53 protein-coding genes (2 of these 53 running past the window's edge) are annotated in these 57,671 nt (G+C 57.2%); 45 read left to right on the top strand and 8 right to left on the bottom strand.

The genetic code is table 11. The annotated features are described in order from the left end of the window. The 31 genes from K341_RS0103480 to K341_RS0103330 form a co-directional block, all read left to right on the top strand. Positions 1–554, top strand: partial view of a shikimate dehydrogenase gene (locus tag K341_RS0103480; protein ID WP_026761872.1) — the 3' portion only. It extends 307 nt beyond the left edge of the window; only the last 554 of its 861 coding nucleotides appear in the window; its start codon lies off the left edge, out of view; the stop codon is at positions 552–554. 68 nt (positions 555–622) lie between these two features. Then, positions 623–1,747: a tRNA guanosine(34) transglycosylase Tgt gene (gene tgt, locus K341_RS0103475; RefSeq protein WP_026761871.1), complete on the top strand. Its 1,125-nt coding sequence runs from the start codon at positions 623–625 to the stop codon at positions 1,745–1,747. Positions 1,748–1,768: 21 nt separating this feature from the next. Then, positions 1,769–2,053 carry a preprotein translocase subunit YajC gene (gene yajC, locus K341_RS0103470; RefSeq protein ID WP_009348629.1) on the top strand — a complete coding sequence of 95 codons (285 nt, stop codon included), beginning with the start codon at positions 1,769–1,771 and terminating at the stop codon, positions 2,051–2,053. A 3-nt stretch (positions 2,054–2,056) separates the two neighbouring features. Continuing rightward, entirely contained in the window at positions 2,057–2,695 is a 639-nt protein-coding gene (locus K341_RS0103465; protein WP_009348630.1) for a 5-formyltetrahydrofolate cyclo-ligase, read from the top strand. Positions 2,696–2,728: 33 nt separating this feature from the next. Then, positions 2,729–3,958, top strand: coding sequence for a protein translocase subunit SecD (gene secD, locus K341_RS0103460; RefSeq protein ID WP_026761870.1), 1,230 nt, complete (start codon positions 2,729–2,731; stop codon positions 3,956–3,958). Beyond that, positions 3,951–4,877 carry a protein translocase subunit SecF gene (gene secF, locus K341_RS0103455; RefSeq protein ID WP_009348632.1) on the top strand — a complete coding sequence of 309 codons (927 nt, stop codon included), beginning with the start codon at positions 3,951–3,953 and terminating at the stop codon, positions 4,875–4,877. The genes secD and secF overlap by 8 nt, the downstream gene beginning before the upstream one ends. Positions 4,878–4,943: 66 nt before the next feature. Continuing rightward, positions 4,944–6,932, top strand: coding sequence for a single-stranded-DNA-specific exonuclease RecJ (gene recJ / locus K341_RS0103450; protein ID WP_026761869.1), 1,989 nt, complete (start codon positions 4,944–4,946; stop codon positions 6,930–6,932). After that, positions 6,922–9,150 (top strand): RelA/SpoT family protein, encoded by a 2,229-nt coding sequence (locus K341_RS0103445; protein WP_026761868.1) that lies wholly within the window; start codon positions 6,922–6,924, stop codon positions 9,148–9,150. Before recJ ends, K341_RS0103445 begins: the two co-directional genes overlap by 11 nt. A gap of 87 nt (positions 9,151–9,237) precedes the next feature. Then, positions 9,238–9,684: an ACT domain-containing protein gene (locus K341_RS0103440; protein ID WP_026761867.1), complete on the top strand. Its 447-nt coding sequence runs from the start codon at positions 9,238–9,240 to the stop codon at positions 9,682–9,684. Positions 9,685–9,703: 19 nt separating this feature from the next. Continuing rightward, positions 9,704–11,008: a homoserine dehydrogenase gene (locus tag K341_RS0103435; protein WP_026761866.1), complete on the top strand. Its 1,305-nt coding sequence runs from the start codon at positions 9,704–9,706 to the stop codon at positions 11,006–11,008. Continuing rightward, positions 11,005–11,946: a homoserine kinase gene (gene thrB / locus K341_RS0103430; protein ID WP_026761865.1), complete on the top strand. Its 942-nt coding sequence runs from the start codon at positions 11,005–11,007 to the stop codon at positions 11,944–11,946. Before K341_RS0103435 ends, thrB begins: the two co-directional genes overlap by 4 nt. A 169-nt stretch (positions 11,947–12,115) precedes the next feature. Beyond that, complete coding sequence (gene argC / locus K341_RS0103425) at positions 12,116–13,150, top strand: N-acetyl-gamma-glutamyl-phosphate reductase (RefSeq protein ID WP_026761864.1); 1,035 nt, start codon at positions 12,116–12,118, stop codon at positions 13,148–13,150. Between the two features lie 19 nt (positions 13,151–13,169). Then, entirely contained in the window at positions 13,170–14,381 is a 1,212-nt protein-coding gene (argJ, locus tag K341_RS0103420) for a bifunctional glutamate N-acetyltransferase/amino-acid acetyltransferase ArgJ (protein WP_026761863.1), read from the top strand. Positions 14,382–14,393: 12 nt separating this feature from the next. Continuing rightward, complete coding sequence (gene argB / locus K341_RS0103415; RefSeq protein ID WP_026761862.1) at positions 14,394–15,278, top strand: acetylglutamate kinase; 885 nt, start codon at positions 14,394–14,396, stop codon at positions 15,276–15,278. An 11-nt stretch (positions 15,279–15,289) separates the two neighbouring features. Then, on the top strand, positions 15,290–16,513 hold the full coding sequence (locus K341_RS0103410) for an acetylornithine transaminase (protein ID WP_026761861.1): 1,224 nt from the start codon (positions 15,290–15,292) through the stop codon (positions 16,511–16,513). Next, positions 16,513–17,442: an ornithine carbamoyltransferase gene (gene argF, locus K341_RS0103405; protein WP_026761860.1), complete on the top strand. Its 930-nt coding sequence runs from the start codon at positions 16,513–16,515 to the stop codon at positions 17,440–17,442. Before K341_RS0103410 ends, argF begins: the two co-directional genes overlap by 1 nt. 24 nt (positions 17,443–17,466) lie before the next feature. Then, the gene (locus K341_RS0103400) at positions 17,467–18,681 is read left to right on the top strand and encodes an argininosuccinate synthase (protein ID WP_009348648.1); all 1,215 of its coding nucleotides are present in this window, start codon (positions 17,467–17,469) and stop codon (positions 18,679–18,681) included. Then, positions 18,678–20,102 carry an argininosuccinate lyase gene (argH, locus tag K341_RS0103395; RefSeq protein ID WP_026761859.1) on the top strand — a complete coding sequence of 475 codons (1,425 nt, stop codon included), beginning with the start codon at positions 18,678–18,680 and terminating at the stop codon, positions 20,100–20,102. Before K341_RS0103400 ends, argH begins: the two co-directional genes overlap by 4 nt. Before the next feature lie 114 nt (positions 20,103–20,216). Beyond that, positions 20,217–20,723: a hypothetical protein gene (locus tag K341_RS0103390; protein WP_009348652.1), complete on the top strand. Its 507-nt coding sequence runs from the start codon at positions 20,217–20,219 to the stop codon at positions 20,721–20,723. A 342-nt stretch (positions 20,724–21,065) separates the two neighbouring features. Further along, entirely contained in the window at positions 21,066–22,754 is a 1,689-nt protein-coding gene (locus K341_RS0103385; protein WP_009657551.1) for a ribonuclease J, read from the top strand. A gap of 155 nt (positions 22,755–22,909) precedes the next feature. Then, positions 22,910–23,764 carry a transketolase gene (locus K341_RS0103380; protein ID WP_026761858.1) on the top strand — a complete coding sequence of 285 codons (855 nt, stop codon included), beginning with the start codon at positions 22,910–22,912 and terminating at the stop codon, positions 23,762–23,764. 2 nt (positions 23,765–23,766) lie between these two features. Further along, on the top strand, positions 23,767–24,708 hold the full coding sequence (locus K341_RS0103375; RefSeq protein WP_026761857.1) for a transketolase family protein: 942 nt from the start codon (positions 23,767–23,769) through the stop codon (positions 24,706–24,708). Between the two features lie 200 nt (positions 24,709–24,908). Next, positions 24,909–25,958, top strand: a complete 1,050-nt coding sequence (locus tag K341_RS0103370; protein WP_026761856.1) for an ABC transporter substrate-binding protein — start codon at positions 24,909–24,911, stop codon at positions 25,956–25,958. A 31-nt stretch (positions 25,959–25,989) separates the two neighbouring features. Next, positions 25,990–27,318, top strand: coding sequence for a 30S ribosomal protein S12 methylthiotransferase RimO (rimO, locus tag K341_RS0103365; RefSeq protein WP_026761855.1), 1,329 nt, complete (start codon positions 25,990–25,992; stop codon positions 27,316–27,318). Then, a complete protein-coding gene (locus tag K341_RS0103360; RefSeq protein WP_026761854.1) occupies positions 27,318–27,809 on the top strand; it encodes a CinA family protein in 492 nt (163 codons plus the stop codon). The genes rimO and K341_RS0103360 overlap by 1 nt, the downstream gene beginning before the upstream one ends. Then, positions 27,806–28,462 (top strand): hypothetical protein, encoded by a 657-nt coding sequence (locus K341_RS0103355; protein WP_026761853.1) that lies wholly within the window; start codon positions 27,806–27,808, stop codon positions 28,460–28,462. Before K341_RS0103360 ends, K341_RS0103355 begins: the two co-directional genes overlap by 4 nt. A gap of 46 nt (positions 28,463–28,508) precedes the next feature. Further along, complete coding sequence (locus K341_RS0103350) at positions 28,509–29,708, top strand: hypothetical protein (protein WP_026761852.1); 1,200 nt, start codon at positions 28,509–28,511, stop codon at positions 29,706–29,708. A gap of 45 nt (positions 29,709–29,753) precedes the next feature. Next, positions 29,754–30,821 carry a tartrate dehydrogenase gene (locus tag K341_RS0103345; protein WP_026761851.1) on the top strand — a complete coding sequence of 356 codons (1,068 nt, stop codon included), beginning with the start codon at positions 29,754–29,756 and terminating at the stop codon, positions 30,819–30,821. 74 nt (positions 30,822–30,895) lie between these two features. After that, positions 30,896–31,777 carry a UTP--glucose-1-phosphate uridylyltransferase GalU gene (gene galU / locus K341_RS0103340; protein ID WP_026761850.1) on the top strand — a complete coding sequence of 294 codons (882 nt, stop codon included), beginning with the start codon at positions 30,896–30,898 and terminating at the stop codon, positions 31,775–31,777. Positions 31,778–31,796: 19 nt separating this feature from the next. Then, positions 31,797–33,023 (top strand): DUF445 domain-containing protein, encoded by a 1,227-nt coding sequence (locus K341_RS0103335; protein ID WP_026761849.1) that lies wholly within the window; start codon positions 31,797–31,799, stop codon positions 33,021–33,023. Further along, positions 33,020–34,309: a DUF445 family protein gene (locus K341_RS0103330; RefSeq protein WP_026761848.1), complete on the top strand. Its 1,290-nt coding sequence runs from the start codon at positions 33,020–33,022 to the stop codon at positions 34,307–34,309. Before K341_RS0103335 ends, K341_RS0103330 begins: the two co-directional genes overlap by 4 nt. A 52-nt stretch (positions 34,310–34,361) precedes the next feature. Here the strand turns inward: K341_RS0103330 and K341_RS0103325 are convergent, their stop codons facing one another. The 5 genes from K341_RS0103325 to K341_RS0103305 all read right to left on the bottom strand — a co-directional run bounded on the left by K341_RS0103325 (position 34,362) and on the right by K341_RS0103305 (position 38,534). Further along, positions 34,362–34,805, bottom strand: coding sequence for an RrF2 family transcriptional regulator (locus K341_RS0103325; protein ID WP_009348670.1), 444 nt, complete (start codon positions 34,803–34,805; stop codon positions 34,362–34,364). 131 nt (positions 34,806–34,936) lie between these two features. Beyond that, positions 34,937–35,329, bottom strand: coding sequence for a 30S ribosomal protein S9 (gene rpsI, locus K341_RS0103320; protein ID WP_009348672.1), 393 nt, complete (start codon positions 35,327–35,329; stop codon positions 34,937–34,939). A 27-nt stretch (positions 35,330–35,356) separates the two neighbouring features. After that, the gene (gene rplM / locus K341_RS0103315; RefSeq protein WP_009348673.1) at positions 35,357–35,782 is read right to left on the bottom strand and encodes a 50S ribosomal protein L13; all 426 of its coding nucleotides are present in this window, start codon (positions 35,780–35,782) and stop codon (positions 35,357–35,359) included. 150 nt (positions 35,783–35,932) lie between these two features. Next, a complete protein-coding gene (locus K341_RS0103310) occupies positions 35,933–37,174 on the bottom strand; it encodes an aminotransferase class I/II-fold pyridoxal phosphate-dependent enzyme (RefSeq protein ID WP_026761847.1) in 1,242 nt (413 codons plus the stop codon). Between the two features lie 127 nt (positions 37,175–37,301). Then, positions 37,302–38,534, bottom strand: coding sequence for an aspartate kinase (locus tag K341_RS0103305; protein ID WP_026761846.1), 1,233 nt, complete (start codon positions 38,532–38,534; stop codon positions 37,302–37,304). Positions 38,535–38,857: 323 nt separating this feature from the next. Between K341_RS0103305 and K341_RS0103300 the strand changes: the two genes are divergently transcribed. The 9 genes from K341_RS0103300 to K341_RS0103260 all read left to right on the top strand — a co-directional run bounded on the left by K341_RS0103300 (position 38,858) and on the right by K341_RS0103260 (position 48,765). Continuing rightward, complete coding sequence (locus K341_RS0103300; protein WP_009348678.1) at positions 38,858–39,892, top strand: rod shape-determining protein; 1,035 nt, start codon at positions 38,858–38,860, stop codon at positions 39,890–39,892. Then, positions 39,889–40,845, top strand: a complete 957-nt coding sequence (mreC, locus tag K341_RS0103295) for a rod shape-determining protein MreC (protein WP_009348679.1) — start codon at positions 39,889–39,891, stop codon at positions 40,843–40,845. Before K341_RS0103300 ends, mreC begins: the two co-directional genes overlap by 4 nt. Further along, complete coding sequence (gene mreD, locus K341_RS0103290) at positions 40,842–41,339, top strand: rod shape-determining protein MreD (RefSeq protein ID WP_009348681.1); 498 nt, start codon at positions 40,842–40,844, stop codon at positions 41,337–41,339. The genes mreC and mreD overlap by 4 nt, the downstream gene beginning before the upstream one ends. A gap of 25 nt (positions 41,340–41,364) precedes the next feature. Next, on the top strand, positions 41,365–43,170 hold the full coding sequence (mrdA, locus tag K341_RS0103285; protein ID WP_026761845.1) for a penicillin-binding protein 2: 1,806 nt from the start codon (positions 41,365–41,367) through the stop codon (positions 43,168–43,170). Further along, positions 43,167–43,844: a septum site-determining protein MinC gene (gene minC / locus K341_RS0103280; RefSeq protein WP_009438433.1), complete on the top strand. Its 678-nt coding sequence runs from the start codon at positions 43,167–43,169 to the stop codon at positions 43,842–43,844. Before mrdA ends, minC begins: the two co-directional genes overlap by 4 nt. Before the next feature lie 8 nt (positions 43,845–43,852). Then, the gene (gene minD / locus K341_RS0103275; protein ID WP_009348685.1) at positions 43,853–44,647 is read left to right on the top strand and encodes a septum site-determining protein MinD; all 795 of its coding nucleotides are present in this window, start codon (positions 43,853–43,855) and stop codon (positions 44,645–44,647) included. A 12-nt stretch (positions 44,648–44,659) separates the two neighbouring features. Beyond that, a complete protein-coding gene (minE, locus tag K341_RS0103270) occupies positions 44,660–44,935 on the top strand; it encodes a cell division topological specificity factor MinE (RefSeq protein WP_009348687.1) in 276 nt (91 codons plus the stop codon). Further along, positions 44,932–46,041: a rod shape-determining protein RodA gene (gene rodA / locus K341_RS0103265; protein ID WP_026761844.1), complete on the top strand. Its 1,110-nt coding sequence runs from the start codon at positions 44,932–44,934 to the stop codon at positions 46,039–46,041. The genes minE and rodA overlap by 4 nt, the downstream gene beginning before the upstream one ends. Positions 46,042–46,128: 87 nt before the next feature. After that, on the top strand, positions 46,129–48,765 hold the full coding sequence (locus K341_RS0103260; RefSeq protein WP_026761843.1) for a TIGR03960 family B12-binding radical SAM protein: 2,637 nt from the start codon (positions 46,129–46,131) through the stop codon (positions 48,763–48,765). 2 nt (positions 48,766–48,767) lie between these two features. Here the strand turns inward: K341_RS0103260 and K341_RS0103255 are convergent, their stop codons facing one another. Together K341_RS0103255 and K341_RS0103250 are read right to left on the bottom strand one after the other, a co-directional pair. Further along, entirely contained in the window at positions 48,768–49,682 is a 915-nt protein-coding gene (locus K341_RS0103255) for a transglycosylase domain-containing protein (RefSeq protein ID WP_026761842.1), read from the bottom strand. Further along, positions 49,663–50,463, bottom strand: a complete 801-nt coding sequence (locus K341_RS0103250; protein WP_026761841.1) for a DUF4931 domain-containing protein — start codon at positions 50,461–50,463, stop codon at positions 49,663–49,665. The genes K341_RS0103255 and K341_RS0103250 overlap by 20 nt, the downstream gene beginning before the upstream one ends. A 154-nt stretch (positions 50,464–50,617) precedes the next feature. Here K341_RS0103250 and trmD point away from each other — a divergent pair, with 154 nt between their 5' ends. Next, complete coding sequence (gene trmD, locus K341_RS0103245; RefSeq protein ID WP_026761840.1) at positions 50,618–51,388, top strand: tRNA (guanosine(37)-N1)-methyltransferase TrmD; 771 nt, start codon at positions 50,618–50,620, stop codon at positions 51,386–51,388. 183 nt (positions 51,389–51,571) lie between these two features. Here trmD and K341_RS0103240 read toward each other — a convergent pair whose 3' ends face one another. Next, on the bottom strand, positions 51,572–51,787 hold the full coding sequence (locus tag K341_RS0103240; RefSeq protein WP_009438538.1) for a DUF1858 domain-containing protein: 216 nt from the start codon (positions 51,785–51,787) through the stop codon (positions 51,572–51,574). A 246-nt stretch (positions 51,788–52,033) separates the two neighbouring features. Here K341_RS0103240 and ychF point away from each other — a divergent pair, with 246 nt between their 5' ends. The 4 genes from ychF to nifJ form a co-directional block, all read left to right on the top strand. Further along, the gene (gene ychF, locus K341_RS0103235) at positions 52,034–53,140 is read left to right on the top strand and encodes a redox-regulated ATPase YchF (RefSeq protein WP_026761839.1); all 1,107 of its coding nucleotides are present in this window, start codon (positions 52,034–52,036) and stop codon (positions 53,138–53,140) included. A gap of 227 nt (positions 53,141–53,367) precedes the next feature. Further along, on the top strand, positions 53,368–54,321 hold the full coding sequence (locus K341_RS0103230) for a magnesium transporter CorA family protein (RefSeq protein ID WP_026761838.1): 954 nt from the start codon (positions 53,368–53,370) through the stop codon (positions 54,319–54,321). Then, positions 54,318–54,542, top strand: coding sequence for a hypothetical protein (locus K341_RS0103225; RefSeq protein ID WP_009658025.1), 225 nt, complete (start codon positions 54,318–54,320; stop codon positions 54,540–54,542). The genes K341_RS0103230 and K341_RS0103225 overlap by 4 nt, the downstream gene beginning before the upstream one ends. A 284-nt stretch (positions 54,543–54,826) precedes the next feature. Continuing rightward, positions 54,827–57,671: the 5' portion of a pyruvate:ferredoxin (flavodoxin) oxidoreductase gene (gene nifJ / locus K341_RS0103220; RefSeq protein WP_026761837.1), read on the top strand. The gene runs 689 nt beyond the window's last position; 2,845 of the gene's 3,534 nt are visible here — the first part of the coding sequence; it begins with the start codon at positions 54,827–54,829; its stop codon lies off the right edge, out of view.

The following is a 57,671-nucleotide window of genomic DNA, read 5'->3' as shown; positions in this document are numbered from 1 at the left end:
GGTATAATACGGATGCCGCAGGATTTTTGGCAGGCTTCACGGCGTGCGGCGTCTCTCTGCGCGGCGCACATGCGGTCGTTCTCGGGGCGGGCGGTGCGGCGCGTGCGGTACTCTGCGGTCTTTTGCGCGCGGGTGTGGCACAGGTCAGTGTCGGTGTGCGCAATCTTGTTAAAGGAGAGAAACTGTGCGCGGATTTTGCGTCGGACGGTGATGTACGGGCATTTCGCTTTGACGACGCCGCGTTCCAGGCGCGACTGGGCTCTGCCGATGTCCTCGTGCAGACGACGCCGCTCGGCATGTCGCCGCACATGGAGGAGACGCCGCCCGTGGACTGGGCGGCGGTGCATCCCGCGGCGCTTGTTTATGATCTGATCTATACGCCTGCCGAGACACGGTTTTTACGCGAAGCGGCGCGGCACGGGCATCGGTGCGTGAACGGCGAGACGATGCTCGCGGCGCAGGGCGCGGAGGCGTTTTTCCTGTGGACGGGGGTGCGTCCCGACCTTGCGTGTATGCGGCACGCGCTGCGGGAGGCGCTTGATCGACGAGCATAGTTTTGTATTTTGAAAATCTTTCGCTTTTGTGTTATGATATGTGATGTTTTGGGAAGGACGGTGCGTATTTGGCGGCGATTAGCTATGAACTCGTTCGGCAGGATGAGACGACCGGTGCGCGCGCAGGCGTGCTCCATACGCCGCACGGCAGCTATCCGACGCCGATCTTCATGCCCGTCGGCACGCAGGCGACGGTGAAGGGCGTCTCCCCCGACGAGCTGCGCGATCTCGGAGCGGGCATCATCCTCGGCAATACCTATCATCTTTTCCTGCGCCCCGGGGCGGAGCTTGTACGCGAGGCGGGCGGTCTGCATCGATTCATGCATTGGGAGGGCGCGATCCTCACGGACAGCGGCGGGTTTCAGGTGTTCAGTCTCGGCGATCTGCGCAAGATCACCGAGGAGGGCGTCGCGTTCCGCTCGCACATCGACGGCTCGAAAAAATTCCTCTCGCCCGAGGTCTCGATGCAGGTGCAGAGATGTCTCGGTTCGGACATCGTGATGGCGTTCGACGAGTGCATCCCGTATCCTGCGGATCACAACTACGCAAAGACGTCGACGGAGCGGACGCAGCGCTGGCTTGTACGCTGTAAGGCGGCGATGGCAGGCGCCGAGGGGCAGGGGCTCTTTGGCATCGTGCAGGGCGGCATGTACCGCGATCTGCGCGCGCGCCATGCGGCAGAGGTGGCGGAGCTCGACCTGCCCGGCTACGCGATCGGCGGGCTGAGTGTCGGCGAGCCGCATGAGCTGATGGAGGAGATCCTTTCCTATACGGCGCAGCTCCTGCCCGCTGGCAAACCGCGCTATCTCATGGGCGTCGGCACGCCGGACTATCTTCTCACGGGCGTGCGGCACGGCATCGACATGTTTGACTGCGTGTTCCCGACGCGCGTTGCACGCAACGGCATGGCGATGACGTGGACGGGGCGGCTTGTGATGAAAAATGCGGAGCACACCCACGCGCACGAGATCCTCGAAGAAGGCTGCGGCTGCTATGCCTGCCGAAACGGTTATACGAGGGCGTATATCCGCCACCTCGTCCGTGCGCAGGAAATCTTCGGGCTGCGTCTCCTGACGCTGCACAATCTCTACTTTTTGCAAGAGTTCATGCGGCGGATGCGCGCGGCGATCATCGACGGGACGTTTCCCGCATTTTATGGCAGCGTGATGGAACACTATCGAAAAAACGGATAATATGATGAAGGAGTTGTATTTATGGATGAACAGATGATGGCACAGCTCAGTTCTTGGGGACCCATTGTTATTTTGGTGGTCTTCTTCTACTTCCTGCTGTACCGTCCGCAGAAGCAGGCGCAGAAAAAGCGGGAGGAGATGCTCAGTCGTCTCGCTGTTGGCAATGCTGTGGTGACGCTCGGCGGCATGCACGGGACGATCACGGCGCTGGATGAAAAGACGGTGACGCTGCGTGCCGCAGAGGGCGTTGACATCGTGTTCGAACGCTCGGCAATCAGCGCGGTGGTTTCAGAGCCGCAGGAATGATCCATGTCCGTGGAGACTGATGAGAATCTTGCGTCGCTGCGGGAACGCAAGCATACGCTGCGGCGGGAGATGCTGGAGCGTCGCAGGATGTTGCCCGCAGAGGAGCGCAAACGCGCCTCGGAGATCGTGAGGGCGCGCGCGATGGAGCAGCCGGAGGTGCGGGAAGCCGCGACCGTTATGCTCTATGCATCGACGCAGGAGGAACTTGACCTATTTCCGTTGATGGAGGCATTTCTCCGTGCGGGTAAGCGTATTGCCCTTCCGTATATTGTGGAGAAGGGGCATATTGAAGCGCGTCTGGTTCTTACCATCGAAGAGCTCGTCGAGGGGGCATACGGGATTTTAGCGCCCGACCCTGCACAAAGTGCGCTCGTTTTGCCCGAGGAGATTGATGTCGTTATTGTACCCGGTGCGGCGTTTGCCGAGGACGGTGGTCGGCTGGGGCTTGGCGGCGGATATTACGATCGGTTTCTGCCGCGGGCAGCGCACGCGCTGCGGCTTGCGCTTGCCTATGATTTTCAAGTGATCCCGAGGATTCCGATGGCGTCACACGACGCTTATGTGGACTGCATCCTGACGGAGCGGCGCTTTCTGCGCCCGTACAGGGGGCGGTATGATAAGACCTTTGAGGAAGAGGTGTGAGGACGATTGAGACAACATAGTTTGCTCAAGCTCGTGATCGCGGTCGCCGTCATTATCGGCGTGTTCTTTGCATTCGTTCAGCCGCTCGCGAGTTCGATTCGCCAGGGGCTGGATCTCCAGGGCGGCACGCACGTTGTGCTCGAAGCCGTGGACACGGAGCAGGCACAGGTCAATGACGATGCGATGAACCGCGTTGTGGCAATTATGGAAAAGCGCGTCAACTCGCTCGGTCTGACCGAGCCGATCATTCAGCGCGAGGGCGAGCGGCGCGTCATCATCGAACTGCCGGGCATCAAAGACCCCGACGCTGCGATCCGTACGATCGGCAAGACGGCGATGCTCGAGTTCCGCGATGAGGACGGCAATACGGTTCTAACGGGGACGGATCTGAAGGACGCGCAGGCATCGACGAACCCACAGACGGGACAGAATGTCGTCAACCTCGAATTCTCGGATGAGGGCGCGCAGAAATTTGCCGACCTCACAATGCGCAACGTCGGGCGCACGATCGCCATCCTGCTCGACGGCGAGGTACTGACCGCGCCGAATGTCCGCGAGCCGATTCTCGGCGGGCGTGCGGAGATCACGGGACAAAAGACGCTGGAGGAAGCGCAGAACCTCGCGGTCGTCCTGCGCAGCGGCGCACTGCCGGTTAAGGTAGAGATCATCGAGACGCGGACGGTTGGTCCGACGCTCGGACAGGATTCGAAGGATAAATCCCAGTTCGCGTTTGCCGTCGGTCTTGGCGCGGTCGTCCTTTTCATGGTCCTCTTCTATCACCTGTCGGGCTTCATCGCGGACGTGGCACTCATGGCGTACACGATTCTGCTGCTCGGTATTCTCTATCTGATGGATGCGACCCTGACGCTCCCGGGCGTGGCGGGCATCATCCTCTCCATTGGTATGGCGGTCGATGCGAACGTGCTGATCTTTGAGCATTTCAAAGAGGAGTATCAAGTACAGCACAAGTCGCTGCGCCTCGCGATGGACGCGGGGTTCAAGCGCGCGTTCACGACGATCTTTGACTCCAATGTCACAACGCTGATCGCGGCGGGCGTCCTGTTCTTCCTTGGGACCGGAACGATTCGCGGCTTTGCGATCACGCTCGGCGTCGGCACGATTCTCTCGATGTTCACGGCGATCACCTTGACGCAGTATTTGCTCAAGCTCATGGTCAATGCGAAGATTTCGGAGAATCCGGCGATGTACGGCGCGAACGGATTTATGCTTGCCGTGAAGAAGGGAGATGAGAAGAATGCCTAAGTTTGATATTGCGGGGCATCGGAGAATATTCTTCCTCATCTCGCTCATTTTGATCATCCCCGGCTTCATCTGCATGGGCGTGCGCGGCTTTAACTTCGGCATTGATTTCACGGGCGGCACGATCATCGATCTGCACTTTGAGCATCCCGTGACGCTCGCCGATATTCGCACGAGTCTCGCAAAGTACGACCTCGACAACAGCACGATCCAGCTCTCTGGGACAGAGTCGGGCGTGGAGTCCTCGGAGAACGCTATGATCCGCACGGTGGATCTCGAGGAAAATCAACGCAAAGAGGTGATGGCTGCGCTCGCGCAGGATGTCGGTCCCTACACGGTGCTGCGCGAGGAGAAAGTCGGCGCAACCATCGGCGGCGAGCTGATCACGAATGCCGTGCTCGCGCTCGTCATCTCGTGGGCGCTCATCATCCTCTATGTCGCGTACCGCTTCGAATGGCGCTTCGGCGTCTCGGCGGTGCTTGCGCTGGTGCACGACATCATCATCGTGCTGGCGGTGTTCTCACTGACACAGCGGCAGATCGATTCGTCGTTCATCGCGGCGCTGCTGACGATCGTCGGCTACTCGATCAACGATACCATCGTGATCTTTGACCGCATCCGCGAGAATCTAAAGCTGCATTTCCGCCGCGGCGGCGATGTGGACGAGCTCGTCAACCGTTCCATCTATCAGACGCTTACACGCTCGCTCTACACGGTCTTCACCGTTCTGTTCACAACGGCGGCGCTGTACTGGTTCGGCGGCGAGACGACGAAGGACTTCGCATTCGCGCTGCTCGTTGGATTTGCGGTCGGATGTTATTCTTCGATTTTCATTGCGAGCCAAATCTGGATTGAGCTGCGCAACCGTACGGAGCGGAGACCTGCCGCGCCAAAGGCAAAGGCGGTTGCCGCGGAGGTCTAATAAAGAAGGGAGAGCCTGCTTTTCATTAGAGCGGGCTCTTTTACGTTATGGGAACGGGGGACGTCCATGCTGAAAGAATGGATCATAGAGGAGCCGGCTGCGGAGGCGGATGCGTTTGCGCGTACTGCGGGGGTCGCGCCGCTCGTCGCACAGATTCTATGGCATCGCGGCATCCGTACACCCGACGCTGCCGATGCGTTCCTGCATCCCGAGGAAGCGCCGTTTCACGACCCGTTCCTCATGGCGGACATGGAGATTGCCGCCGCACGCATTCTCGACGCGATCGAGAGACACGTGCCGATCGTGGTCTACGGCGACTATGATGTGGACGGTATGACCTCGACGACGCTCCTGACGAAAAATATCCGCGCGCTCGGCGGTGATGTCTCGTACTACATCCCAAATCGATTTACGGAAGGCTACGGCATCAACCTGCCCGCGCTGCGGCAGATTCACGAAGAGGGCTGCGCGCTGCTCGTCACGGTGGACTGCGGCATCGCGTCCGTGGAAGCGGTGGCGGAGATGCGCGGCGTGCTCGACATCATCGTCACAGATCATCATCTGCCGGGGACGGAGCTGCCGCCCGCGCTTGCCGTACTCAACCCGCACCGCGCCGACTGTCCCTATCCGGAGAAGGAACTTGCGGGTGTCGGCGTCGCATTCAAGCTCTGTCAGGCGCTTTGGCAGCGGCGGGCGCAGCGTCTCTATGAGGACGACCTCGACATTGCTGCACTCGGGACGGTGGCGGATCTCGTTCCCATCACGGGGGAGAACCGCAAAATCGTGCGGCAGGGACTGCGCGTCATGTCGGAAAATCCATGTGTCGGTATCCGCGCGCTGATTTCCGTTTCGGGACTGGAGGATAAAAAGATCAATGCGGGGCATGTCGGCTTTCAGCTCGCACCGCGGCTCAATGCCGCCGGGCGTCTCGAGACGGCGCGGCACGGCGTCGCGCTGCTCTCCTCGGAGGACGCGGTGGACGCAGCACGCATCGCGGGAGAGCTGAACGGTCTCAACACCGAGCGGCGCGGCCTCGAGCAGGAGATTCTCACCGAGGCGCAGCGGAGTCTTGCGGATTTTACGCCCGATGTACCTGCGATCGTGGTCGCGAGTGAGGATTGGAACGCGGGTGTGATCGGTATCGTCGCGTCCCGCCTTGTCGAGACCTATTACCGACCGAGTATCGTGCTCACGCGGCAGGAGAATGTCTACAAGGGCTCGTGCCGGAGCATCGCGGGGCTGCACATGTACGACGCGCTCTCAGCGTGCCGCGAGACGTTGATTCAGTTCGGCGGTCATGCGATGGCGGCGGGGCTGTCCGTTCTGCCGGAGCGGCTGGAGGATTTTCGCGCAGCATTCTCGGCGTATGTGCGGGAGCATCTGCATCCTTCGGATTTTATTCCAAAGACGCGGATCGAAGCGCTTGTTCCGCCGACCGACTGGACGATTCCCCTCGTCGAGGAACTCGCCCTCCTCGAGCCATACGGGATGGGAAACCCGCGTCCCGTATTCGGCTGCCGTGACATGCGCCCCACATCTGCCGACGCCATCGGTGCGGAGGGAAAGCATCTGCGCCTTGCGCTTGGAACGCCCGAGCATCGCGTCGCGGGACTCTACTGGAATCATGGGGAGCTCGCCGCGGTGCTGGCGGAGGAGTCCGTGGACATCGCATATGTCCCGAGCATCAACGAGTGGCAGGGAACATATTCCGTACAGTGTATGGTGGATAGCATACTGCCCGCCGCATGTGAGCGCGTCTTTCCAGATCGAGAACTGCTGCGGCGCATCTACCGTACGCTCGGTGCACTGCGGACGCCCACGGGAGATATCTCCTATGCGCTGCCCATGCTCACGCGGCGGATCAGCGCCGCAGAGGGGCATATATCACATTATACCCTAGGGCGTGCACTCGATATATTCCATGAGCTTGGGCTGCTGGAGCCGCTGCCGGACGGCGGCTGCCGGATGATTCCGGCGGAGAAAAAGATAGAACTGACGGACGCGCCGACGTACCGCAGGTATTGGGAAAGAGAGGTGTCGGGAGATGTCAAGTGAAGCGCATGGAAACATTACCCTCGATATGATCCTCGAAAAGATACGCGTCTATCAGCCGGACGCTGATACCGCAAAGATCGAGCGCGCCTATCAATTTGCCGAAAAGGCGCACCGCGGGCAGGCGCGCATCTCCGGCGAGGCGTACATCATCCATCCGCTCCATGTCGCCTACATTCTCACGGGGCTGCATATGGACGATGAGACGATCTGCGCGGCGCTTCTGCACGATGTCGTCGAGGACACGCACGCGACCATCGAGGAGATGGAGGAACTGTTCGGCAAGAATATTGCGGTACTGATCGACGGCGTGACAAAGCTCGGGCGCATTCAGTACATGTCTAAGGAGGATGTACAGCTCGAAAATTATCGTAAGATGTTCCTCGCGATGGCAAAGGATATCCGCGTCATCATGATCAAGCTCGCCGACCGCCTCCACAACATGCGCACGCTCAAATACATGCGCGAGGACAAGCGTCAGCGCATCGCCCACGAGACGCTCGAGGTTTATGCTCCGCTTGCAAACCGGCTCGGCATATCGAACATCAAGATCGAACTGGAGGATCTCTGCCTGCGCTACCTGGAGCCGGACGCGTACTATGCCCTCGTGGAGGAGGTCAAGCACAAGCGCCGCGAGCGGCAGGCATTCATTTTGGACTCCATTCGTCAGATTCGGGAAAAACTCGAAGATGCCGGAATCGAAGCGGAGATCAAAGGGCGCGCCAAGCACTTTTACAGCATCTATCGTAAGATGAAACGTGACAACAAGAGTGTCAGCGAGATCTACGACCTTTCCGCCGTGCGCGTACTCGTCTCCTCGGTCAAGGATTGTTACGGCGTGCTCGGCGTCATTCACGCCATGTGGAAGCCGATACCGGGGCGATTCAAAGACTATATCGCCATGCCAAAATCGAACGGCTACCAGTCCCTGCACACAACGGTCATGACGCAGGGAGATCCGCTCGAGATCCAGATTCGGACGCATGCGATGCACCGTGTGTCCGAGTTTGGCGTCGCCGCGCACTGGAAGTACAAGGAGTCCGGAAAGAGCATCGGTGCAGGCGGTGCAGCGGATCAAAAGATGTCGTGGCTCCGGCAGATGGTCAGTCTGCAAAAGGAGTACGACGACCCAAAGGAATTTTTCGAAGCGCTGAAACTCGACGTATTCTCCGACGAGGTGTTTGTCTTTACCCCGCGCGGAGACGTCATCGACCTGCCGAAAGGATCGAATCCGATCGACTTTGCCTATCACATCCATACGGAGATCGGGCATCACTGCGTCGGCGCGAAGGTCAATGGAAAGATTGTTCCGCTTGAGTATAAACTCAAAAACGGCGACATCGTGTCGATCGTCACGAATAAGGCAAGCGGCGGTCCGAGTCCCGATTGGCTCAACACGGTGGCATCCTCAGCGACGCGCGGCAAGATTCGCGCATGGTTCAAGAAGGAAAACCGTGAGGCGAATATTGATCGCGGCATGAACCTCATCCGCGACGAGGCGAAGCGGCTCGGTTACAGCCCAAAAGAATTATTCGCAGACGGACGGCTTGCAAAGGTCGCCGAAAAGCTCAACGTGCAGACCGAAGATGATCTCCTCGCATCGCTCGGTTACGGCGGTGTTACCTTGCAGGGCATCATGACAAAGCTCATCGAGCTGCACCGCAAATCCGTGCAGGCGGAAACGCCGCCCGAGGTATCGCAGCTCCTCTCCGAGCTCAGAACCCCGCGGCGCGGCAAGCGAAAGCAAGCGAGTCACGGCGTCCTTGTCGAGGGGGAAGGAGGATATCTCGTGCGACTCGCACGCTGCTGCAATCCGATTCCGGGCGATCCCATCACGGGCTACATCACGCGTGGGCGCGGCGTCTCCGTACATCGTTCGGACTGTCCGAACGTTCTCAATGATACCGAATTCTCGCGCATGATCGAGGTGGACTGGGACATCGGACTTGACAAGGAGTACACTGTCGGGATCGAGATCGTCTGCAACGATCGGAACGGAATGCTCTCCGAGATCCTTGCCGTACCGTCGGAAATGAAGGTCAACATCCATACCGTCAACGCGACGCCGAACAGACGCAATAAAACCTCCACCGTCTTGCTCGGGCTGAACGTCAGCAACATTGACCAAATTTCGCAGGTTATGACGCGTGTACGTCAGCTCAAAGACGTTTATCGCGTTACGCGTACCCTTGCGGGAGTGCAGGGGAACGGAGATATGTGAGCGCAAATTAATTTTGTAATTTGACCGGTGTATGATATACTTGACGTGTCTACCGGAAGGGGCTTTTTATCCATTGGAGGAATTATTGTGGATATTGATATGAAAGGCGTATACCTCGTGCGCGAGGAGATTCTGCCGAAATCCATCAGAAAGACCATTCTCGCCAAAGAGCTCATTCACCGCGGGGAAGTACTGACCGTCAACGAAGCTGTCGCCAAGGCAAACATCAGCCGCAGCGCTTACTATAAATATAAGGACTATGTATATCCGTTCTTTGAAGCGGCACGTGATAAGATCATTACACTTGCCGTATTGCTGCAGCACAGGCGCGGCACGCTGCAGGAGGTGCTGCAGGTGATTGCCGAGGAAGGCGGAAATATCCTAACGATCAACCAAAGTCTGCCCTCGCAGGGCGCGGCATCCGCTCATATCACGCTTGAAACACTGAACCTCAAAGGAGATCTGGAAGAGCTGCTGAAAAAGATTAAAGCGGTGCAGGGCGTCAAGCGGCTCGAGGTTGTTGCGCAATCATAACGAGGAAGGAAGGGAATCTGTGAGTCAAACAATTAAAATTGCTCTCTTAGGCGCGGGGACGGTTGGCTCCGGCGTCGTTGAGACGCTTTCAATGAATGCGGACATCATCACTGGGCGTGCGGGTGCTGTCATCGAGATCAAAAAAGTTCTCGTGCGCGATGCGAAAAAATATCGCCCCGCACTTGAGGGGCTCACCTTAACGGATAATTTTGAAGAAATCCTGAACGATCCGGAGATCGCCGTCGTCGTCGAGGTCATGGGCGGACGGACGCCGGCAAAGGACTACATGATGCGCGCCATGGCGGCGGGAAAGCATATCGTCACGGCAAATAAGGACGTCATCGCCGAGCATCTGAGCGAACTGTATGCTGCGGCAGATGAGAACGGTGTTGATTTCCTCTATGAGGCAAGCGTCGGCGGCGGTATTCCTATCATCAAGCCGCTCAAGGAATGTCTTACCGCCAACCGCATCACGGAGGTCATGGGGGTTGTCAACGGTACGACGAACTACATGCTGACGAAGATGACGGAGAAGCATATCAGCTACGACGCCGTCCTGCGCCGCGCACAGGAGAAGGGGTACGCGGAGGCGAACCCTTCGGCAGATGTGGACGGACTCGACGCAGCGCGCAAGGCGGCGATTCTTGCATCGCTTGCATTTGATACGGTCGTCGGATTCAAGGACGTTTCGGTCGAGGGGATTTCGCATATCACGGAGGACGACATCGAGTACGGACTGAATCTCGGCTATGTGATCAAGCTGCTCGCCGTGGGGCGTGACACTGAGGATGGACTCGATATCCGGGTGCATCCCGTGTTCCTGCCGCAGACACACCCGCTCGGATCGGTCAGCGGCGTATTCAACGCCATCTTTGTACGCGGCAACGTGATCGGCGACGTCATGTTCTACGGGCGCGGCGCGGGCTCTCTGCCGACCGCCTCGGCAGTCACCTCCGACATCATTGAGATTGTGCGCGACATTGTATCCGGTACGACGGGGCGCATGAAATATAAGATCGGCGAAAAGAAAAAACTTTGCCCGCTTGAAAAGACGAAGTCCTCCTATTATCTGCGTCTCGTCGTCGCTGACGAACCCGGCGTGCTCGGCGAGATCGCAGCGACATTTGGACGCGCGGACGTCAGTCTAAAATCAGTCATTCAGGCACGGCGTACGGAGGACGGACACGCGGAGATCGTCGCCGTCACGCATGTCGTACCACATGCAGCGGCATCCGCCGCAGTCAAGGCGCTCGAAGTGCTCCCCGTTGTGCGTGAGGTGCGCAGCCTGATCCGTGTTGCAGACGGCAGGGAGGACACGTTATGAGCGAGAGAACCGTCCGGGTACGCGTTCCTGCAACGAGTGCGAACCTCGGTCCCGGTTTTGACGCGTTCGGCATTGCCTGTACCCTTTACAACGAGACTACGCTCACGCTGACCCGGGCACCGGGTGTTGAGATCACCGCGCGCGGCGAGGGCGCGTCGCATATTCCTGCCGACGAACGGAACATCGTGTGGAAATCTGTCCGGTATCTTTTGGAGAGAGCGGGCTGCAATGATGAGTTCCGTGGGGCAAAGATCCATATGAACAACCGCATTCCGCTGTCCCGAGGACTTGGCAGCAGTGCCACGGCGATTGTCGCCGGGCTCAAGGCAGCGAATGCCATTCTTGATAATCGGTTCAACAGGCATGAACTGCTCCAGTTCGCGACCGACATAGAAGGACATCCCGATAACGTTGCGCCTGCGATCTATGGCGGATTTACCGTCAACACCGTCACGAATGGTGTGGTGGACTGCTTTTCCTTTTTACCGCGTATCTTTATGCGGTTTGTCGTTATGGTGCCGAATTTTTACCTCTCGACCAAATCTGCACGTCAGGTACTGCCGGTCGAAATTCCGATGAAGGACGCGATTTTCAACATCAGCCATGCGGGCATGATGGTCGCAGCGCTTGCGCGTGGGGCGGAGAAGTTCCTTGATCATGCGTTTGAGGATGCACTGCATCAGAATTACCGTGCGGAGCTGATTCCCGGTATGTTCGACGTTTTCGCGGCGGCAAAACGGGCGGGCGCATACGGTGCGGCACTCAGCGGCGCAGGCCCTTGTCTTATCGCTTTTGTCCCCGAGCGGCGGAGATGTACGGATGCTGTTGCCGATGCTATGCGTTCCGCGTTCCGCGACCATGGCGTTCAGGCACGCCCCCTGTTCCTGCGGCTTGATACCAAGGGGGCTCGTATTGTTAACGATAGGTCGGCGAATTAAATAAAATAGCCTGTCTTCCAAAATATATTTTATCCCGGTACGAATCAGGGCTGCTGCATATATCAGTGCGGCAGTCTATTTTTTTGTATATTTTTCAAAAAGTACTTGAAAAATATACAAAAAAGATGTATATTTATAAAATCTTTTACAGAGGACAGGAGGAGACAAGATGAGAGCCAGCATTATCGGCGCGACGGGATACGCGGGAGAAGAATTGATTCGTCTCCTTCACCGACATCCGGCGGCGGAGATTGTGCATATGACTTCGGAACGTCACACGGGGGATCATATCTCAGAATGCTATCCACATTTGATGAATATTTATGAGAATGAATTGGAGTCGATCGAACGCGTCAGGGAGATCGCCGCAGACAGCGATGTACTGTTCATCGCACTGCCGCACGGTCATGCGATGAAGATTGTTCAAGCGGCGGCAGGACTTCCCGTACGCATTATCGACCTTGGCGCGGACTATCGCTTCGACGATACGGCGGTGTATGAGGCATGGTACGGGACGGCGCATGCGGATCCCGAAGCGGAGCGGGCGTATGGGCTCTCGGAGCTGTACCGGAGTGACATCGCACACGCGCGTATCGTCGGAAATGCGGGGTGCTATACAACAGCGAGCATTTTGGCGCTCGCGCCGCTCGTCAAAGCCCATTTGATTGTACCGGATTCCATCATCATCGACGCTGTTTCCGGCGTGTCGGGTGCAGGGCGCGCGCCGAAGGAGAGCACGCATTTTCCGGAGTTCTACGATAATTTCACGGCATACGGCGCCGTACGTCACCGACACACGCCGGAGATCGAGCAGGCGCTTTCCGTGCAGGCGGGCGAGATTGTCACCGTCAGCTTTACACCGCACCTTGCGCCGATCTCGCGCGGCATCCTTGCCACCTGTTATGCGGCGCCTGTCGCAGGCGTGACGGAGGAGCGGATCGACGCGGCGTTCGAAGCCCTGTATGCGGACGAATACTTTATCAGACTCAGAGGGCGCGGTGCGTACCCTGCCGTGAAATATGTGCGTGGGACGAATTACTGCGATATTGCGTGGCATTATGATCCCCGCACGCACCGCGTGATCGTGTTCTCGGCGATTGACAATCTTGTCAAGGGCGCGGCGGGACAGGCGATCCAAAATATGAATATCATCATGGGTCTCGACGAGCACATGGGGCTTGACCTCGTGCCGATGTACCCGTAAGTAAATGGAGGAAATCATTATGTTCAGTGAAGCAAGTGCAAAAGCAGGAATTACATATCCAAAAGGATTTCTCGCCGCAGGCGTGAAGGCGGGACTGAAAAAGAGCGGCAATCCCGACGTTGCGCTCATTTATACGGAAAAGGAAGCCGCCGTTGCCGGCACGTTTACAAAAAACGCGGTCGCTGCGGCGCCCGTCGGGGTTTCGAAAAAAGTTGTCGCAACGCATACGGCACACGCCATTATTGCCAATTCCGGCTGCGCCAACGCCTGCACGGGCGCACAGGGGGAGGCAGATGCCGCCGCCATGCAGCAGATCACAGCCGACGCACTCGGCTGTAAGGTGCAGGATGTCATTGTCGCCTCGACGGGCATCATCGGGAAGCTGCTCCCGATGGACAAGGTGGAGCAGGGGATTCACGCCGCCGCGCACGCGCTCTCGCCGACCGGCAGTCCCGACGCCGGAAACGCCATCCTCACAACCGACACCTATTCGAAGGCGGGGACGGCAAGCGTTACGATCGGTGGCACAGAGGTGCGGCTCGGCATCATCGCGAAGGGCTCGGGGATGATTCGCCCCGATATGGCGACGGTGCTCTGCTTCATTACGACGGACGCCGCTATCGCCCCCTTGCTCCTGCAGGAAGCCCTCTCAGAGGTCATGGAGCACAGTCTCAACATGATTTCGATTGACGGCGACATGAGTACGAACGACATGGCGATCATCCTTGCGAACGGAGCAGCGGGCAATCCGAAAATTGTGGAGAAAAATGCGGATTACGAGGCATTCAAGGGCAGTCTGCTTGCGCTCTGTCAGGGGATTTCGGAAAAGATCGCGGCGGACGGAGAGGGCGCGACGAAGTTCCTCACGATTCACGTTGTCGGGGCGCGCTCCTTTGCCGACGCAAAGACGGTCGGCATGAGCGTTGCGAACAGCCCGCTGGTCAAGACGGCGTTCTTCGGCGAGGATCCGAATTGGGGGCGCGTCATCTGCGCTGTCGGTTATGCGGGCGTGGCGATGGATCCGGAGCGCACGACGGTGAAGTTCGGCGGCATTCCCGTCTATGCGGGCGGCGTCGGCGTGCCGTATGACGCTGAGGCACTGCACGATGTGATGAGCGGACATGATATTGTGATTGAAATCGATTTGAACGACGGCGATGTCGAGGCAAAGGTGTGGACGTGTGATTTCTCCTACGAATATGTGAAGATCAACGGAGAATATCATACCTAAAGGAGGCGGCGTATGTTTTCCGATAAGGACAAGGCGGAGATTCTCGTCGACGCGCTTCCCTATATCCAAGAGTTCTACGGGACGACCGTCGTCGTTAAATACGGCGGCAACGCGATGATCGACGAGCGTCTGAAGGAAAATGTCATGCGCGATGTGGCGCTGATGAAATACGTCGGCATCCGCCCCATCCTCGTCCATGGCGGTGGTCCCGAGATCACAGACTTCCTCAGGAGAGTCGGCAAAGAGACGACGTTCGTCTCGGGGCTGCGCGTGACGGACGAGGAGACGGTGGAAATCGCCGAGATGGTGCTCGTCGGCAAGCTGAACTCCGAGATCGTGAGCCTGCTCAACCTGCGCGGCGTGCGTGCCGTCGGGCTCAGCGGAAAGGACGCGGGACTCATCCGTGCGCGCAGGAAACATGCCGTCGTCTATGAGGAGAGAACGGCGCGCTCGGTGGACATCGGCTTGGTCGGCGAGGTCACGGCGATCGATACCGAGATTATCATCGATCTTTTGAATCGCGGCTATGTTCCCGTCATTTCCCCCATCGGCATGGGGGAGCGCGGGGAGAGCTACAATATCAACGCGGACGATGTGGCTGCGGAGATTGCGGGCGCACTGCGCGCGGAGAAACTGCTGCTCCTCACGGATGTGGAGGGGGTCTATCGGGATGCTGCCGACCGGGACAGCCTCATTTCACAGCTGCATTTCGCACAGGCGCGGGAATATATCCGCAGCGGCGTCATCGCAGGCGGCATGATCCCGAAGGTGCAGGCGTGTCTGCGGGCGCTTGAGGCGGGGGCGCATAAGACGCACATCGTCGACGGACGTCTCGCGCATTCGATTATTTTGGAGATTTTCACGTCGCACGGCATCGGAACGATGGTGCTTCCGTAGGAGGGAGAACAATGAAGCAAACATATGAATCGGAGATTATAGAGAAGAACCAGGCAAGCTATCTCCCCGTGTTCAGCCGCTGCCCGATCGTGCTTGATCACGGCGAGGGCGCGTATGTCTGCGATGTGAAGGGGCGGCGTTACCTCGACGCGCTCGGCGGCATAGCCGTCAATGTACTCGGGCATAACGATCCGGCGCTCGTGGGTGCCGTCGCTGCACAGGCAGGGCGGCTCATCCATGTGTCCAACCTCTACTATACGGCGGCGCAGGCGGAGGCAGCGGATCGACTCTCCCGTCTTACGAACGGCGGCAAGGTGTTCTTCGGCAACTCCGGCGCAGAGGCGAACGAAGGCGCCATCAAGGCGGCGCGGAAATACGGGCACACGATTTCTGCGGACAAGGTGCAGATCGTCACGGCACGCTGCAGTTTCCACGGGCGCACACTCGCGACGCTGACGGCGACGGGACAGGAAAAGTTTCATAAAGGATTTGAACCGCTGCCGCAGGGATTCGACTATGTGGACTTTAACGATATTCATGCGTTGGAGAGTACCATCAGTGAGAAAACCGCCGCCGTCATGCTCGAGCCGATCCAAGGCGAGGGCGGTGTACGGATGCCTGCAGAGGGCTACCTGAAAAGCGTGCGGGAGCTCTGCGATGCGTACGGTGCGTTGCTTATCTTCGATGAGATTCAGACCGGCATCGGGCGTACGGGGACGTTCTATGCGTATGAGCAATACGGCGTAACGCCCGACATCGTGACGCTTGCCAAGGGACTTGCGGGCGGCGTTCCCATCGGTGCGTTCGTCGTGACGGAAAAGGTTGCGCAGGTGTTTCATCCGGGCGACCACGGGTCGACGTTCGGCGGCAATCCTCTCGCATGTGCGGCGGCGAACGTCGTTTTGGGCACGGTGGCGCAGGAGGCTTTTCTTTCACATGTGCGGGAGGTCGGCGCATACTTTAAGCAGGAACTCACGGCATTAAAGGAGAAATATTCAAATCATGTGCGCGACGTGCGCGGCATGGGGCTCATGCTCGGCATGGAGATGCACAGCGCCGACGCGGCGGCGGAGATCGTGCGCATGGCGCTCGCGCGCGGCGTGATCATGAACTGTACGGCGGGGAGCGTCCTCAGATTCGTCCCGCCGCTCATCTTTACGAAGCGCGACGCGGATGAAGTCGTGCGCGTTTTGGATGCGTGCATCCTTGACATTTGTCACCAAGGGGGACTATGATGAAGAGCGGCATGGATTTGATTTCTATTCATGATCTCAGTGTGGGTGATGTGGAGGAGATTCTCGCACTGGCAGCGGATCTCAAGGCGCGGCAAAAGGCGGGGATCCCGCATCCGCTGCTCGCGGGCAAGACGCTCGGCATGATCTTTGAAAAATCCTCGACGCGTACGCGCGTCTCGTTTGAGGTCGGCATGTACCAGCTCGGCGGCCGCGCGCTCTTTCTCAGCAGCAGAGATCTCCAGCTCGGGCGCGGCGAGCCGATCGCGGATACGGCGCGCGTCCTCTCTCGCTATCTCGACGGCATCATGATCCGCACCTATGGGCATGAGCGCATCGAAGAGCTCGCACGCTGGGCGGACGTGCCTGTCATCAACGCGCTCAGCGACCTCCTGCACCCCTGCCAGGCGCTGACCGACCTGCTTACGATTCGCGAGCACAAGGGGAGGCTCGCGGGGCTGAAGATGGCGTATGTCGGCGACGGGAACAATATGACGCATTCGCTGATGTATGCGGCGGCAAAGGTCGGGATGCACTTTGCGGCTGCGACGCCCGCGGGATACGAGCCGAACGAAAATGTTGTGCAGAACGCCCGCGCGGATGCCGCGGAGACGGGCGCATCCGTGACGCTGACCCATGACCCGAAGGAAGCCGTGAGGGATGCCGACGTCGTTGTGACGGACACATGGGCGAGCATGGGGCAGGAAGCGGAGCACGACGCGCGCACGGCGGTGTTCCGTCCGTATCAGGTGAATCGCGCGCTGCTCGCGGCGGCAGATCGGCGCGCTGTCGTGATGCACTGCCTGCCCGCCTATCGCGGTGAGGAGATTACGGCGGACGTGTTCGAGTCCTTTGCCGATGTGATTTTTGACGAGGCGGAGAACCGTCTCCATGTGCAAAAGGCAATCATGGCGCTCGTTATGGGCGGCTGATATATTTTTAAGGAGTTGTTTTTCATGGCAAAGCAGATTAAAAAAGTAGTTCTCGCGTATTCCGGCGGTCTGGACACCTCGGTCATCATCCCGTGGCTCAAAGAGCATTACAACGGCTGCGAGGTCATCGCCGTCTGCGCCGACATCGGGCAGGGGGAGGAGCTTGCGCCCGTACACGACAAGGCGCTCGCCTCCGGTGCGTCGAAGGTGCATATCGTCGATCTTACGCGGGAGTTCCTCGAGGAGTATGTGTGGCCGACGCTCAAGGCGGGTGCGGTCTACGAGGGAAAATATCTGCTTGGCACCTCGTTTGCACGTCCCGTGATCGCAAAGGCGCTCGTCGAGATCGCGAAAAAAGAGGGGGCGGATGCGATTGCTCACGGTGCGACGGGCAAGGGGAACGATCAGGTGCGTTTCGAGCTGACCGTCAAGGCGCTCGCGCCGAATCTTGAAATCATCGCGCCGTGGCGTGAATGGGATCTCGATTCGCGCACGGCGGAGATCGAATATGCGAAGAAGCACGGCATCCCCGTTGCGACCGAGAACAAGACCTACAGCATGGACCGCAATATTTGGCATCTCTCGCACGAAGGCTCCGACCTTGAGGATCCCGCCAACGAGCCGAAGAACAGCATGTTCCTCATCTCGTGCGCGCCGGAGGATGCGCCGGATGCGCCCGAGTACGTCAGCGTTTCGTTTGAGAAGGGCATCCCTGTCGCCGTGAACGGAGAAAAGCTCGGCGCGGTGGAGCTCCTGACGAAACTGAATGAAATCGGCGCGCGCAATGGTGTCGGCATCGTGGACATCTGCGAGAACCGTCTCGTTGGGATGAAGTCGCGCGGCGTCTATGAGAACCCGGGCGGATCAATTCTCTACTACGCGCATCGGGAACTCGAATACCTCTGTCTCGACCGTGCGACATTCCATTACAAGGAGAGCGTCGCCATCCGCTACGGCGAGCTTGTCTACGACGGCATGTGGTTCTGCCAGCTCCGCGAAGCGCTCGCGGCGTTCGTTGACAGCACGCAGGAGACCGTGACGGGCGAGGTGCGGCTCAAGCTCTACAAGGGCAACATCATCTCGGCGGGCGCAGCGTCGCCGTACTCGCTCTACAGCAAGGAATTTGTCACGTTCGAGCATGACGACGTATACAATCAAGCGGACGCGACGGGATTCATCAATCTCTTCGGACTCCCGCTCAAGGTGCGCGCGCTCATGCAGGAGGCGCAGGGCAAATGAGTGAAAAGCTCTGGGGCGGACGCTTTGCCAAGACGACGGACGAGATGATCAACGAATTTCAAGCGTCCATTGGCTTTGACCGCCGCATGTACCGCGAGGACATCGCGGGGTCTATCGCCCATGCCGCCATGCTCGCGCACGTCGGCATCATCTCCGCGGCGGATCGCGCGTCCATTGAAAAGGGGCTGCGTGACATTCTTGCGCAGATCGACGCGGGGACATTCGAGTTCAGCACGGCGCTCGAGGATATTCACATGAATATCGAGAAACGTCTCACGGACGCGATCGGCGACGCGGGCAGCCGTCTGCACACCGCGCGCAGCCGCAACGATCAGGTCGCGCTCGATACGCATATGTTTGTGCGCCGCTCGATCGTCGAGGTACTGGATCACATTCGGGAGCTGCAGGAAGCATTTGTGGAATCATCGGAGCGTCACCGTGAAGTCATTATGCCCGGCTATACGCATCTCCAGCGTGCGCAGCCGATTCTCTTTGCGCATCATCTCATGGCGTATTTTGGAATGCTTGCACGCGATTTTGAGCGATTCCAAGGCATCTATGCGCGAGCGGATATCATGCCGCTCGGTGCGGGGGCGCTCGCGGGGACGACGCTGCCGATCGATCGTGCGTTTGTCGCGAAAAAGCTGAACTTTGAGCGCATCTACGCCAACAGCATGGATGCCGTCAGCGACCGCGACTACATTCTCGAATTTCTCTCTGCGGCGTCCATCCTCATGGTGCATCTCTCGCGGCTCTCGGAGGAGATCATCCTGTGGTGCTCGCGCGAGTTCTCCTTTGTCGAGCTAGACGACGCGCACTGCACGGGATCGTCCATGATGCCGCAGAAGAAAAACCCCGACGTCTCTGAGCTCGTGCGCGGCAAGACGGGGCGCGTCGTCGGTCACCTCATGGCGACGCTCACCGCTGTCAAGGGACTGCCACTCGCCTACAACAAGGATCTGCAGGAGGACAAAGAGGGACTGTTCGACGCGATCGACACGGTGAAGTTCAGCCTCTCCGTCTATGCCCGGCTCATCCGCGGGATGAAGGTACGCGAGGACGTGATGCGGCGTGCGGTCGAAGAGGACTTCTCGAACGCAACTGATCTTGCCGATTATCTCGTGCGCAAGGGAGTGCCATTCCGGCAGGCGCACGCCATTTCCGGCAAAGCCGTCGCCCTCTGTATCGAGCGCGGTATTTGGCTCGGCGATATGGCGCTCGAGGACTATCGGATGCTCTCGCCGCTCTTTGACGAGGACATCTATGACGCGATCCGTCCCGAGACGTGCGTTGCGGGGCGCAATTCCTACGGCGGCACGTCCTACGAACAGGTGCGGATGCAGCTCGCGGCGGCCGGGGAACTCATTGCGTCGGAGAAGAGCGTGTGCACGTCTCTAGCAGAGAAGCAGCGGGTACTTTGATTCATCACTTTTTTATGATGAACTGCTCAATATACATGAAATATAATGACATACTAAGAGACGTCTAAAATGGCAAAAGTATGATGGAAGTATACGCGGAAAGGAGGATTTACCATGAAGAAATATGCATTTCTCGCCGCAGCGCTCGGACTGTCGCTGACGTCCGCAGCAATGGCGGCGCCGATCAATCACATCGGTACGCATCACACTGCCGTCGGCGTTGGGACGAAGGAAGCCTTCATTGAGCACAAGGCTACGGATGAGCTCACGATCGGCGTCTCGCGCAATGACCGTGACGAATACGGCAATCCGAAGGATGCCTACCTCCAGTACAATGTGCTTGACCAAAATATCCGCCTGATTGGCGGCTATCGCTGGAACATGAAGCAGTCGGGGGATAAGAACAACGCCTTTGCAGGTATCGGTCTCAGTACGCCGACCGTGCTCGGGTTCAACGCCTATGCGTCCTATGTGGCGGGCAAGGACTTCAACGAGGCGCAGGTCGGTCTCAACAAATCGCTGATTGCCAATCTAGACCTTAACGTGAACTATCACAACTTCAAGCCGGATCACGGCAGCCGTGAAAACGGCGTCGGTGTCGGCGTCACGATGCATTTTTAACATCGAAAAAGGTATTGATAAAAGGCATGTCCTCGCGCGGGACATGCCTTTTATAAATTTTATTTGCAAAGTTGGTATCATAATGGTAGAATAACGACTAAGTGAATGGATCGGATAATTTTATATGCCGCTCTCGGTATCGCTATGCGGTCGTCTCTTTTCGTAGCGATAGGGGCGCGGCTTTCTCCCATCTGTGGCGACAAATGGAGGAGATAATTACCTTGTCGCCGGTTTTTTCGTGCGGATGAATTCTGATTTCATGATCGATATTTGCAATCATAATATTTTTTCACATGGGATCAAGTGAACGGAAATCCCATAGTTTTTTTGGAGGTGCTTTTTTTGGCGTTAAATCATAGCGGCAATCGCGGGAAAGATGCGCAGAAGGTGCAGATCATACCGCTCGGCGGACTTGGCGAAATCGGAAAGAACATGACCGCCATCCGCGTGGACGACGAGATCATCGTCATCGACTCGGGACTCATGTTCCCAGAGGAGGACATGCTCGGCATCGACCTCGTCATCCCGGACATCACCTATCTGATCGAAAACAAGGACATGGTGAAGGCGATCGTCCTGACGCACGGACATGAGGATCATATCGGGGCGCTCCCGTATGTGATGAAGCAGATCCCCGTGCCGGTCTACGGCACGCGTCTGACGCTCGGTATTCTTGAGGGACGTCTTAAGGAAAACGGCGTCGATTCGAGCAATCTGCACTCTGTGATGGCGGGGGACATCATCAACATCGGATGTTTCAGCGTGGGCTTTATCCGTGTCAACCACTCCATTCCCGATGCGGTTGGGCTTTCCATCAAGACGCCGGTCGGCATGATCGTTCACACGGGCGACTTCAAACTGGACTATACGCCGGTGGACGGGCAGATGACCGATTTCCGCCGTTTCTCAGATCTTGGCAACAAAGGAGTGCTCCTTCTGCTCGCGGACAGCACGAACGCGGAGCGCGAGGGGCATACGCCGAGCGAGCGTACGGTTGGCGCGGCACTGGACAAGTCGTTCCACAATGTGCGCGGGCGCATCATCGTTGCGAGTTTCTCCTCGAATGTGCACCGCATTCAGCAGGTCATCGACACTGCCGTCAAGTACAAGCGGCGCGTCGCCGTGCTCGGGCGCAGTATGGAGAACGTGGTCGGCATTTCGCTCGAACTCGGCTATCTCACCGCGCCAGAGGGCACGATCATCAGCATCGACGAGGTTAATAATTTCCGCCCCGATCAGATCGTCGTCGTGACGACGGGCAGTCAGGGCGAACCGATGTCCGCGCTCTCGCGCATGTCGACCTCGGATCACCGCAAAATCACGATCGTCCCCGGCGATACGGTCATCATTTCGGCGACGCCGATTCCGGGCAATGAAAAGCTCGTTTCAAAGACAGTCGACAACCTCATGAAGCTCGGCGCGAACGTGATCTACGGGCGCGATAAGGGCATCCATGTATCGGGGCACGGCAGCCGCGAAGAGCTCAAGCTGATGCACAACCTCGTACGTCCGAAATTCTTCATGCCCGTGCACGGCGAGTACCATCATCTCGTACAGCACGCGGAGCTCGCGCGCGAGCTCGGCATGCCGAAGGAAAATATCTTCATCAGCGAGAACGGTCAGATCCTCGAGTTCACGAAGGAAAAGGGGCAGGTCGCCGGGCGCGTGCAGGCAGGCATGGTCATGGTGGACGGGCTCGGGGTCGGCGACGTGGGCAATATCGTTCTGCGCGACCGTCGTCAGCTCTCTCAGGACGGCATTCTCATCATCGTGGTGGCGATGGATCGCCAGTCGAACCGTGTCGTCTCGGGACCCGATATTGTCTCGCGCGGGTTCGTCTATGTGCGCGAGTCGGAAGCGCTGATGGATGAGGCACGCGCACGTGTACAGCAGGCGCTCGATCGCTGCGAGGACGAGAACGTCCGCGAATGGTCGGCCATCAAATCCAACGTGCGCGACGCGCTCAGCCGCTATCTTTTTGATAAGACGCGCCGCCGCCCGATGATTCTCCCCATCATCATCGAAGTGTAATCAATCGGAAAACCGTCTTGCGAGGAGGCGGTTTTTTATTTTGTCTGTATACGAGCGAGATTCCTATGATGTTTGGGCTTGCGTCTATGGACAAAAAGCGATAGAATCAGATAGGATCACATGAGGCTATTTGTTCTTGACCGAGGAGGAGTTTTATGACACCAACTGAGAAGAAAGAACTGCGGCTTTTCGCGGTAAACGTGCGCGAGGGCATCCTGCGCGGCACACATGCGGCAAAGAGCGGACATCCGGGCGGCTCGCTGTCGTCCACGGAGTATTTTACATATCTGTATAACAAGGAGCTGCGCATCGATCCGAAGAATCCGCAGGATCCCGCACGCGACCGCTTTGTCCTCTCCAAAGGGCACGTTGCGCCCGGGCTCTACGCGACGCTCGCCAATCGCGGGTTCTTTCCCGTGGAGGAACTACTGACGCTCCGACATATCGGGTCTCGCCTGCAGGGACATCCGAATATGAACCTCACGCCGGGCGTCGATATGTCCACGGGATCGCTCGGACAGGGCATCTCGGCGGCGGCGGGCATGGCAAAGGGCGCAAAGTATCTCGGTCGGGACATCAACGTCTACGCACTGCTCGGCGACGGCGAGCTGGCGGAGGGGCAGGTGTGGGAGGCGACGATGTTCTCCGCGCACTACAGACTCGACAATCTCTGCCTGACCGTTGACGTCAACGGGCTTCAAATCGACGGTGCGACGAAGGACGTCATGAATACAGCGCCGATTGATCAAAAGTTCGAAGCATTCGGCTGTCATGTGGTAACGATTGACGGGCATGATTATGACGCACTCGAGGGTGCGTTCCGCACGTTCCGGGAGAATCACGGCAGCGGGAAGCCAACCGTGATCCTCATGCGGACGGTGAAGGGCAAGGACATCTCCTTTATGGAGAACAATGCGGGATGGCACGGCAAAGCGCCGAACGACGAGGAGCTCGCTAAGGGACTGGAAGAACTCGCCGCAATTCGCAGACGCATCGAGGAGGAGGCATGACCATGGCGGACGTAAAGAAAATCGCAACGCGTGACAGCTACGGCAATGCACTCGTAGAACTCGGACAAAATCATAAGAACATCGTCGTGCTCGATGCCGATCTCGCGGGGGCGACGAAGAGTGGGACGTTCAAAAAAGCGTTTCCCGACCGGCATTTCAACTGCGGCATCGCAGAGTGCAACATGGTCGACGTCGGCGCGGGGCTTTCGACGATGGGGCTCGTCCCCTTCGTCTCCACATTTGCGATGTTCGCGGCGGGGCGTGCCTACGAGCAGGTGCGCAACACGATCGGTTATCCGCATCTGAACGTGAAGATATGCGCCACGCACGGCGGCATCTCGGTCGGCGAGGACGGCGCGTCGCATCAGTGCTGCGAGGATTTCGGACTCATGCGCACCATTCCGGGCATGACCGTCATGTGTCCTTCGGATGATGTCGAAGCGCGCAAGATGGTTCACGCGGCGTATGAAATGGAAGGACCCGTCTATATTCGCTTCGGACGCGCCGCAACGCCCGTCTATCACGACGAGTCGTTTACATTTACCGTCGGCAAGGGAGAGGTTTTGCAGGAGGGAACGGATGTCGCCCTCATCGCGACGGGCATTCTCGTCCCGGAGGCAATCGAAGCGGGGAAGCGGCTTGCAGAGACGGGCATCAAGGCGCGCGTCATCAATATGGCAACGATTAAGCCGCTCGACGAGGAACTCGTCGTTAAGGCGGCGCGCGAATGCAGTCGGATCATCACCGTCGAAGAGCACAACATCATCGGCGGTCTCGGCGAAGCAGTCTGCGCCGCAGTCGCCGAGCACTGTCCCGTCCCCGTGCACCGCATCGGCGTGAACGACGAATTTGGTCACTCGGGACCCGCTGCCGCGCTGCTTGAGCAGTTCGGACTCACCGCCGATCATATCGTGGAACAGACGCGGACGTTCTGCAAAAAGTAAGATAAAATCACTGCGGCGTCCTCATTGCCAGAATGGGGACGCCATTTTTGATTTGGGATCGCATATTTACACGTCGGTAGTAGATGTACACGGCGCGTCGGCGCGTGCGATATGTTTTTGCAGGATAAAAATAGACAATTTAAGGCGAATTGTTTATAATGGCATATAGGTATATGCTTATGAGTGCAAGAGGATTTTACATGAGGCGATATTCGCTGCTTGTTATGGTGTCCGTATTCCTCGTGCTCACGGCTGTCCTCGTGTCGGTGCATCTCTCGTCGCATTCGCGCGGTGCGGAGCGGCGGTCGATGCAGGAGATCACGGCGTACACGTCGCTGCCGACCGAGGCGGCGATGGCGCTCACTGAGGAGTACGAGACAGAACACAATATCAGGGTCAATTTCATTCAGATTCCGTCCGAAGAGATATTCAACCGTCTGAAAGAGCAGTCGGAGGGGACGGGGCACGGGAAGGCGTCGCTCGTGCTGGCGGAGCGGGAGGTTCTCGACCGTGCCGCGGCGGCAGGCTATCTTGTGCCGTATGCGTCGGAAAAGAGTGATCAGGTGCCGGCGTCCTTTCGCCATGAGAAAGGATACTGGACGGGGGTGTGGTATGATCCCATCGTCTTTGCGGTCAATCAAGACTATCTGCGGACGCATCTTGATTTGCCAAATTCATGGCAGATGCTGATGCAGCAGCGCGATATCCGCATCGGCACGACAGATTTTATGGCGGCGGATGCGGCGGCAAATCTTCTTTACAGTATGATCGCGGAGTACGGCGAGCAGCAGGCGTTTGACATGTGGCGCGGCATTCAGCCGAAGATCATGCAGTATTCGCGCTATCTGCACACGCCGGTACGTCAGGCGGGGATGGGGGAGGTCGATCTCTCCATCGCGGTACTGAGTGAGACGCTGCGCTATGTGCGGGACGACTATCCGATTCGCGTGCTCTATCCGACGGATGGGACGTGTGCCGTGGTATTCGGCACAGGCATCGCCTTTCGCGCGGCGGAGCGGGACGTGCATGAGGCGGAGCAGTTCGCGGACTGGCTGCTGACGGACGAGGCGCAGCGCGCGCTTGCCCGACATCGGTTCTATTTTTTAACGACGAATCCCGCGACGCTCGCGTATCAGACATTTGCGGGGAAAAATATTACAATATTTCAAAGTCGCCCTTATTTTACCAAAGAAGAGAAGGAGAAGCTCCTCGATCGCTGGGTAAAAAAGGTGCGGCTCAGCGGGGAATAAATATGGGGCGAAAGCCGGAGGAGTTTTGTCAGTGAAAGCAGGTTTCATCAGTCTCGGTTGTGCAAAGAACTTAGTGGATACGGAGGTTATGCTCGGCATCATGCGGGAGCACGGCATCGAACTCACGGCGGAACCGGCAGAGGCGGATATCCTGATCGTCAATACCTGCGCATTCATTCAGTCGGCGAAGGAAGAATCCATTACGACCGTGCTCGGGATGGCGGATTATAAGGAGACGGGGCGCTGCCGCAGTCTCATCGTGGCGGGATGCCTCGGTCAGCGCTACGGGCAGCAGCTCCTCGACGAGATCCCGGAGGCGAACGCCATCATCGGGACGGGGGCATGGAGCCGCATCATGGAGGTCGTCGAGGAGACGCTGAAGGGGCGCCGGCTCGTGATTGCGGGCGAGGACGATACCATCTACGATGCAAATACGCCGCGACTGCGGACAACGCCAAACTACACCGCCTATGTGAAAATCGCGGAGGGCTGCGATCACCGCTGTGCATTCTGTGCGATTCCGCTCATTCGCGGCGGGTTCCGCAGCCGCGCGATGGAGGACATCGTATCCGAGGCGCGTGAGCTGGCGGAGAGCGGTGTGCGTGAGCTTGTTCTCATTGCACAGGACAGCGCGAACTACGGGCTGGACATGTATCGGAAGCCGATGCTCGCAAGCCTCCTGCGGGAGCTCGCCAAGATTGAAAAAATATCCTGGATTCGCGTGCTCTACAGCTATCCGAAATATTTCAGCGACGAGCTCATCGAGGTCTTTGCCACGGAGCCGAAGGTCGTCAAATACGTTGATCTCCCGCTCCAGCACGCGCATGACGCGGTGCTGCGCTCGATGAACCGCCCCGATACGCGCGCGGGCATCGAGAGGCTCATCCAAAAACTGCGCGAGCGCATCCCGGGCGTGACGATTCGCTCGACGTTCATCGTCGGATTTCCCGGAGAAACAGACACGCATTATCAGGCGCTGCGCGATTTTGTCGAGGCACAGCGGTTCGATAAGCTCGGAATCTTTACCTACTCCGAGGAGGAGGACACGCCGGCATCGCTCATGCGTCAAAAGGTGTCCGAGGAGGTCATGCAGGAGCGTTATCACGATCTGATGAGCCTTCAGAGCAAGATTTCCGAGGAGATCAATATTTCACTTGAAAACAAGGAGATCGACGTCCTCATTGAGGGGCGCGACAGCGAGCAGCAGGGTATCGCCGTCGGGCGTTCCTATCGCGAGGCGCCCGAGGTGGACGGGCAGATTTACATCGAGGGCGACGTGGGGAGCTGCATCGGGGATATTGTCAGAGTGCGGCTGCTGCAAGGGTTTACCTACGATATTGTGGGAGAGAAGGTCGGCTGATGGCGGAGAACATTGTGGCGATTGCCGCCGAGATCGGCAGGCGGCTCGAGGAGAATGGTCTTACGATCTCCTGTGCCGAATCCTGCACAGGGGGACTGCTTACGAGTACGCTGACGGATGTGCCGGGCAGCTCCGCATATCTGACGGGTAGTGTCGTCTCCTATACGAACGAGGTGAAAGCGCGCATTCTAGGTGTGCCGGAGGAGAGCCTTGCCGCCTGCGGCGCGGTCTCCGAACCCGTGGCGCGCGCGATGGCAGAGGGCATACGTGCCCTGATGCGCACCGATCTCGGCGTCGGCATCACGGGCATCGCGGGTCCCGGCGGCGGGACGGCGGACAAGCCCGTCGGGCTCGTCTACATCGCCGTATCTTCAACGAGCGGCACAGAGGTCTCTGAGAACCGATTTTCGGGGACGCGCCTTGAAAATAAGCGTGCCTCTGTGGAAAAAGCGCTGCAGATGACTGCGGATATGATAAGGAGTATTTCATGAAAAAAAACACGAAACATATATTAGCGGCAGCCGGTATATCGCTGCTCATGTTTGGTACAGCACATGCCGAAAACACAGTTCCGTCGACAAAGCCAATGGAGGAAGCCGTCCAGGAACATTCGCAGACGGTTCTTCCGTATCTTTATGAAAGTAAGGCTTACTGCTACCGCATTATGTGCCCTAAAGCGCCTGTCGGAGTGATTCCTGCCTCAGTGCTGTATGAAGGGCGCAAGGGGGAGGTGCTGATTTTTGAAAACGAGGAATACAATATCAAGTATGCGTGGGTGGTTCTCGTGGATGCATTTTCCGCGGATGCACTGCCGGATCTGAACAGCATTGATCGGGAACAGGCAGAGACGCTTCTCAAGGGGATCATGGGCAGCAACGGCTACGAGGGCATCATGCTCGTCAATCTAACGGAGCGAAATAAGGCAATTTTTGCTATGACGGCGAAGGAAATCGAGATTGATGAGGACGGAGACGGTGTCGTCGATGCTGCGGCACACGCAGACACGCAGATGGCAGTATTGTTTTTCCGCGGTGCGAACGGGGAGCGGTACGGACTAGAGCTGATCGATAATCCGGAACTGCGCGCCGCATCGGTATCCGCGTTTGTAGAGGGGGCACGAACGCTCGCGGGAGCACAAAAATAAAAGAACTGTTAAGGATAGGGATGAAAGATAAAGGAGAAGATTCCAAATGAAGGGTTCGTCGAAGAAAACAATGATTACTGCAGCCGTGCTTATGGCACTCTCTTCCGGTACGGCATCGGCAGCCACATCAGGGACGGTGGATTCTCAGGAGCTGTTTCACTCGAACCGGCTTGTTACGGATCAGACCCGGCAGCCGAAGATGGAGGAGAATACGGCATCGGACAGCTATGAGGCATCGATCTCCGCACAGAAAAAATCAGCGGCGGCACCCGTACAAAAACAGACGTCGCACACGGCTCCGCAGCGTGCAGCACGTCTTCATTGGGATGACGTGGATACACGTATCGCAGCGCGCAGCAATACGCCTGCATTCACGCTCTCCGCGCAGAAAGCAAAGCCCGTCATCATCACGGCGGCGGACGTGAAGCGCGAGACGAAGCAGGCGGAAAAAGAGGGGCGTGCGCCGCAGCAGCTCGTCGGTCGGACGAATATGCAGGGAGAGGGTCTTCCTCACGTAGAGGTTGTGCCGGAGAACGAGCCGCCGCGTGTCATCCCTCCGCGTCCCGCAGTTCCGTCCGTACCACCGGAAGACATGCACCGGGAACCTGCACAGAATATACCTGTACCGCCGCCTCCGACGCAGGGATCGCAGATGCCGATAGATCTGCATCAGCCCGCAGCACAGATGCCGACACAGGCTGCTGTCTCCGTGCCGCAGCAGAGCATGTCTATGGCAGCTGTTGGAGGGGAAGAAGCGCTGCAGAAACCGGAACGCCCCCGCTATGCGCAGATGCCGCATGAGCAGTTTACACTGAACCCTCCTGCGGATGTGCCTGCACCACCGAAGAAACCGGAGCGGTTCGATAGTCTCGATACGCCATCCTCACAGGGACTGCGGAAGGAGGAACATTCGGTGCAAGCGGTTCCTGAGCGTTCCGTGCGTCCCGAAGGAGTTCCCGCACTGACACCGCGACCTCAGCAGATGCAGGATGATACACTCGCCGGAATTTCGGATGAAGTGCGCCGCCATATTCTTGCCGGCCAGCTCGCCATGGAAATTCAGTTAAAAAAAGATCCTACGGTTGAGGGAATGCGCGCACTCACACAGGTTTTACGTGATAATACGACGTTGACAAAACTGCAAAAAATTGACTTCTTGATTGGATTTGGTCGTGCGTTGCATCGCAGCAACCTGCCTCGCCAGCAGCAGTCACTTTTGATTAAGACGATTGCGGATTCGTTTTAATGCCGACACATTTTTAGAAAGTCGATCGAAAAGGGGGTGTTCTGGATGAAGCATTTTAATATTGCGGTGATCGCAGGCGACGGGATCGGACCGGAGGTCTTGGCAGAAGGCAAGAAAGTGTTCTCCGGCATTGCCGGGATGAGCGGTACGTTTACCGTCTCATTTGAGGATTTTCCATGGGGATGCGAATATTACCTCAGAACCGGAGAGATGATGCCGCCGGATGGACTCGATACGCTCCGTGCGTTCGATGCCGTCTATCTTGGTGCCGTCGGATACCCCGGCGTGCCGGATCACATATCGCTCGGCGACTTGCTCCTGCGCATTCGCCGAGGCTTTGATCAATATATCAACCTGCGCCCGGTAAAACTCCTCAAAGGAGCCCCCTGTCCACTTGCCGGCGCTCTGCCGGACGATATCGATATGATAGTCGTGCGGGAGAACAGTGAAGGCGAATACGCCAATGTCGGCGCGCATCTCTATCCGGGGACGGAGCGGGAAATGGCGCTCCAAACGGGGGTGTTCTCGCGCCACGGATGCGAACGCGTCATTCGCTATGCCTATGAGCTGGCGCGCCGGGAGAAGCGCTCTTTAACTTCTATATCGAAGGGGAACGCACTGCGTTACTCCATGGTCTTTTGGGATCGGATTTTTGCAGAGGTGGGCGAGGACTACCCAGATGTCGAGACACATACGCTTCTCGTCGATGCGGCGAGCATGTTCTTTGTCAAAGATCCAAAACGGTTTGAGATTGTCGTGACAAGCAACCTTTTCGGTGATATTCTGACAGATCTAGGAGCTGCGATTGCAGGCGGCATGGGGCTTGCCGCCGGTGCAAACCTCAATCCGGAGCGCAGGTTCCCGTCGATGTTCGAGCCGATTCACGGCAGTGCGCCGGATATCGCGGGGCGTGGGCTTGCAAATCCTCTGGCGTCGATTTGGTCGGTGAGTCAAATGCTGGACTTTCTCAGCGAACCTCTTTGGGGCGCGCGGATTCTATCCGCCATTGAGACACTGCTCATAGAACGGCGGACGCTCACGCCTGATCTTGGCGGTACGGCGCAGACGTCGGAGATCGGCGACGCCGTATTGGAAATTTTGGCACGGACGTAACTTTTTAGGATATATGGGCGCGGGGCAGAAAGCACCTCGCGCTTTATTTACAGCGGAAGCTAGGAGCAATGTACATGACGAGACAGCCGATACGAAAAGCAGTGATTCCCGCCGCAGGATATGGCACGCGATTTCTCCCCGCGACTAAGGCGACACCGAAAGAGATGCTCCCCATCGTGGACAAGCCGACCATCCAGTATATTGTCGAGGAAGCGCTCTCGAGCGGTATTGAGGACATTCTCATCATCAGCGGACACGGGAAGCGCGCCATTGAGGATCATTTCGACGCGGCACCGGCGCTGGAACATGAACTGGAGCGCAAGGGAAAGCAGGAACTCTTGGATCTCGTACGAGAGACGACGGATGTGAACGTGCATTATGTACGCCAAAAATATATGCGAGGGCTCGGCGATGCGATCCTGTGTGCAAAGAGCTTTGTAGGGAATGAACCGTTTGCAGTTCTGCTTGGCGACGACGTGGTCTATCATCCGCAGCGCTCGGCGCTGCGCCAACTCATGGACGTCTACGAGGAGACAGGCGGCTCGGTACTTGGCTGTCAGGTTGTCGCGGACGAGCAGGTATCGTCCTATGGCATCGTTGCGGGCAAGAACCTGGGGAATACGCGTTTGATGCGCGTTCACGATATGGTGGAAAAACCTGCGCTCGAAGAAGCGCCAAGCCGCATGGCGGTGCTCGGCAGGTATATCATATGCCCGGGGATCTTTGAGATCCTAGGCAATACGACACCGGGCAAGGGCGGGGAGATCCAGCTCACGGATGCGCTCAAGGTCTTGGCACAGCGTGAAGCGGTCTATGCGTATGATTTTGAGGGACAGCGTTACGACTTGGGGGATAAACTCGGATTTTTACAGGCGACAGTAGAGTTTGCTCTGCGACGCGCGGATCTTGGGGCACCATTCCGCGACTATCTCAAAGCACTTGTGCCGACACTCTAAATAATGTGAGGCGACCTCTGTGCAGAAGGAAAATCAAGCGAATCTTGCGCTTGCCGTCAGCGTGATCGGCGCCGCGTCCACGATGGGCGGCGGCGGTATTCTCATGAGTACGCTGCATCACGGATTTCTCGCCGCGACGATCGGGGGGCTTGCCGATTGGTTTGCCATCAAGGCGATTTTCGGGCGTCCGCTCGGCATATCGCATCGGACGGATATCCTGCGGCGCAACCGGGCGCGCATTATGGAGTCCCTCGTATCGTTCTCGTCGAGTGATCTCCTTAGCCGCGATAACATCATGCAGGTTGTATCAGAGGAGAATATCGGCGCGCTCCTCGTAGAGTACTTAGAGCATCGCGGGGGGCGCGAACGGCTCGTTGATGCGGCGGTCGACATATTGCATCATATCACGGCGGGAGTGGACAGTGAGAACGCCGCGCGGGAGCTGACCCCCTATATCATACAGGCGCTGCGGAGCCTGCCTCTCGAGGATAGTCTCGCACAGCTGCTCTCCGTTCTTGCGGAGCATCCCCATGCGGATCGCATCTTTAACGTATTCGTTCGCATGGGGCGCCGCATCATACGGACGGATGCCTTTCAGGAACTGCTGCATGAGAACGTTGCCTCCATGCGTGCGGAGTATGAGGGGGACGGTATGATACGCGCCTTTGTCCTGTCGTTTTTCGACGATGCAATGATTGTCGAAGGATTGACCGACTACCTCGACGAGATGCTCGAGAGCGCGCTCGAAGCGGAGCATTGGCGCCATATCGACGGCGTGGCGGCGCTTGGCGCGTTTGTCACCGCCGTTCGGAGCGATCCTGCGCTGCGTGATATACTGTATCAATATAAGATGCATCTTGCCGAACATATTGACATCGCGTCAATGATTGTCGACTTTATCGAAACGCGGGTCAAAGGCGCACGTCCGTTCTGGGTTCCTTACCTCAAGCAGCTCCTCAATGAAAAATTAGATACCTTCGTACACTCCGCCGCGTGGCAGAGCCGCGCGGATCGCTTCGTGAAGGGGCTGATCGCCGCGGAGATCGACAAGCATCACGATCTCGTCGCAGTATTTGTGCGCGAATATCTGAGCAAAAAAAGTGACGACGAGCTGATCGCGTTCATCGAACGAAAGGTGCGCGGCGATCTCCAGATGATCCGTGTCAACGGTGCCGTCGTCGGCGCTATTGTCGGCATGGGGCTCTCTCTGTGCGTGACCCTCGCGGAAAGGATGTGGGGACTATGATGCGCTCTCTGAACACTGCGGACAGGGCGCTGCTCCTCTCCTTCCTCTGTTTCCTCATTTCGCTCTATTTGCATCTTTCCTATCCCGGCGCCGTATGGGCGGGCGGTTTGCTCGCCGTCAGCGAGGCGGCGCTCGTCGGCGGGGCGGCGGACTGGTTCGCCGTGACCGCACTTTTTAAGAAGCCGCTCGGATTCCCGTACCACACGGCGCTGCTCCCGCGCCGCCGTGCGGGATTCATTCACGCGATTGTCGTGATGGTACAGAAGGAATTTTTCTCACGGCGCAAAATCTTCCGCCATATTGAAAAAATTCATCTCGTCCCGATGATGCAGGCATACCTCCGGCGTCCCGAGACAGAAGAAGGGCTGACGAATACTGTCATGCATTTCCTCCGTGCATCCTTCCTGCGCGGGCACAATACGAAGATGATTTCCTATTTGTCCGGACGTATTAAAAATCTCGTTTTGCAGGAGAATATCGCCGCACTGATCGATCGGATCGTCGACACCTCCCAAAAAAATGCATGGGATCGCAGCGGTCTTGTAAAACTTGCTGTCCTGCTCAAAAAAGAAGCGCTCACCGAGGAGATGTGGCATTCGATTCGAGATGCGCTGGAACGTATGGAGCACGAAAAATTAGGGGATGGATTTCTCTCGCGTCTCCTCGAGTTGACGAATACCGTCAATTTGGAAGAGGGCGCCTCCCTCATTCAACGCCATATCTGCACGGCGCTCGACGAGATCGCGGCAGACGGCTCGCCATTGCAGAAGAAGGCGCTGTCGCTTTGCAGAGCATGTCTTTTGGATCTGCGCAGGGACGAGGAGATCCTTTCTCTTGCACGCGAACTGCAAGTGCGCATCGCGGATGAACTGCCCATAGAGGAGACTCTGAAACGTCTCTTTGATCAGATGCGCAGACATTTCGAAGAGGATCGTGCACGGCATGTGGACGCCGTTGAAGAGCATATGCCCGAACTCTATACACATCTGCGCAGCAGCATCCGGGTGGAATATCGGCACATGCTTTCCCTCATCGAGCAGAGCCCCGATCTGCAAAAGATCGTCACAAAGGTTTTGTACGACCTGCTCGCGCGCTCCGCGCTCCATGCGCAGACGCTCGTCGGCGTCATCGTTGAGAATGTGCTCGCACGGCTGACGGACGATGAGCTCAATCGGCTCGTCTACGATAAGGTCGAGCAGGATTTCCTGTGGATTCGCGTGAACGGCTCGCTCGTCGGCGGATGCATCGGTGGGATTCTCTTTATCGTTTCCTATTTTTCCGGATAAAAAATTGGCTGCATGGAAGTTTTTCCATGCAGCCAATTTTACATGCACCGTATTAGATAAAATACATCAGGCTGTCGTCCGTTTCCTCATGGTTCAGTGCGGTGAGAAGATCCTCGAGACTGATGCCGCGCAGTGTCTCAAGGATACTTCGATCGAGTTCGTCAAAGACGCAGCGCGAGAGCATACGGTTGAGCGCGTCCATTTTATCCGTCGCGGGACCCGCTTTTTCAATCAGCGAGATCTCGATGGAGGAGAGCACATCGTACGCGTTGATCTCGCGCGGATGGCGTGAGAGCTGATAGCCGCCCTGCGAGCCCTTGATGGAATTGACGAGCCGGCTGCGCTTGAGGAGCGAGAATACCTGCTCGAGATATATCTTCGAGATGCCGAGATGTTCGGAGATGCTGATGATGGTGATGGGGGAGGAGGCATCGTAATTGCGGGCAAGAAAAACCATCGCGGCAATGCCATACCGTCCCTTCGCGGAAATTTTCATGACGTGAGCCTCTTTTCATAAAACCTATTTTTTATATATACATAATAGGTTAATATGGAGAAAATGTCAATAAAAAATCCCGTCTTCTTTTCCGGAAGAGGGGATTTTTATATTGCTTTGTGTTCGTGCACTTAACGCTTCGAGAACTGCGAAGCCTTGCGCGCTTTCTTGAGACCGTACTTGCGGCGTTCCTTCTCGCGCGGGTCACGCGTGACGAAGCCCGCCTTCTTCAGTGCCGGGCGAAGCTCCGCGTCCATCTCGATGAGGGCGCGCGTGATGCCGTGGCGGATCGCGCCTGCCTGACCGGATGCGCCGCCGCCTGCAACATTGGCAATGACGTCATATTTATCAACCGTCTCCGTCAGGTTCAGCGGCTGACGAACGATCAGCTCGAGAGTCTTAAGACCAAAGTATTCGGACATATCGCGACCGTTGATCGTCACCTTGCCGTCGCCTGGGACGAGGCGAACGCGGGCGACAGAGGTCTTGCGGCGTCCCGTGCCGTAGTAAGTAACTTGTGCCATTGAACAGATTCCTCCTTTTTACGAAACTCAGCGAATGTCAAACGACAGCGGTTCCGGCTTCTGCGCCGCATGGGGATGCTCTGCGCCGACATATACGTTCAGCTTGCGGAACATCTGCGCGCCGAGGCTGTTCTTCGGCAGCATACCCTTAACGGCATGTTCAATGACGCGGGTAGGGAATCGTTGGAGCATCTGACCGGCAGTCGTGAACGTCGTGCCGCCCTGATAGCCGGAGTGACGGAAATAGGTCTTGTCCGTCAGCTTCTTTCCCGTGAACTTTACTTTTTCAGCATTGATAACAATGACATAATCACCGGTGTCGACATGCGGCGTGTAAATGGGCTTATTCTTACCGCGAAGAATCTTCGCGATCTCCGCTGCAAGGCGTCCGACCGTCTGATTCTCGGCGTCTACAACATACCACTTGCGCTCAACATCGGAAGCTTTTGCCATAACCGTGGTTTTCACGTAATTCCCCCCTAGAGAGATAAGAGTTTTTTATGTGTTGATGCGATATACACTCACGACTCCGGGGCTAATGGATACATGAAAAATATCACACGTTGCTATTCTATGAAATTTCATCCGGATTGTCAAGGTTTGTTAAGAAATTTTGTCCATTGCGCGCTTTACTTTCTCGGCGACACCGTGCATCTTATCCTTTGGCACGGAGCATGCCGCGATGCGCACGCCCATTTTGAGGGGCACGGCGAAGATGAGATCTTCGTGGAGGCGGTCGCAGACCGCCTGCGGATCGTCCGTGGGAACGGCGAGGAAGAAGCCGCCCTTGTAGGGCAGTGCGGGGAGTCCGCACGCCGCCGCTTCTTGCATGAAGATGTCGCCGCGTTCCTGTACGAGCCGATAAAGCGCGTCGCGCTCCCCCTCATATGCGGCATAGGCGGCTTTGTCCTGCTCGATGCGCGTGAGGAGCGTCATAGCGCCGCGGTTGATGTTCGACCACGTTGCGCGCGCGGAGTATTTCGTGATTTCGCTGAACTCTGCGATCACGGATTGATTCGACGAGAGGGCGATGAGTGCGCCGCAGCGCTGCCCGTAGAACGTGTATGCCTTGGACATGGAGAATGCAAAGAGGACGAGGATGTTCTCGGGAAGCCCCGCGAATTTCTGCATGAATGCGCGTGTTGCGACTTTTTCGCCGGCAAAGTCGATGTAGGCGATGTCGACGAGCAACTCAATCTTTTTCCCTGCCGCCGCATATTTCTTTACAACGTCCAAGACGTGATCCCAATCGGATGCCGAGAGACTGTATCCCGTCGGATTATGCGCGGGCGTGTTGAGGATGATGAGCAGACTGTCCTGTACGCGCAGAAGTTCGTCGACCGACGCGGCGAACGCTTCGTGATTGAAATTGTTCTGCGCGTCGAACAACGTAAAATTCGTGATGGAACAGCCGAGTTCTTGACAGATCACGCCGTAAGTGCCCCAGAACCAATCGGAGGTCAGCACCTTGTCGCCCTTTTCCACATAGTTCGCGACCGCGAGACGCAGTGCCCCCGTGCCGCCGGCGGATGCGATCGCACCGAGGTATCCGTCCGGGCGATTGCCGGCAAAGGTGATGTCGATGACCGCATCGAGATATGCGGGCAGTCCTGCGATCGGGGCGTAGGCGATATAGTCCTCGATGGGGAGGGCGCGGAAAATGCGCTCCACGGTCGGCAGATGCGCCAGTTTCCCCGCGTCGTCCATGACGGCGCCGATCGTGGCGTTCGTCACACGATCCGCGCCATACTTTTCACTAGCGGCACGACATGCCGCGCTCGCGCCGAAAATCGCGTCCTTTAATTGCTTTCCGGCTGCATGGGATGCCGCCATCTGAAATGCCATGTTAAATACACTCTCCTTCATTATACTGCGTCGCATGAATCATAGCGCGTTATTGGGGCGATGTCCACGGCGCACGGGAGTGTATACAAGTATTCAACGCCGCCGGTCGGTATATCCTGCGCGTACATCAATGCGCGTCGGGGAAGAACTCGTCGTGAATCACATTGACGGCTTCCTTCACGCTGCCGCCCTTGATGAGACAGGAGATGCTGATCTCAGAGGTGCTGATGATCTCGATGTTGATTTTCGTGCGCGAGAGTGCGCCGAACATGCGCGCGGCGATCCCGGGACTGCCGAGCATCCCCGCGCCGACGATGGAGACTTTTGCCACGTCGTTGTCGATGAGCACGGAGGACGCGTTGATTTTATCCGCGATGCGTTCGACGACCTGTTTTGCCTCCGGCGCGTCGATGGAGGCGACGGTGAAGATCATATCGGTGATGTTGGACTCGGCGCTGCGCAGGCTCTGCACGATCATATCGACGTCGATGTTCGCGTCCGCCAGCGCTGAGAAAATCTCGTGCGCGACGCCCGGGACGTTGGCAACGCCGAGGACGGCGACCTTCGAAACGTGCTCGTCATGCGTCACACCGCGAATGATAAAGGACTTCTCTTCCACTGTATATTCCTCCCTAATGATCGTACCGGGGTCTGTCGTAAATGTCGAACGGACATGGATGGGGATCTTGTAGAGCTGTCCCATCTCCACGGAGCGCGGCTGCATGACGCCCGCGCCGAGACGCGCCATCTCGAGCATCTCGTTGTATGTGATCTCGCGCATACGGCGCGCGCCCCGCGCGATGCGCGGATCGGCGGAGTAGATTCCGTCGACGTCCGTGTAGATCTCGCAGGTATCGGCGCCGATCGCTCCCGCAATCGCAACGGCGGAGGTGTCGGAGCCGCCGCGCCCGAGCGTCACGGGATTGCCTGCGGGATCGGTTCCTTGGAATCCAGCGATGACGACGATATTTCCTTTGCCGAGTTCCTCATGGACGCGCGCCGGCTCGATCCCGATGATGCGCCCCTTTGTGTGCGCGCTGTCCGTTTTCATCCCTGCCATCGCACCCGTGAGCGAGATGGCGGGCTGTCCCATGGAGCGAAATGCCATCGTGAGCAACGCGATAGAGACCTGCTCGCCCGTCGTCATGAGCATGTCCATTTCGCGCGCGTATTGATACGGCGTATCCGCGACCTGCTCCGCCAGCGCGATCAGATCGTCCGTCGTATCGCCCATCGCCGAGACCACCATGACAATCCGATCGTCGGGGGCTTTTTCGCTGAGGATGCGCTTTGCGACGTTCTTTATCTTCTCGGGCGTCGCAACCGAACTTCCGCCAAATTTCTTTACAATAAGTGCCATATCGCGTCCCCCTAAGGATCATAATTTTTATGATGAATTGATGAACGCATTATACAAGAAATTAGCGGTTGTGTCTATAAGCCTTTTATATCAAGGGCTGATGCGCCGCAGTTTGTTGCATTGATTCGGATACATAATTTTTCTCCGCTGGCAGTACTTGTAATTTAGCCAACGTAACCTATTGTATTTTTCCGATAAAATCTCATGGAAAAATAAACTTACGTATGATATACTGACGTAGCATATTCTGTGTAAGCATATATGCAACCGGAATTATACTTAAGCGATGTATTTTCATCTGATGGAAGGAGACTCCTTTTACAATGTTTGGTCTTTTTGGTGGACACGATATGGGCATCGATCTCGGTACTGCAAATACACTGGTGCATGTAAAGGGCAGGGGAATCGTACTGCGCGAGCCCTCCGTTGTTGCAATAAAGAATGATACGGGAGATGTGCTTGCCGTCGGCGAGGAAGCAAAGCAGATGATCGGGCGTACACCCGGCAATATTGTCGCGATTCGTCCAATGAAGGACGGCGTGATTGCGGATTTTGACGTGACGCAGGCGATGTTGAAATACTTCATTCGTAAGGCAATGCGCTCAAAGTCGTTTGTCCGTCCGCGTGTGGTGGTCGGTGTTCCGTCAGGGGTCACGGAGGTAGAAAAGCGTGCGGTCATCGATGCTGCACAACAGGCAGGCGCACGCGAAGCATATCTCATTGAGGAGCCGATGGCTGCGGCGATCGGTGCAGGGCTTCCGGTCGAAGAGGCAACGGGCAGTATGGTCGTCGATATCGGCGGGGGTACGACGGAGATCGCTGTAATTTCGCTCGGCGGCATCGTGACGAGCCGATCTATTCGAATCGGCGGCGACGAGATGGACTCTGCAATTGTGCAGTACATCAAGCGCATGTATAATCTCATGATCGGTGAGCGCACGGCGGAGGAGATTAAGATCACGGTTGGCACCGCGATTGTAACGCCGGACATGGATCGTACGATGGATATTCGAGGGCGGGATCTTGTAAGCGGTCTCCCAAAGACCCTGACGATTCATGCGAAGGAAATTCGGGAAGCGCTGAACGAGCCGATCTACAAGATCATTGATGCAGTGAAGACCACACTCGAAAAGACGCCCCCGGAACTCGCGGCAGACGTCATGGATCACGGCATCATGATGACGGGCGGCGGTGCTCTCCTGACGAACCTCGATAAGCTTCTTTCACACGAGACGGGAATGCCTGTTCTCGTTTCGGAGGACGCGCTCTCCTGCGTTGGCGAGGGGACGGGGCGGACACTTGAGAACATTGGTCTCCTCAAGAGTGTTGTCATGGCATCGAAGAAACTGAAACAATGATTGACAGACTCGGACGGGCAAGGCAGTCGGGACCAAAGATCTGGGCGTTGCTCTTCGTTCTGTTGGCTCTGTTCTGCATCATTTTCTTTGCCGCACGAGGGCGGTTTCAAGCATCCGCATCGACGAGTACAGTGGGCACAGTGCTCGCACCGTTCGAGATGGCAGCCTCATGGTGCGGCAGCCGGATTAGGTCACTGACGTCGAATATTTGGGAGATCGCAACGGTACATGAGCAGAATAAAATGCTCAAAAACGAGATCGAACAGCTGCGGCAGGAGAATACTGCGGCAGAGGAGTACGCCGCTGAAAATATGCGCTTGCGCGAACTCCTCTCGTATAAGGAGTCTGTGCATCAGTTTGATCTCCTTGCTGCACGTGTGATCGGACGTGACGCGGCGTTCTGGACGAGCACAATCGTGGTCGACCGTGGCGCAAAGGACGGCGTTCGAGAGAACATGCCAGTCGTTACGGGCAAAGGTCTTGTGGGACGCATTATGGAGGTCGGCCCGGTCTCGTCCAAAGTACAGCTTATCCTTGATGTGCGTTCCTCCGTCGGAACACTCATTCAGCGCGCCGATTCGCGTGTGAACGGCATTGTCACAGGGACGCTGGACAATCCGTATATGCCGCAGATGGTCAATATCCCGCGCAATGCCGATGTTGAGGACGGCGACGCCGTTGTGACGTCGGGCTTTGGCGGGGTCTATCCGAAGGGACTCATGGTCGGTCATGTTGCTGCACAGAAGAGCGATGACAGTGGACTCCTGAAAGTTGCTGTCATTGAGACGGCGGTGGATTTTCAGCGCCTCGAGGATGTGGCGATCATCACAGCATCACGTGAGGCACCGCCCGATCCTATCCAAGCGATGCCCTTGAGCCCGGGGGCTGCCGCAGCGGCAGAGATTTCGGCGGCACAGGCAAAATCGGTACAGACAAAGGCGGAGTCGCAGTGAAGAAATATCGATTTTTAATCCTGTTTTTCATTGCCCTCTTTGTCTTACAGTTTTCTTTTATGCCGCTTATCGCTGTATATGGTGTGGTTCCGGATTTACTTCTCTTGGCGACAGTGTCTTATGCATTCCTCCGCGGCAGTGCAAGGGGGAGCTTGGTTGGCTTTTCTCTCGGGTTGCTGGAGGATCTCAGTATCGGTTCTTTTTTTGGACTGCATGCCTTCACATTGACGCTCATCGGGCTTTTCTTTGGCAGGTTTTCTGATCGCGTGTTCAAAGAACAGTTTTTTTTGCCGATTACGGCGTCCATTGCGGCGACAATCGCTAAATATGTGATTTCAGCACTGATCGTGTATTTACTCGGCTATCGGTACAATCCGTTTTTGCACATGGGGCGCGTACTCTTTTTATTGCTGATCTTTCAGCTGATTTTCGCCTATCCGATTCATTGGATGACGTTTCGGCTCGATAAACATATGAGTCAGCCAAAGCGTTAGGAAAGGATATTCTTGGAGTGTAACTGTGAACGAAAATGAAGATTTCAGCAGCCGCCTGCAGTTCCTGCGCGTGGTAGCGGTCTGCATCATTCTCGTCCTCATTGGTCGCGCAGGGTATCTCCAAGTATATGATGGAGAGCTGTACGCGCGCCTCGCGGAGGGCAATCGTATCCGTATCATTCCTGCAGAAGCGGCGCGGGGGACGTTTTACGACCGCAACGGTGAACTCCTCGTAACGAATCGACCCGGTTTTACCGTATCGTTGCTGCCGCTTACAGAGCCGATTTCGCCCGAGGTCATTGCGCGTGTGTCAGCGCTGATTCATGTACCGGTCGAGGAGATTCAAAAGAAAATTGATGCGCATATCGGTTTTGATCCAATTCGTATTAAAAACGATGTCCTGCCCGATATAGTTTCCATTATCGAGGAGCAAAAAGACAGTTATCCGGGTGTTGTTGTCGAGGTATTGCCTGTACGCGACTATATTTTCGGCGAATATGCTGCACATGTATTCGGTTATGTCAGCGAGATCAACGAGGAGGAGCTGGAGCGCCGCAAGGGTGAGGGGTATAAGTCCGGCGATATCATCGGTAAATTTGGTCTTGAGCGTGTCTATGACAAGGAAGTGCGCGGCATCAAAGGCGGTGAGCAGGTTGAGGTGGACGTCTCGGGACGCCCTGTGCAAATTCTGGGACGTCAGTCCCCTATACCGGGAAATGACCTTGTACTGACAATTGACAGCCACATCCAGGAGGCAGCCGAGCGTGCGGTTGACGATCAGCTTGCCGCCGTCCATGCCCATGCTGCGGCGGCGGTCGTGATGAACCCCCAGACAGGTGAGATCCTCGCGATGGTGAGTCGTCCCGCGTTCAATCCGAATCTCTTTGCGGGCGGAATCTCGACCGTGAACTGGAATATGCTCAACAACAATCCCTATCATCCGATGGATAACAAGGCGATTACGGGAGAATATCCGCCCGGTTCGACGTTTAAGATTGTGACGGGAACGGCGGCACTTGCAGAGCACAAGGTCACAGCGCAGGAAAAGATTTTTGATTCGGGGCGGCACTGGATTATTCCAAAGACCAATGCGGGGGGAGAGGCGCTTGGCTGGATTGATTTTGAGCAGGCGATGGCACACTCCGACAATGTGTACTTCTATGAGATGGGAAACCGCCTCGGCGTGGATACACTCGAGCGTTATGCACGTCTATTTGGACTCGGTACGCGGACGGGTATTGACCTTCCTTATGAGGCAGAAGGGCTTGTACCGAACCGCAAGTACAAGGCAGATAACTACGAGGACGGCGAATGGTATCTCTCAGAGACCTTTGATGCAGCGATTGGTCAGGGGTTCAATCTTGTGACACCGCTGCAGGCGGCGATGGTCGTATCGGAGATTGCGGCAAACGGGCAGCGTTACCGTCCGCATCTTGTACAGCGCATTGTCGATGTAAATGGAAATACAGTGCGAGAGATCAAACCGGAGCTGCTTTCTACTTTAGAGGTTGATCCAAGCGTGATCCATCATGTGCAGGAAGGTCTGCATAGTGTGACGAAACTCGGCACGGGCACGGAGCTCTTTGCCGGATTTCCCGTCGATATTGCGGGTAAGACCGGGACGGCAGAGAACTCACAGGGCAGAGACCATAGTTGGTTCGTCGCATACGGTCCTTATAAGAATCCGAATGTCGTAGTGGCGGTCATCGTGGAGCAGGGAGGGTTTGGTTCGGTTGCGGCAGGACCGATTGCGCGGCGGATTCTCGAGGCGGCATTCGGTCTTGATAAACAGATAGAGAGTACGCAGGGGAAGAGTGAGGGAAGTCAATGAGTGAGGATAAGATCAAGATTAAGGGAGAAAACAACGGACTGATGCTTGCTTTTCCGACGGATATGTCCTTTGCGGAGATTGTGGAGGAACTGGGGAGAAAACTCGAGTCCGGCTCCGGATTCTTTCTGCGCGGTACGCTTGTATATGTGCCGCGGGATTTGTTTTCCAAAGACGAGCTGAAGGAGCTGCAGGAACTCTTTCGGACGCACGGTCTTATCTGTCGCCTTGCCAAACCGGTGCCGGCAAAGTCGCCAGCGAGGCAAATTGCGGCAGAGAATCCTCTGTTAGACCAACCGGAAGAGGCACACCACTCTTCAGTACAGGTCGCAGCAAAGTCCTCGGAACTCCGGCAAATGCTCGTCATTGACAAGACACTGCGCGGTGGACAGGCAGTTGAGACGGAAGGCTCCGTCATCGTATTCGGCAACGTCAACCCCGGGGCACAGATCATCGCGGGCGGCAGCGTCGATATTCGGGGTACGTGCCGCGGCGTCGTCCATGCGGGGGCAGCGGGGGATTCGACTGCATTTATTATCGCAGATCATCTGATGCCGACACAGATTCGCATTGCGAACTATGTGGCGCGTTCACCGGACGAACCGGAGGACTCCGGCAAGGCGGAGCGCGCCTATGTGAGGGACGGTCAGATTGTTATTGAACCAATAGAGAGGTAGGATAGCATATGAGTGAGATCTATGTGGTGACATCGGGCAAAGGAGGCGTCGGCAAGACGACGACGACTGCCAATATCGGTGTCGGATTTGCTATGCGCGGCAAGAGCGTTGTGCTCATTGACACCGATACAGGGCTGCGTAATCTCGATCTCCTGCTTGGACTTGAGAACCGCATTATGTACGATTTGGTGGACGTGACGACAGGGCGTGTACCGTATAAGAAAGCGCTTGTTCGTCATAAGAAATACGACTCTCTCTATCTTTTACCAACCTCTCAGGTCAAGGATAAGAGCGCGGTGAATCCGGAGGAGCTCGCGGCGCTCTGTGAGGAGTTGCGTCGTGCATATGATGTCATCATCATCGACTGTCCGGCGGGTATCGAGCAGGGATTCAAGACAGCAATTGCCGCCGCCGATACTGCCATTGTCGTGACGATGCCGGAGATCTCTGCGGTGCGCGATGCGGACAAGATCATTGGTGAACTGGGGCGCGCAGATAAAGAGGACATACGTCTTATTGTCAACCGTATTCGTCCGAAGATGGTGGAAAAGGGCGACATGCTCGATATGAACGACATTGACGATATTCTTTCCGTCGGCTGCATCGGTCAGATTCCGGACGATGAGACGGTCGTTACGAGCACGAATCGCGGCGAGCCGTGCGTGACAATGCCGGATTCCCCCGCGGGGCAGGCATATCTTGACGTGGTAGGCCGTCTCTGCGGCGAGGACATTCCGTTTCGTGAATTTGCAAAGGAAAGTCTCTGGGAGACGATCAAAGGCAAACTCTTTGGGAAAAATTAAGGAGGGGCGAACGTGATTGATGCACTCAAGAGGCTTCTCGGCAAGAAAGAAAGCTCCGGCTCCGTTGCGCGCCGCCGTCTCCAACTTGTCATCATCAATGATCGGGCAAATGTATCGCCGGAGATCATGGATAATATGCGCGCGGAGATCATACAGGTGATCTCGAAATATATGTATATTGATACGCGTGAAATGGAGTTTGCACTCGAGAACGAGAACGACACGATGGCACTCGTGGTCAATATTCCCGTCGTCAGCGTACAGCACGGCGGCTCCGGCGGGCGATGATACTATCAAAACGTCTGCTGCGACGTACGGATCTCACACTGATTATCGCAGCTGCGGCGATCGTTATCATGAGCCTCGTCATCATCGGCAGCGCGACACATATCAATGCGCCGAGTGATGAACGCTATTGGTTCGTACAGCGCCAGGGCGTTTCGATCCTTGTGGACATTGCACTTGCAGTTTTTTTGATGAACTTTGACTATAAGATTCTGCAGCGATATGGAAATTATTTCTATATCTTCAATCTCGTTTTGCTGATTTTGGTCATGCTGGTTGGTCAGACGGCGCTCGGCGCCCAGCGGTGGATTGCACTCGGTCCCATCAGCATACAGCCCTCGGAATTTTCAAAACTCATCATGATCATTGCGCTCGCAGCGATGCTCGAAAAGCGCGGCGGGAAGATCAACACGCTTGGCGAACTCCTCCCCGTCGCTGCCTATGTCGGCGTGCCGTTCCTGCTTGTGCTCAAGCAGCCGGATCTCGGTACATCGCTCGTCTTTCTTGCGATTTTCTTTGGTATGGTCTTTGCCGCGGGAATTCGCCTGCGGATGCTTGCGTGGATCTTCGGGCTGGGGATCGCGGCAATGCCTGTCGTTTGGCATTTTCTCAAGGGCTATCAGAAAATGCGCATCATGGTCTTTATGGATCCGAACGTCGACCCGCTCGGCGCGGGCTATCACATCATCCAGTCCAAGATCGCGATCGGCTCGGGAATGCTCTTTGGCAAAGGACTGTTCAGCGGGACGCAGAGTCAGCTCAACTTCCTGCCGGAGAACCATACGGACTTCATCTTCTCCGTCGTGGGAGAGGAGCTCGGATTCGTCGGATGCGCCGTGTTGCTCCTGCTCTATCTCATCATCCTGTGGCGGGGAATACGGATCGCGCAGGATGCGAGCGATCTCTTCGGGCGGCTGCTCGCGGTCGGCATCACCTCGATGCTCGCGTTCCATGTGCTCGTCAACGCGGGCATGACGATGGGGATCATGCCCGTCACGGGGATTCCGCTGCCGCTCATGAGCTACGGCGTCAGCTCACTCACGACGAATATCATGGCGATCGCGATTCTGCTGAACATTCAGCTGCGGCGGCAAAAACTGCTGTTTTAGAAGGTTGACATCACTGTGGGGCTGCTTGCCTGCGTGCGGCAGTCCTTTTTATTTGAAGTATTTTGAATCATGGAGGAATGGGAAGAGATGGTGCAGCTTGATCACAGCATCCTGCAGTCCGTATTAAAGCCGGCGCGGTATACGGGCGGCGAGTGGAACGCCGTCCGCAAGGACTGGGATGCGGCGGCGTGCCGGTTCGCGCTCGCGCTCCCCGACGTCTACGAGGTCGGCATGAGCAATCTCGGACTTGCCATCCTCTACGAGATATTGAACCGCCGCGCGGACATTCTCGCCGAGCGCGTCTATGCGCCGTGGGTGGATATGGAGGAAAAGATGCGGGAGAAGGGCATCCCGCTCTTTTCCCTCGAATCGCGCCGGGAAATCCATACATTTGACTTCCTCGGATTCTCCCTCCAATACGAGATGATCTACTCCAATGTGCTCAATATGCTCGACCTTGCGGGCATCCCACTCTATGCATCCGCGCGCGGTGAAGATGCGCCGTTCATCGTCGGCGGCGGTCCATGCGTCTATAATGTCGAGCCGATCGCGGACTTCTTCGACTTCTTTGTCATCGGAGAAGGCGAGGAAGTCATTCTCGAGATCGCGGACGCCTTCATCGCGTGGAACGCGGCGGGGCGTCCGGGCGGGCGGCGCGGTTTCCTGACGCGCCTGCTCGACGTGGACGGCATCTATGTGCCGTCCTTCTACGAGCCGCAGTATGACGCGGCGGGGAACTTTACCGATCTGCGCCCGCTGCATCTCGGGGCGCGCCCTGTCATCTACAAGCGCGTCGTCAAGGACATGGATGATGTGATGTCCGTCGAGCATCCGATCGTCCCCTATATGGACATTGTGCATAACCGGCTGATGCTCGATCTCTTTCGCGGCTGCTCGCGCGGCTGCCGGTTCTGTCAGGCGGGCATCGCCTATCGCCCCGCGCGCGAGCGGACGGAGGCGCGCCTGCGGCGCATGGCGCACGGACTCACGGAGGCGACGGGATATGATGAGATGAGTCTCACCTCGCTCTCCTCGGCGGATTATTCGTGCCTCGGACGTCTCGTCGACGATCTCATGGACGATTACCGCGGCGAGCAGATCAGCTTCTCCCTGCCGTCGCTGCGCATCGACAGTTTTTCCATCGATCTCGCACACAAGATGCAGCAGGTCAGAAAGTCGGGGCTGACGTTCGCACCCGAAGCGGGGACACAGCGGCTGCGCGACGTGATCAACAAGGGCGTCACGGAGGAAAACCTCATCGAAGCGTGCGGCGCGGCGTTCCGACACGGGTGGAAACAGGTGAAGCTCTACTTCATGATGGGGCTGCCGACCGAGACGGACGAGGACATCATCGGCATCGCGCGCCTTGCAAAAAGGGTCGTCGATCTCTACACGGAGATTCGTGGCAGGCGCGGTGTCAAGGTGACGGTCTCCGTCTCCTGCTTCGTCCCGAAGCCCTATACCCCGTTCCAGTGGTTCGGTCAGCTTTCCATCGAGGAATTCCAACGGAGGCAGCAGCTCCTCAAGGAGCATATCACGGATCGCTCCATTTCGTTCCACTACCACGACGCGCGGCTTTCCGTCATCGAGGGCGTCTTTGCGCGCGGCGACCGCCGCCTTGCGCCCGCGCTCTATGAGGCGTGGAGAAACGGCGCGAAGTTCGACGGCTGGTCGGATCTCTTCGACGACGCACGCTATTTTGCCGCGTTCGAGACCTGCGGCATCGACTGGACGTATTTCAGCAGGCGGACGCGTACGATCGGCGAGCCGCTGCCGTGGGCGCACACGTCCCCAGGAGTGCTCGAGCGGTTCCTCCGGCAGGAGTGGCAAAAGGCGCTTGCCGCCTCGCTCACGGTCGACTGCCGCCGCACGCACTGCACAGGTTGCGGCATCTGTCCGACACTCGGCGTCAACATTGTCGACTACGCGGCGGTGGAGCAGCAGCGCACGGCAGAGGAGGTGCAAGCGGCGCCCGCAGAAGTTTTGCCGACTGCGGCGCAGACCGACGAAACGAACGTAAAAAATCCCCCGCAGGAGCGTACGTTGACGACCTATCGGGGACTGATTACGAAGGGAGAGGAGTTGCGTTACGTCTCTCATCTCGACTATGCGAATCTCTTTGTGCGGGCGTGCAGGCGCGCGCATTTGCCAATGGCGTATTCCGAGGGGTTCAATCCGCATATGAAGGTGGCATTCGCCTCCGCGCTCTCCCTCGGCGCGGCAAGCGATGCCGAATACGTCGATTTTGAGATGACGGAAGCGCTCCCCGGCGCCGAGGTGATGACGCGGCTGCGCCGGCACCTGCCCGTGGGGGCGGACATGATTCGCCTGCGGATGCTGGAGGGCAAGCACAAGGCGCTCATGGCGGACGTCGACGAGGCACGCTATCGCATCGCCGTCGCCTATGCGGGGGATGCCGCGCCCATAGAGGAGAGCGTGCGCCGCTACAACGAAGCCGAGATCGCCGTGTGGTACCGCGTTACACCGAAGAAAAAACGCGAGATCGAGACAAAGGCATATCTAAAGTCTCCCGTCACTGTCCGCATAGAGGGCGGTCGGCTCACCTTTTGGATGAATCTCGTCGTCACGCCTGCGGGCAGTGTCAAGCCGATCGAAATCCTCACGCTCATGGCACGGGACTTTGACCTGCCCATCGATCCCGGCGAGGCGTATGTGACGCGCATCGGGCTGTTCTCCGAGGGGCGGGCGCTCATCGACCGCTAGTTTCACGGCTTCGGGCGCAGGATGAGCGGCTGAATCTTCGCATCCTCCGCCGTGCGACGATCAATATAGTTTTGCGACTCCATAGCGTCAAGCACAATCGCTTGGCGCTTTTTTGCCGCGATGAAATCGACGAAGGGGGAGAGCGTTGACGGCGCGTTCGGGATGCCCGCGAGCATCGACACCTCGGGGAGGTCGAGCGCGTCGGGGGATTTCCCGTAGTATCCCTCCGACGCCGCGCCCACACCGTAGAACCCCGCGCCGTAGTAGACGACGTTCAGATACATCTCGAGAATTTCGGGCTTTGTGTACGCGAGTTCGATGTCGAGCGCGAGCAGCAGTTCCTCCGCCTTGCGCGTGAAGGTCTGATCGTTGGCGAGGAAAAGATTTTTGACGAGCTGCTGCGTGATCGTGCTCGCGCCCTCCTCGATGCGCCCGTTCTGAATGTTGACGAGCGCCGCGCGCGCCATGCCCGTCGCGTCGAAGCCCATGTGCGTGTAAAAGCGGCGATCCTCCACCGCGACGACCGCACGCCCGAGGTCGGGCGCGATGCGGTCGATGGGAACGTAGTCCGAACGGTTCAGACGAGCTTCGATCGCGCGGCGGATGAACAGCACGCGTATGATGCGCTCCCCGGCATCCGGCTCATAGATCTCGTGAAGCTCGTTTGCGGGCTTTTGCCGTTCGGCATCCGGCAGCAACAGACCGATGCCCTGCCAAGTGCGCGGGAAGAAGAGGAACGTGCCGGCGCAGAGGACGAATACGAGGAGGACGAGGATCAGACACAGCAGTCCCGTGCGTTTCTTGGATGTGCTTTTCCGCCGCGCGGTGCGTTTCTTTGTGCCTTTTGTCCCTTTTGTTCCCGTACTCTTTCGACGCCGCCGCTTCGGCGGAGACTGCTCATTTTGCTCTTCTGTCATGGAGACTCCCGTTCTCTCTGTCCATAAAGTAAATCGACCGGATGCGCGCGCACATCTCCTCCAGATTCGACGGCACGAGCCGGATATTGTAGCCGACGAACATCGGCGACGTGGCAAAGCGCGGCAGTACCTTCACAAAGATCTCCTCGCCGTCGTTGTAGAAAAAGATATTGTAGCTGTCCAGCCGCCGATGAAAGCGATGCATCAGGAAATCCACCGCGATTTGAATATAGTCCGCGATCGTATCCGTGTCCGACGCGTCGCGCGGGACAATGTTCAGCTCCCAAAAGCCGACGCGCGGCTCTGCGGAGAGACTCAGCGTCACGCCGTCCTTTTCCGCGACTTTGAGACCCTCGAAATCGCTGCGGCGAAAGAGAAGCTGCGTCTGCAAATGAGGGAAGCCCACGAGCTGCATGTGCGGATGGCGGATCGTCCCGCCCGAATAATGACCGTAGTTCTTAAAGAAGAGCACCGCCTCGTACTTCCCGCTCCGCCGCAGACGCGCCCAATGTCTCATGCCGAACGCGATGAGCCGGTGCATGTGTTCGGGCGTATAGTCCGGCATGTCCGCCCAGCATTCACTGCCCTCGATGAGCACGAACTGATCCGCGCCCTCAAGGACATTGTATTTATTTTTCAGCAGAATGATGTCGCCGTCCGTCTCGATGATGCCTGTGAGCTTGTCCGGCTCGCAGAACGGGCAGGCGGCTTCGCTGTGAACGATATTCTCCGGCTTTTGTCGACCGATGTTCGTGTTGAATAAGGCGAGATTGATGTCCATAAAACTGCTCCAAATCCTTCGGGTACGTTGTCGATGCTCTTATTATAACGCAAAGCGCGGATTTTCTGTAGCCGTTTCGGAAAAAATGTGCGCGGCACGCCGCCGTCTTTATGATATAATAGTGTGCATCATCAACGGAAGAAGAGGAACGCATATGAGGATCGATCTGGTCACGCTCTTTCCCGAAATGTTCGCGGGCGTTTTTAGCAGCAGCATCATCGGCAGAGCGGCGGCGCGCGGCATCTTGGACATACACTATACGAACTTTCGCGACTACTCCACGGATAAGCACCGCCACGTCGACGACAGCCCTTTCGGCGGCGGCGCGGGTATGGTCTTAAAGCCTGAGCCGATGTACGCCGCCGTCCGCGCTGTCAGGGAGGAGAGCGCGGCATACGAGGGGGGGCGATGCACGATCATCCTTGACCCCGCCGGCGATGTGTTCACGCAGGAGACCGCAAAAGAACTCGCCGCCTACGAGCAGCTCATATTGATTTGCGGACATTATGAGGGATTCGACGCACGCATCTACGACCTCGCCGACCGCCTCGTCTCCGTCGGCGACTTCGTACTCACCGGCGGAGAGATCCCCGCCATGCTCCTCGTCGACGCCACCGCGCGGATGCTGCCCGGCGTTCTCGGCGACGACACGTCCGCGCCGACGGACTCCTTCTATGACGGACTGCTCGGCTATCCCCAGTACACGCGCCCGCGCTCCTTCGAGGGGAGGGATGTCCCCGATGTCCTCCTCTCCGGCAACCACGCCGAGATCACGCGCTGGCGCCGCCGCATGTCCCTCCTCGCAACCCTCCGGCGCCGCCCGGAGCTTTTAGAGAGGACGGAACTCACGGAGGAGGAGCGCGCGTTTTTAGAGTGCCGGGAATATCGCTTATTGCCTCGGATTCGACGAGGCGATGATCCGTGACTGGTGCAGAGCGGCCAACTATGTCCTTGCCGGCAATCTGCTGTCGGCGAACTGCGATTTGGTCTGCGAAACGCCGGAGGGAAAAGCACTCTTTCTGCATCAGCCGCAATGATTTTTACAGATATAGAAAACGCCCCCATGAGAACAACCTGTCCTCATGGGGGCATTATTTTCGTATGTATTTTACTGTGCCGCAGCCGCCGGCTCGCCGATGGACTCGTTGAGCGCGTCGATGAGCGCGTCGATGTCGATGCCGTGCGCCATCGCGCCCTGCTCGATGTTCTCGAAGTGCGCCGCCGCGCAGCCGAGGCAGCCCATGCCCGCGTTCATGAGGATGTCCACGGTGTCGGGGTACTGCTGAACGATGTCGATGATGCTCATATCCTTGGTGATAGCCATAATATAAACCTCCTGTATGGGAAACATAAAGCGATCGTAGAAGGAAAATCCTTCAAGTTATTCCGATTATAACACATCTTTCAAAAAAGAAAAGTATCAAATGCAACTTTTGTATAGATATGTGTTCATATATCGCATAAGAACGCGCGAAGATTGACGTTCTCGGTGTTTTTTGGTATAACATAACAAGCATATTCATTAAAATAACGTACTTTGAAATAAAATCCGGTGAAAGAAGGAATCCCTGTGAGCAATCTTGAGGTCGGTATTGTCGGTCTGCCGAATGTGGGCAAGAGCACGCTGTTCAACGCGATTACGAAGGCGGGCGCGGAGGCGGCGAACTATCCGTTCTGCACGATCGAGCCGAACGTCGGCGTGGTGGCGGTGCCGGATGCGCGCCTGACGGCGCTGACGGATCTCTATCATTCTAAAAAAACGACGCCTGCGAGCGTGCGGTTTGTCGATATTGCGGGGCTTGTGAAGGGCGCGTCGAAGGGCGAGGGGTTAGGAAATAAGTTCCTTGAGCACATCCGCCAAGTGGATGCGGTCGCGCATGTAGTGCGCTGCTTTGAGAGTTCGGACATCACGCATGTGGGGGGGGCTGTCGATCCGCTGCGCGATATCGACATCATCGAGACGGAGCTGTGTCTCGCCGATCTTGAGGCGGTGGAAAAGCGCGCGGCGAAGGTGACGAAGCTGCTGAAATCGGGGAGCAAGGAGGCAAAGGCGGAAGCCGCGGCGCTCGAACGCCTGAAATCCGTGCTCGACGCGGGGCGTCCCGCGCGCGAAGCGGAGCTTTCGGAGGAAGAACAGGCGCTCCTGCGTGATCTGAATCTCCTCACGCGCAAGCCGATCCTCTATGTCGCGAATGTCGGCGAGGACGAGGCGGCAACCGCCGACGCGGAGAATCCACATGTGAAAACGGTGAAGGAGTATGCGGCGCGCACGGGTGCGCAGGTCGTTACGGTGTCGGCGCGTCTGGAGGAGGAGATCGCGGAGCTCGACGCTGAGGAAGCGGCGGTGTTCCTTGAGGATCTCGGACTCAAGGAGAGCGGTCTTGACCGTCTCATCCACGGTGCATTTGCGCTGCTCGGACTTCAGACGTTCCTGACGGCGGGCGAGGACGAGTGCCGTGCGTGGACGATCACGCGCGGCACGACCGCGCCGAAGGCGGCGGGCAAGATTCATACGGATTTTGAGCGCGGCTTCATCCGCGCGGAGATCGTGAGCTATGACGATCTCGTCTCGCTCGGCAGCGTCGCGGCGGCGCGCGACAAGGGGCTGGTGCGTCTTGAGGGTAAGGACTACGTGATGCAGGACGGCGATGTGGTGAATTTCCGCTTCAACGTCTGAGCCGCCGCGCGCGGAGAAGATTTTCGCTCCCCACGCTGGACAAGCGCGTGCTTTTGCGCTACAATGCATTCGGTCAATTTGAGCGCGTATATTTTGAAAGGAAGTGAAGAGCATGGACGACACACCTTTGCAACCGAAATCGCATCGACAATATCCGTCCTCTCTTCGCTCCGCAGATTTGATTTCGCATTGACGGAGGAGGGCGGTTCGGAAAGGAGCGCTCTCCCTTGCTGCAAATTTATAAATCCATGGAATCGGGACCGCTGCAGGAGCTGTCCCTCAAGACGCTCAGCAAAGGCGCGTGGATCAACATCGTGAATCCGACGCCGTACGAGCTGAAGGTGGTCAGCACGCTCACGGAGGTTGACCCCGATTTCCTGCGGTCCGCACTCGACGACGAGGAGCGGTCGCATACGGACATTGAGGACGATTCGGTCATGATCCTGACGAATGTCCCGGTCTATCGCGGAGAGGACAGCTATGACACGCTGCCCCTCGCGATCATCCTCACGGACGAGCACGTGATTACGGTCTGTCTCGAAGAAACGCCCGTCATGGCGGAGTTCAACGAGCGCACGGCAAAGCTGTTCCGCACCTACAAGCGGACGCGGTTTCTCTTTCAGATTCTCTATAAATCGGACGTGTTCTATCTGCGCTATCTGCGTCAGATCAGCAAGCTCTCCGAGGAGATCGAGGATCGCCTGCGCCACGACATGAAGAACAGCGAGATTCTGCGTCTCCTGCAGCTCCAAAAAGGTCTGACGTATTTCAACGCGGCGCTGCGCTCGAACGGCGCGGTGCTCGACCGGCTGATGCGCCTTCGGACGAATACGTCGGTGCATCATATCATTAAGATGTACGAAGAGGACGAGGATCTGCTTGAGGACGTCATCATCGAGAACAAACAGGCGCGCGAGATGGTCGAGATGTATAGCAAGATCCTTGCGCGGCTCGCGGATACGTTCTCGTCGATCGTCTCGAACAATCTGAACCTCGTGATGAAATTTCTCGCGGCGATCACGATTATCCTCGCGATTCCTACGGTGATCTCAAGCTTTTTCGGGATGAATGTGCCCGTGCCGTTTACGGACGATCCCTACGGATTTGTGCGCGTTGTCGTCATTGCGTCGCTCGTGTCGACGGGCGCGGTGTACCTGCTCTGGCGGAGGGATATGTTTTGATACGCGAGGAACAGCTCCTGCGGGGCATCATCTTTGGCGACAAACGGACTGCCGAGTATGTATATATGCCGGGCAGTGAGGTCGGCGCGCAGACGCCTGTCTATGTATACGAAACGGAGACGGGTCGCGCGGACATCGACCTCGACGAAGCGCTGCGTCTCATCCGCGTGCGGGATCTGAGACCAACGGAACATCCTTTGCTTGGACGAACGAGCTGCTGACGGCGGCTCGTTTTTTGATAGGATTTATAGATGATTTCATCATAAAAAACAATGGATAAACGGCGTCGGTTCTACGTTTGAGAAAGTCTATCGTGTTTACAAGGGCGTTTTTCCGTTGTATAATAAACGAAAAGTATAGGAGGAGTGTGCCTTCATAGATATTTTTTCTGATTCTTGTTATCAGAAGAGTTTGCAAGGTCATATATTTCTATACTACTGTGGATTATATTTCAAACTGATGGGGAAATGTATCAATATTTCTCTTTTAGGAAGGGAGCAGTAAGATGGCGAAAAAAATGAAGACGATGGACGGCAACACAGCCGCCGGTTACATTTCGTATGCCTTTACGGATGTGGCGGCGATTTACCCGATCACACCGTCTTCGCCGATGGCGGAGCATGTGGACGGTCTCGCCGCAAAGGGTATGAAGAATATTTTCGGGCAGAAGGTACGTCTCATCGAGATGCAGTCCGAGGCGGGCGCGGCAGGAGCAGTGCACGGTTCGCTTCAGGCGGGGGCGCTCACGACGACCTACACGGCGTCGCAGGGACTCCTGCTCATGATTCCAAATATGTATAAAATTGCGGGCGAGCTGCTGCCCGGCGTGTTCCATGTGAGCGCACGCGCGATTGCAGCCTCCTCGCTGAATATTTTTGGCGACCATCAGGACGTCATGGCGGCGCGCCAGACGGGCGTCGCGATGCTCGCAGAGTCGAGCGTGCAGGAGGTCATGGATCTCGCTGCCGTCGCGCATCTCGTCGCGATCAAGGGGCGCATTCCGTTCATCAACTTCTTTGACGGATTCCGTACGTCCCACGAGATTCAGAAGATCGAGGTCGTGGAGTACGACGATCTCGCAAAGATCCTCGACTGGGATGCGGTGAACGCGTTCCGCCGCCGCGCGCTCAACCCCGAGCATCCGGTCATTCGCGGTACGGCGCAGAACCCCGATATTTACTTCCAAGGACGCGAAGCGGTCAACAAGTATTACGACGCCATTCCGGCGCTCGTCGAAGAAGCGATGGCGCAGATGGCGAAGATCACGGGGCGCGAACATCATCTCTTTGATTATTACGGCGCGCCCGATGCCGACCGCATCATCATCGCGATGGGCTCGATCTGTCAGACGGCGGAGGAGGTCGCGGAGTACCTGAACAAGCAGGGTGAGAAGGTCGGTCTCCTCTCCGTCCATCTCTTCCGGCCGTTCTCGCTCGAGCATTTCTTCAAGTATCTGCCGAAGACGGTGAAAAAGGTTGCCGTGCTCGACCGCACGAAAGAGCCCGGCTCAATCGGCGAGCCGCTGTACCTCGACGTCAAGGCGGCGTATTACAGCTCGGGCATGAACCCCGTCATCGTCGGCGGCCGCTATGGTCTCGGCGGCAAGGACACGACGCCGGATCAGGTCTTTGCGGTCTATGAGGAGCTGAAGAAGGACGATCCGATCCACGGCTTTACCCTCGGCATCGAGGACGACGTGACGCATCGCAGCCTTACGCCGATCCACGGCGACGTCAACCTCACGAAAGAGGGGACGACGGCGTGCAAGTTCTGGGGGCTTGGTTCGGACGGTACGGTCGGCGCGAATAAGAGCGCGATCAAGATCATCGGCGACAAGACGGATATGTATGCGCAGGCGTATTTTGCCTACGACTCGAAGAAGTCGGGCGGCATCACGATGAGCCATCTGCGTTTTGGCAAATCACCCATCATCAGTCCGTACCTCATCAATAAGGCGGATTTCATCTCCTGCTCGCAGCAGTCCTATGTCCGTCAGTACGACCTCCTCGCGGGTCTCAAGAAGGGCGGCAAGTTCCTGCTCAATACGGTCTGGAGCGACGAGGAGCTGAATACACATCTGCCTGCATCGATGAAGCGCTATATCGCGCAGAACGAGATCGAGTTCTACACGGTGAACGCGGTTCAGATCGCGCGTGAGCTTGGTCTCGGCGGACGCTTTAACATGGTCATGCAGTCGGGGTTCTTCAAGCTCGCTAATATCATCCCCATCGAGGATGCTGTAAAGTACCTCAAGGATGCGGTTGTTTCCTCCTACGGGAGCAAGGGCGAGAAGGTCGTCAACATGAATAACGGTGCGATCGATCACGGCATCGAGTCCCTGCACCGCGTTGACGTTCCTGCGGCGTGGAAGGATGCCGTTGACGAAGAGGTAGAGGTCAACCCGCGGACGCCGCAGTTCATCACGAAGATCCAGAACGTCATGAACCGTCAGGAGGGCGATAAGCTCAAGGTCTCCGATCTCACCGGCATGGAGGACGGCACGTTCCCGCTCGGCGGCACGGCGTACGAAAAACGCGGTACAGCGATCTCCGTTCCTGTCTGGAACAAGGAGAAGTGCATTCAGTGCAACCAGTGTTCACTCGTCTGCCCGCATGCTTCCATCCGTCCTGTGCTCACGACCGATGAGGAGCTTGCGGCGGCGCCCGAGGGATTTGAGTCCATCAAGTCGAAGCCCGGCAAGGCGCAGAACCTCAATTTCACGATTGCGGTCTCCACGCTCGACTGCCTTGGCTGCGGCAACTGCGCGCAGGTCTGCCCGGGCAAGGCGCTCGATATGACCCTGCTCGATGACAAACTCCGCGATGCGCAGAAGTATTTCGACTTTGGCGTCGATGTGGAGAAAGTCTCGATCAAGAATACGCCGATGAAGAAGACCACCATCATCGGATCGCAGTTTGAAAAACCGCTCTTTGAGTTCTCGGGCGCGTGTGCGGGCTGCGGCGAGACACCGTATGCAAAGCTCGTCACACAGCTCTTTGGCGATCGGATGCTGATCGCAAACGCAACGGGATGCTCCTCCATCTGGGGCGCGAGCGCACCCGCCATGCCATACACGACGAATGCGCAGGGACAGGGACCCGCATGGGCGAATTCCCTGTTCGAGGATAATGCAGAGTACGGTCTCGGCATGCATCTCGGTACGAAGTCCATCCGCGAAGCGCTTGCATCCGCGATGATCGAAGCGATCGAAGCGCAGAAAGGCTCCGAGGAGCTGCGCGCAGCGATGCAGGCATGGCTCGACAAGCGTGACGAGGGCGAGAGTACACGTGACCGTGCGAGCGCGCTCAAGAGTCTCCTCGAGGCGGAGAAGGGAAGCGATGAGCTCCTTT

Source organism: Centipeda artemidis DSM 19719 (assembly GCF_000426665.1).
Classification (GTDB): Bacteria; Bacillota; Negativicutes; order Selenomonadales; family Selenomonadaceae; genus Centipeda; species Centipeda artemidis.
Note: the sequence above shows the minus strand (reverse complement) of the source record. Positions and strands in the feature narration are given on the sequence as shown.

What these genes read in the sequence shown, in the direction of transcription:
- K341_RS0103240 (WP_009438538.1), bottom strand. Translation starts at nt 51,787, where the DNA reads ATGGCTATCACCAAGGATATGAGCATCATCGACATCGTTCAGCAGTAC.
- K341_RS0103445 (WP_026761868.1), top strand. Translation starts at nt 6,922, where the DNA reads ATGTCAAGTGAAGCGCATGGAAACATTACCCTCGATATGATCCTCGAA.
- K341_RS0103260 (WP_026761843.1), top strand. Translation starts at nt 46,129, where the DNA reads ATGGTGCAGCTTGATCACAGCATCCTGCAGTCCGTATTAAAGCCGGCG.
- argC (WP_026761864.1), top strand. Translation starts at nt 12,116, where the DNA reads ATGAGAGCCAGCATTATCGGCGCGACGGGATACGCGGGAGAAGAATTG.
- argB (WP_026761862.1), top strand. Translation starts at nt 14,394, where the DNA reads ATGTTTTCCGATAAGGACAAGGCGGAGATTCTCGTCGACGCGCTTCCC.
- K341_RS0103325 (WP_009348670.1), bottom strand. Translation starts at nt 34,805, where the DNA reads ATGAAAATTTCCGCGAAGGGACGGTATGGCATTGCCGCGATGGTTTTT.
- K341_RS0103355 (WP_026761853.1), top strand. Translation starts at nt 27,806, where the DNA reads ATGAAAAAAAACACGAAACATATATTAGCGGCAGCCGGTATATCGCTG.
- K341_RS0103350 (WP_026761852.1), top strand. Translation starts at nt 28,509, where the DNA reads ATGAAGGGTTCGTCGAAGAAAACAATGATTACTGCAGCCGTGCTTATG.
- K341_RS0103255 (WP_026761842.1), bottom strand. Translation starts at nt 49,682, where the DNA reads ATGACAGAAGAGCAAAATGAGCAGTCTCCGCCGAAGCGGCGGCGTCGA.
- minC (WP_009438433.1), top strand. Translation starts at nt 43,167, where the DNA reads ATGAGTGAGGATAAGATCAAGATTAAGGGAGAAAACAACGGACTGATG.
- argJ (WP_026761863.1), top strand. Translation starts at nt 13,170, where the DNA reads ATGTTCAGTGAAGCAAGTGCAAAAGCAGGAATTACATATCCAAAAGGA.
- galU (WP_026761850.1), top strand. Translation starts at nt 30,896, where the DNA reads ATGACGAGACAGCCGATACGAAAAGCAGTGATTCCCGCCGCAGGATAT.
- rpsI (WP_009348672.1), bottom strand. Translation starts at nt 35,329, where the DNA reads ATGGCACAAGTTACTTACTACGGCACGGGACGCCGCAAGACCTCTGTC.
- K341_RS0103305 (WP_026761846.1), bottom strand. Translation starts at nt 38,534, where the DNA reads ATGGCACTTATTGTAAAGAAATTTGGCGGAAGTTCGGTTGCGACGCCC.
- K341_RS0103300 (WP_009348678.1), top strand. Translation starts at nt 38,858, where the DNA reads ATGTTTGGTCTTTTTGGTGGACACGATATGGGCATCGATCTCGGTACT.
- K341_RS0103410 (WP_026761861.1), top strand. Translation starts at nt 15,290, where the DNA reads ATGAAGCAAACATATGAATCGGAGATTATAGAGAAGAACCAGGCAAGC.
- yajC (WP_009348629.1), top strand. Translation starts at nt 1,769, where the DNA reads ATGGATGAACAGATGATGGCACAGCTCAGTTCTTGGGGACCCATTGTT.
- recJ (WP_026761869.1), top strand. Translation starts at nt 4,944, where the DNA reads ATGCTGAAAGAATGGATCATAGAGGAGCCGGCTGCGGAGGCGGATGCG.
- rplM (WP_009348673.1), bottom strand. Translation starts at nt 35,782, where the DNA reads ATGGCAAAAGCTTCCGATGTTGAGCGCAAGTGGTATGTTGTAGACGCC.
- K341_RS0103330 (WP_026761848.1), top strand. Translation starts at nt 33,020, where the DNA reads ATGATGCGCTCTCTGAACACTGCGGACAGGGCGCTGCTCCTCTCCTTC.
- K341_RS0103465 (WP_009348630.1), top strand. Translation starts at nt 2,057, where the DNA reads ATGTCCGTGGAGACTGATGAGAATCTTGCGTCGCTGCGGGAACGCAAG.
- K341_RS0103380 (WP_026761858.1), top strand. Translation starts at nt 22,910, where the DNA reads ATGACACCAACTGAGAAGAAAGAACTGCGGCTTTTCGCGGTAAACGTG.
- K341_RS0103370 (WP_026761856.1), top strand. Translation starts at nt 24,909, where the DNA reads ATGAGGCGATATTCGCTGCTTGTTATGGTGTCCGTATTCCTCGTGCTC.
- K341_RS0103390 (WP_009348652.1), top strand. Translation starts at nt 20,217, where the DNA reads ATGAAGAAATATGCATTTCTCGCCGCAGCGCTCGGACTGTCGCTGACG.
- K341_RS0103310 (WP_026761847.1), bottom strand. Translation starts at nt 37,174, where the DNA reads ATGGCATTTCAGATGGCGGCATCCCATGCAGCCGGAAAGCAATTAAAG.
- K341_RS0103375 (WP_026761857.1), top strand. Translation starts at nt 23,767, where the DNA reads ATGGCGGACGTAAAGAAAATCGCAACGCGTGACAGCTACGGCAATGCA.
- secF (WP_009348632.1), top strand. Translation starts at nt 3,951, where the DNA reads ATGCCTAAGTTTGATATTGCGGGGCATCGGAGAATATTCTTCCTCATC.
- K341_RS0103345 (WP_026761851.1), top strand. Translation starts at nt 29,754, where the DNA reads ATGAAGCATTTTAATATTGCGGTGATCGCAGGCGACGGGATCGGACCG.
- mreC (WP_009348679.1), top strand. Translation starts at nt 39,889, where the DNA reads ATGATTGACAGACTCGGACGGGCAAGGCAGTCGGGACCAAAGATCTGG.
- rodA (WP_026761844.1), top strand. Translation starts at nt 44,932, where the DNA reads ATGATACTATCAAAACGTCTGCTGCGACGTACGGATCTCACACTGATT.
- minD (WP_009348685.1), top strand. Translation starts at nt 43,853, where the DNA reads ATGAGTGAGATCTATGTGGTGACATCGGGCAAAGGAGGCGTCGGCAAG.
- trmD (WP_026761840.1), top strand. Translation starts at nt 50,618, where the DNA reads ATGAGGATCGATCTGGTCACGCTCTTTCCCGAAATGTTCGCGGGCGTT.
- K341_RS0103360 (WP_026761854.1), top strand. Translation starts at nt 27,318, where the DNA reads ATGGCGGAGAACATTGTGGCGATTGCCGCCGAGATCGGCAGGCGGCTC.
- K341_RS0103250 (WP_026761841.1), bottom strand. Translation starts at nt 50,463, where the DNA reads ATGGACATCAATCTCGCCTTATTCAACACGAACATCGGTCGACAAAAG.
- K341_RS0103400 (WP_009348648.1), top strand. Translation starts at nt 17,467, where the DNA reads ATGGCAAAGCAGATTAAAAAAGTAGTTCTCGCGTATTCCGGCGGTCTG.
- argH (WP_026761859.1), top strand. Translation starts at nt 18,678, where the DNA reads ATGAGTGAAAAGCTCTGGGGCGGACGCTTTGCCAAGACGACGGACGAG.
- argF (WP_026761860.1), top strand. Translation starts at nt 16,513, where the DNA reads ATGAAGAGCGGCATGGATTTGATTTCTATTCATGATCTCAGTGTGGGT.
- thrB (WP_026761865.1), top strand. Translation starts at nt 11,005, where the DNA reads ATGAGCGAGAGAACCGTCCGGGTACGCGTTCCTGCAACGAGTGCGAAC.